This is a genomic window from Microbacterium sp. K27, assembly GCF_004794435.1.
Taxonomy (GTDB): Bacteria; Actinomycetota; Actinomycetes; order Actinomycetales; family Microbacteriaceae; genus Microbacterium; species Microbacterium maritypicum_A.
Genome location: NZ_SSDK01000040.1, coordinates 288,079 through 342,064 on the forward strand (window position 1 = coordinate 288,079; position 53,986 = coordinate 342,064).

The 53,986-nt window shown below is 69.1% G+C and carries 60 protein-coding genes (1 of these 60 cut by a window edge); 19 read left to right on the plus strand and 41 right to left on the minus strand.

Translation table 11 applies throughout. The features are described from left to right. From DW307_RS11040 to DW307_RS11055, 4 genes are all read right to left on the minus strand, one after another. On the minus strand, positions 1-51 hold the 5' end (the start) of the coding sequence (locus DW307_RS11040; RefSeq protein ID WP_136024741.1) for an ABC transporter substrate-binding protein. 801 nt of this gene lie to the left of the window's left edge; only the first 51 of its 852 coding nucleotides appear in the window; its start codon is at positions 49-51; its stop codon lies off the left edge, out of view. A gap of 77 nt (positions 52-128) precedes the next feature. Continuing rightward, a complete protein-coding gene (locus DW307_RS11045) occupies positions 129-557 on the minus strand; it encodes a cupin domain-containing protein (RefSeq protein WP_136024742.1) in 429 nt (142 codons plus the stop codon). A 37-nt stretch (positions 558-594) separates the two neighbouring features. Next, positions 595-1,890 carry an amidohydrolase family protein gene (locus DW307_RS11050; protein WP_136024743.1) on the minus strand — a complete coding sequence of 432 codons (1,296 nt, stop codon included), beginning with the start codon at positions 1,888-1,890 and terminating at the stop codon, positions 595-597. Beyond that, positions 1,887-3,329: an adenosylhomocysteinase gene (locus tag DW307_RS11055; RefSeq protein ID WP_205810461.1), complete on the minus strand. Its 1,443-nt coding sequence runs from the start codon at positions 3,327-3,329 to the stop codon at positions 1,887-1,889. Before DW307_RS11055 ends, DW307_RS11050 begins: the two co-directional genes overlap by 4 nt. Before the next feature lie 121 nt (positions 3,330-3,450). Between DW307_RS11055 and DW307_RS11060 the strand changes: the two genes are divergently transcribed. Further along, positions 3,451-4,833: an LLM class flavin-dependent oxidoreductase gene (locus DW307_RS11060; RefSeq protein ID WP_136024745.1), complete on the plus strand. Its 1,383-nt coding sequence runs from the start codon at positions 3,451-3,453 to the stop codon at positions 4,831-4,833. 73 nt (positions 4,834-4,906) lie between these two features. Here DW307_RS11060 and DW307_RS18120 read toward each other — a convergent pair whose 3' ends face one another. Continuing rightward, the gene (locus DW307_RS18120; RefSeq protein ID WP_021199471.1) at positions 4,907-5,083 is read right to left on the minus strand and encodes a hypothetical protein; all 177 of its coding nucleotides are present in this window, start codon (positions 5,081-5,083) and stop codon (positions 4,907-4,909) included. A 17-nt stretch (positions 5,084-5,100) separates the two neighbouring features. Next, positions 5,101-5,469, minus strand: coding sequence for a DUF4406 domain-containing protein (locus tag DW307_RS11065; protein ID WP_136024746.1), 369 nt, complete (start codon positions 5,467-5,469; stop codon positions 5,101-5,103). 54 nt (positions 5,470-5,523) lie between these two features. On the opposite strand from DW307_RS11065, the gene DW307_RS11070 reads away from it, so the two are divergent. Next, positions 5,524-6,273, plus strand: coding sequence for a DeoR/GlpR family DNA-binding transcription regulator (locus tag DW307_RS11070; protein WP_029260715.1), 750 nt, complete (start codon positions 5,524-5,526; stop codon positions 6,271-6,273). On the opposite strand, the gene DW307_RS11075 is transcribed toward DW307_RS11070, so the two are convergent. Continuing rightward, the gene (locus DW307_RS11075; RefSeq protein ID WP_136024747.1) at positions 6,257-7,003 is read right to left on the minus strand and encodes a MerR family transcriptional regulator; all 747 of its coding nucleotides are present in this window, start codon (positions 7,001-7,003) and stop codon (positions 6,257-6,259) included. The genes DW307_RS11070 and DW307_RS11075 overlap by 17 nt on opposite strands. A 61-nt stretch (positions 7,004-7,064) precedes the next feature. Here DW307_RS11075 and DW307_RS11080 point away from each other — a divergent pair, with 61 nt between their 5' ends. From DW307_RS11080 to DW307_RS11105, 6 genes are all read left to right on the plus strand, one after another. Then, positions 7,065-7,505 (plus strand): DUF6194 family protein, encoded by a 441-nt coding sequence (locus tag DW307_RS11080; RefSeq protein WP_136024748.1) that lies wholly within the window; start codon positions 7,065-7,067, stop codon positions 7,503-7,505. A 2-nt stretch (positions 7,506-7,507) separates the two neighbouring features. After that, positions 7,508-8,041: a putative immunity protein gene (locus tag DW307_RS11085; RefSeq protein ID WP_136024749.1), complete on the plus strand. Its 534-nt coding sequence runs from the start codon at positions 7,508-7,510 to the stop codon at positions 8,039-8,041. A gap of 72 nt (positions 8,042-8,113) precedes the next feature. Next, positions 8,114-8,791 carry a response regulator transcription factor gene (locus tag DW307_RS11090; RefSeq protein ID WP_029267978.1) on the plus strand — a complete coding sequence of 226 codons (678 nt, stop codon included), beginning with the start codon at positions 8,114-8,116 and terminating at the stop codon, positions 8,789-8,791. Further along, positions 8,784-10,100: a sensor histidine kinase gene (locus tag DW307_RS11095; protein ID WP_168441026.1), complete on the plus strand. Its 1,317-nt coding sequence runs from the start codon at positions 8,784-8,786 to the stop codon at positions 10,098-10,100. The genes DW307_RS11090 and DW307_RS11095 overlap by 8 nt, the downstream gene beginning before the upstream one ends. 79 nt (positions 10,101-10,179) lie before the next feature. Then, a complete protein-coding gene (locus tag DW307_RS11100) occupies positions 10,180-11,016 on the plus strand; it encodes a hypothetical protein (RefSeq protein WP_136024750.1) in 837 nt (278 codons plus the stop codon). A 152-nt stretch (positions 11,017-11,168) separates the two neighbouring features. Beyond that, positions 11,169-11,396 carry an RNA-binding S4 domain-containing protein gene (locus tag DW307_RS11105; protein WP_021199452.1) on the plus strand — a complete coding sequence of 76 codons (228 nt, stop codon included), beginning with the start codon at positions 11,169-11,171 and terminating at the stop codon, positions 11,394-11,396. A 57-nt stretch (positions 11,397-11,453) separates the two neighbouring features. On the opposite strand, the gene DW307_RS11110 is transcribed toward DW307_RS11105, so the two are convergent. From DW307_RS11110 to DW307_RS11120, 3 genes are all read right to left on the minus strand, one after another. Beyond that, positions 11,454-12,047: a hypothetical protein gene (locus tag DW307_RS11110; protein WP_029260721.1), complete on the minus strand. Its 594-nt coding sequence runs from the start codon at positions 12,045-12,047 to the stop codon at positions 11,454-11,456. A 145-nt stretch (positions 12,048-12,192) separates the two neighbouring features. After that, positions 12,193-12,654 (minus strand): hypothetical protein, encoded by a 462-nt coding sequence (locus DW307_RS11115; RefSeq protein WP_136024751.1) that lies wholly within the window; start codon positions 12,652-12,654, stop codon positions 12,193-12,195. Between the two features lie 118 nt (positions 12,655-12,772). Then, complete coding sequence (locus DW307_RS11120) at positions 12,773-13,396, minus strand: LysE family translocator (protein ID WP_136024752.1); 624 nt, start codon at positions 13,394-13,396, stop codon at positions 12,773-12,775. 98 nt (positions 13,397-13,494) lie between these two features. Here DW307_RS11120 and DW307_RS11125 point away from each other — a divergent pair, with 98 nt between their 5' ends. Continuing rightward, a complete protein-coding gene (locus DW307_RS11125) occupies positions 13,495-13,950 on the plus strand; it encodes an Lrp/AsnC family transcriptional regulator (RefSeq protein WP_021199448.1) in 456 nt (151 codons plus the stop codon). Positions 13,951-13,961: 11 nt separating this feature from the next. Here the strand turns inward: DW307_RS11125 and DW307_RS11130 are convergent, their stop codons facing one another. From DW307_RS11130 to DW307_RS11170, 9 genes are read right to left on the minus strand one after another with little or no spacing between them, the layout of a single operon-like run. Further along, positions 13,962-14,456: a gluconokinase gene (locus DW307_RS11130; protein WP_240750616.1), complete on the minus strand. Its 495-nt coding sequence runs from the start codon at positions 14,454-14,456 to the stop codon at positions 13,962-13,964. Next, positions 14,453-15,691, minus strand: a complete 1,239-nt coding sequence (gene manD, locus DW307_RS11135) for a D-mannonate dehydratase ManD (RefSeq protein WP_029267990.1) — start codon at positions 15,689-15,691, stop codon at positions 14,453-14,455. Before manD ends, DW307_RS11130 begins: the two co-directional genes overlap by 4 nt. Further along, complete coding sequence (locus tag DW307_RS11140; protein ID WP_342588935.1) at positions 15,688-16,941, minus strand: mannitol dehydrogenase family protein; 1,254 nt, start codon at positions 16,939-16,941, stop codon at positions 15,688-15,690. Before DW307_RS11140 ends, manD begins: the two co-directional genes overlap by 4 nt. Beyond that, positions 16,911-17,771, minus strand: coding sequence for a sugar phosphate isomerase/epimerase family protein (locus DW307_RS11145; protein WP_029260726.1), 861 nt, complete (start codon positions 17,769-17,771; stop codon positions 16,911-16,913). Before DW307_RS11145 ends, DW307_RS11140 begins: the two co-directional genes overlap by 31 nt. Further along, positions 17,768-18,886, minus strand: a complete 1,119-nt coding sequence (locus tag DW307_RS11150; protein ID WP_136024754.1) for a Gfo/Idh/MocA family protein — start codon at positions 18,884-18,886, stop codon at positions 17,768-17,770. The genes DW307_RS11145 and DW307_RS11150 overlap by 4 nt, the downstream gene beginning before the upstream one ends. Then, the gene (locus DW307_RS11155) at positions 18,883-19,716 is read right to left on the minus strand and encodes a sugar phosphate isomerase/epimerase family protein (protein ID WP_021199442.1); all 834 of its coding nucleotides are present in this window, start codon (positions 19,714-19,716) and stop codon (positions 18,883-18,885) included. The genes DW307_RS11150 and DW307_RS11155 overlap by 4 nt, the downstream gene beginning before the upstream one ends. Continuing rightward, the gene (locus DW307_RS11160; RefSeq protein ID WP_029260728.1) at positions 19,713-20,624 is read right to left on the minus strand and encodes a carbohydrate ABC transporter permease; all 912 of its coding nucleotides are present in this window, start codon (positions 20,622-20,624) and stop codon (positions 19,713-19,715) included. The genes DW307_RS11155 and DW307_RS11160 overlap by 4 nt, the downstream gene beginning before the upstream one ends. Further along, a complete protein-coding gene (locus tag DW307_RS11165; protein ID WP_136024755.1) occupies positions 20,624-21,550 on the minus strand; it encodes a carbohydrate ABC transporter permease in 927 nt (308 codons plus the stop codon). The genes DW307_RS11160 and DW307_RS11165 overlap by 1 nt, the downstream gene beginning before the upstream one ends. Positions 21,551-21,568: 18 nt before the next feature. Then, positions 21,569-22,927, minus strand: a complete 1,359-nt coding sequence (locus DW307_RS11170) for an ABC transporter substrate-binding protein (protein WP_136024756.1) — start codon at positions 22,925-22,927, stop codon at positions 21,569-21,571. A gap of 116 nt (positions 22,928-23,043) precedes the next feature. Between DW307_RS11170 and DW307_RS11175 the strand changes: the two genes are divergently transcribed. After that, a complete protein-coding gene (locus DW307_RS11175) occupies positions 23,044-24,090 on the plus strand; it encodes a LacI family DNA-binding transcriptional regulator (RefSeq protein WP_136024757.1) in 1,047 nt (348 codons plus the stop codon). Further along, positions 24,087-25,505, plus strand: a complete 1,419-nt coding sequence (gene uxaC / locus DW307_RS11180; protein WP_136024758.1) for a glucuronate isomerase — start codon at positions 24,087-24,089, stop codon at positions 25,503-25,505. The genes DW307_RS11175 and uxaC overlap by 4 nt, the downstream gene beginning before the upstream one ends. Before the next feature lie 3 nt (positions 25,506-25,508). Here uxaC and DW307_RS11185 read toward each other — a convergent pair whose 3' ends face one another. Further along, positions 25,509-26,219, minus strand: coding sequence for a helix-turn-helix transcriptional regulator (locus DW307_RS11185; protein WP_205810463.1), 711 nt, complete (start codon positions 26,217-26,219; stop codon positions 25,509-25,511). 61 nt (positions 26,220-26,280) lie between these two features. Here DW307_RS11185 and DW307_RS11190 point away from each other — a divergent pair, with 61 nt between their 5' ends. Further along, positions 26,281-27,417 (plus strand): epoxide hydrolase family protein, encoded by a 1,137-nt coding sequence (locus tag DW307_RS11190; protein WP_136024759.1) that lies wholly within the window; start codon positions 26,281-26,283, stop codon positions 27,415-27,417. A gap of 27 nt (positions 27,418-27,444) precedes the next feature. Here DW307_RS11190 and DW307_RS11195 read toward each other — a convergent pair whose 3' ends face one another. Then, the gene (locus DW307_RS11195) at positions 27,445-28,059 is read right to left on the minus strand and encodes a class I SAM-dependent methyltransferase (protein ID WP_136024760.1); all 615 of its coding nucleotides are present in this window, start codon (positions 28,057-28,059) and stop codon (positions 27,445-27,447) included. A 105-nt stretch (positions 28,060-28,164) separates the two neighbouring features. On the opposite strand from DW307_RS11195, the gene DW307_RS11200 reads away from it, so the two are divergent. After that, positions 28,165-28,755, plus strand: coding sequence for a DUF2165 domain-containing protein (locus tag DW307_RS11200; RefSeq protein WP_136024761.1), 591 nt, complete (start codon positions 28,165-28,167; stop codon positions 28,753-28,755). Positions 28,756-28,776: 21 nt separating this feature from the next. Here the strand turns inward: DW307_RS11200 and DW307_RS11205 are convergent, their stop codons facing one another. Beyond that, positions 28,777-29,220: a VanZ family protein gene (locus DW307_RS11205; RefSeq protein ID WP_021199430.1), complete on the minus strand. Its 444-nt coding sequence runs from the start codon at positions 29,218-29,220 to the stop codon at positions 28,777-28,779. Between the two features lie 492 nt (positions 29,221-29,712). Beyond that, positions 29,713-31,086, minus strand: a complete 1,374-nt coding sequence (dnaB, locus tag DW307_RS11210; protein ID WP_017829839.1) for a replicative DNA helicase — start codon at positions 31,084-31,086, stop codon at positions 29,713-29,715. Positions 31,087-31,617: 531 nt separating this feature from the next. Here dnaB and DW307_RS11215 point away from each other — a divergent pair. Together DW307_RS11215 and DW307_RS11225 are read left to right on the plus strand one after the other, a co-directional pair. Next, positions 31,618-32,607: a hypothetical protein gene (locus tag DW307_RS11215; RefSeq protein WP_136024762.1), complete on the plus strand. Its 990-nt coding sequence runs from the start codon at positions 31,618-31,620 to the stop codon at positions 32,605-32,607. A gap of 101 nt (positions 32,608-32,708) precedes the next feature. Continuing rightward, positions 32,709-34,244 (plus strand): hypothetical protein, encoded by a 1,536-nt coding sequence (locus tag DW307_RS11225; RefSeq protein WP_168441027.1) that lies wholly within the window; start codon positions 32,709-32,711, stop codon positions 34,242-34,244. 199 nt (positions 34,245-34,443) lie between these two features. Here DW307_RS11225 and DW307_RS11230 read toward each other — a convergent pair whose 3' ends face one another. From DW307_RS11230 to DW307_RS11250, 5 genes are read right to left on the minus strand one after another with little or no spacing between them, the layout of a single operon-like run. Then, positions 34,444-34,791 (minus strand): hypothetical protein, encoded by a 348-nt coding sequence (locus DW307_RS11230; protein ID WP_021199426.1) that lies wholly within the window; start codon positions 34,789-34,791, stop codon positions 34,444-34,446. Continuing rightward, the gene (locus DW307_RS11235) at positions 34,788-35,630 is read right to left on the minus strand and encodes a DODA-type extradiol aromatic ring-opening family dioxygenase (protein WP_051671241.1); all 843 of its coding nucleotides are present in this window, start codon (positions 35,628-35,630) and stop codon (positions 34,788-34,790) included. Before DW307_RS11235 ends, DW307_RS11230 begins: the two co-directional genes overlap by 4 nt. A gap of 21 nt (positions 35,631-35,651) precedes the next feature. Further along, positions 35,652-36,515, minus strand: a complete 864-nt coding sequence (locus tag DW307_RS11240; RefSeq protein ID WP_029260743.1) for an amidohydrolase family protein — start codon at positions 36,513-36,515, stop codon at positions 35,652-35,654. Continuing rightward, positions 36,515-37,705: a CaiB/BaiF CoA transferase family protein gene (locus DW307_RS11245; RefSeq protein ID WP_136024764.1), complete on the minus strand. Its 1,191-nt coding sequence runs from the start codon at positions 37,703-37,705 to the stop codon at positions 36,515-36,517. Before DW307_RS11245 ends, DW307_RS11240 begins: the two co-directional genes overlap by 1 nt. A gap of 30 nt (positions 37,706-37,735) precedes the next feature. Continuing rightward, complete coding sequence (locus DW307_RS11250; RefSeq protein WP_168441028.1) at positions 37,736-38,740, minus strand: alcohol dehydrogenase catalytic domain-containing protein; 1,005 nt, start codon at positions 38,738-38,740, stop codon at positions 37,736-37,738. A 193-nt stretch (positions 38,741-38,933) separates the two neighbouring features. Between DW307_RS11250 and DW307_RS11255 the strand changes: the two genes are divergently transcribed. Beyond that, positions 38,934-40,010, plus strand: a complete 1,077-nt coding sequence (locus tag DW307_RS11255) for an ABC transporter substrate-binding protein (protein WP_136024766.1) — start codon at positions 38,934-38,936, stop codon at positions 40,008-40,010. A gap of 164 nt (positions 40,011-40,174) precedes the next feature. Here DW307_RS11255 and DW307_RS11260 read toward each other — a convergent pair whose 3' ends face one another. The 8 genes from DW307_RS11260 to DW307_RS11295 form a co-directional block, all read right to left on the minus strand. Continuing rightward, entirely contained in the window at positions 40,175-40,423 is a 249-nt protein-coding gene (locus DW307_RS11260) for a Txe/YoeB family addiction module toxin (RefSeq protein ID WP_021201489.1), read from the minus strand. Positions 40,424-40,431: 8 nt separating this feature from the next. After that, the gene (locus DW307_RS11265; protein ID WP_021201488.1) at positions 40,432-40,683 is read right to left on the minus strand and encodes a type II toxin-antitoxin system Phd/YefM family antitoxin; all 252 of its coding nucleotides are present in this window, start codon (positions 40,681-40,683) and stop codon (positions 40,432-40,434) included. A gap of 135 nt (positions 40,684-40,818) precedes the next feature. Continuing rightward, positions 40,819-41,652 (minus strand): ABC transporter permease, encoded by an 834-nt coding sequence (locus DW307_RS11270; protein ID WP_136024767.1) that lies wholly within the window; start codon positions 41,650-41,652, stop codon positions 40,819-40,821. After that, the gene (locus DW307_RS11275) at positions 41,649-42,482 is read right to left on the minus strand and encodes an ABC transporter permease (protein ID WP_136024768.1); all 834 of its coding nucleotides are present in this window, start codon (positions 42,480-42,482) and stop codon (positions 41,649-41,651) included. The genes DW307_RS11270 and DW307_RS11275 overlap by 4 nt, the downstream gene beginning before the upstream one ends. Continuing rightward, the gene (locus DW307_RS11280; RefSeq protein ID WP_021201485.1) at positions 42,479-43,306 is read right to left on the minus strand and encodes an ABC transporter ATP-binding protein; all 828 of its coding nucleotides are present in this window, start codon (positions 43,304-43,306) and stop codon (positions 42,479-42,481) included. Before DW307_RS11280 ends, DW307_RS11275 begins: the two co-directional genes overlap by 4 nt. Positions 43,307-43,346: 40 nt before the next feature. Then, positions 43,347-44,321, minus strand: coding sequence for an LLM class flavin-dependent oxidoreductase (locus tag DW307_RS11285; protein ID WP_136024769.1), 975 nt, complete (start codon positions 44,319-44,321; stop codon positions 43,347-43,349). Beyond that, positions 44,318-45,730, minus strand: a complete 1,413-nt coding sequence (locus DW307_RS11290; protein ID WP_029268024.1) for a dihydroorotase — start codon at positions 45,728-45,730, stop codon at positions 44,318-44,320. The genes DW307_RS11285 and DW307_RS11290 overlap by 4 nt, the downstream gene beginning before the upstream one ends. Then, positions 45,727-46,785, minus strand: a complete 1,059-nt coding sequence (locus tag DW307_RS11295; RefSeq protein WP_197703112.1) for an alpha/beta hydrolase — start codon at positions 46,783-46,785, stop codon at positions 45,727-45,729. The genes DW307_RS11290 and DW307_RS11295 overlap by 4 nt, the downstream gene beginning before the upstream one ends. 152 nt (positions 46,786-46,937) lie before the next feature. Here DW307_RS11295 and DW307_RS11300 point away from each other — a divergent pair, with 152 nt between their 5' ends. Genes DW307_RS11300 through DW307_RS11310 form a run of 3 tightly spaced genes read left to right on the plus strand, consistent with a single transcriptional unit; the run spans position 46,938 to position 49,806 of the window. Further along, positions 46,938-47,933 carry a putative F420-0 ABC transporter substrate-binding protein gene (locus DW307_RS11300; protein WP_136024770.1) on the plus strand — a complete coding sequence of 332 codons (996 nt, stop codon included), beginning with the start codon at positions 46,938-46,940 and terminating at the stop codon, positions 47,931-47,933. Beyond that, positions 47,930-49,000 (plus strand): putative F420-0 ABC transporter permease subunit, encoded by a 1,071-nt coding sequence (locus DW307_RS11305; protein ID WP_205810466.1) that lies wholly within the window; start codon positions 47,930-47,932, stop codon positions 48,998-49,000. The genes DW307_RS11300 and DW307_RS11305 overlap by 4 nt, the downstream gene beginning before the upstream one ends. Beyond that, complete coding sequence (locus tag DW307_RS11310; protein WP_136024771.1) at positions 48,997-49,806, plus strand: ABC transporter ATP-binding protein; 810 nt, start codon at positions 48,997-48,999, stop codon at positions 49,804-49,806. The genes DW307_RS11305 and DW307_RS11310 overlap by 4 nt, the downstream gene beginning before the upstream one ends. Positions 49,807-49,826: 20 nt before the next feature. Here the strand turns inward: DW307_RS11310 and DW307_RS11315 are convergent, their stop codons facing one another. The 5 genes from DW307_RS11315 to cofE form a co-directional block, all read right to left on the minus strand. Then, positions 49,827-50,240 (minus strand): hypothetical protein, encoded by a 414-nt coding sequence (locus DW307_RS11315; RefSeq protein WP_136024772.1) that lies wholly within the window; start codon positions 50,238-50,240, stop codon positions 49,827-49,829. A gap of 194 nt (positions 50,241-50,434) precedes the next feature. Continuing rightward, positions 50,435-51,463, minus strand: coding sequence for a 2-phospho-L-lactate transferase (gene cofD, locus DW307_RS11320; RefSeq protein ID WP_136024773.1), 1,029 nt, complete (start codon positions 51,461-51,463; stop codon positions 50,435-50,437). Beyond that, positions 51,460-52,131, minus strand: a complete 672-nt coding sequence (cofC, locus tag DW307_RS11325; protein ID WP_136024774.1) for a 2-phospho-L-lactate guanylyltransferase — start codon at positions 52,129-52,131, stop codon at positions 51,460-51,462. The genes cofD and cofC overlap by 4 nt, the downstream gene beginning before the upstream one ends. A 10-nt stretch (positions 52,132-52,141) precedes the next feature. After that, on the minus strand, positions 52,142-53,212 hold the full coding sequence (gene fgd / locus DW307_RS11330; protein ID WP_051671246.1) for a glucose-6-phosphate dehydrogenase (coenzyme-F420): 1,071 nt from the start codon (positions 53,210-53,212) through the stop codon (positions 52,142-52,144). Beyond that, positions 53,209-53,979, minus strand: a complete 771-nt coding sequence (cofE, locus tag DW307_RS11335; RefSeq protein WP_240750629.1) for a coenzyme F420-0:L-glutamate ligase — start codon at positions 53,977-53,979, stop codon at positions 53,209-53,211. Before cofE ends, fgd begins: the two co-directional genes overlap by 4 nt. Positions 53,980-53,986: the final 7 nt, after the last annotated feature.

A 53,986-nucleotide genomic window follows, 5' to 3' on the forward strand; every position in this document is an offset into this window, starting at 1 on the left:
GGCAGCAGCGGCGACGGCTGCAGCGCGGTGGAGGGCGGGAGCGAAGGGCACGATGACTCCAGGGCGAGGAAGGGTATGGAGAAGACGGCGAGGCAGGACGGGTCTGCTTCTGCAGACACGGTCTGCCTCTACAGAGTAGGCGATGCGGCGAGTCGCCAATCGGCGAAGTCGAAACCTGGGGACACGAAGCACGACACCAGCACCTCGTCGGCGTCGAGCGGCGTCGCGGTCTGCCAGACGCCGGCCGGCACACGCACCTGCGCCGCCTCTCCGGGGCCGAGCACGATCGCCGTCGCCTCGCCCGGTTCCGCACCGTCTCCGCCGAGGCGGAGTTCGAGTCGGCCGGGCCCGTGCCACAGCCACAACTCGTCGCTGGTCACGACGTGCCATTCGCTCTTCTCCGATGGCAGGAGGAGGTAGTGGATGCAGGTGGCCGCCGGCCGCTGACCGTTCGGCGTCTCGACGGGAAGCGGGCTCGTCCAGGTGCGGCGGAACCAGCCGCCTTCCGGATGCGGGGCGAGGTCGAGCCGCTCGGCGGTCGCGGGGCGCTGCGTCATGAGATGCCTCCAGTTCCAGGGGTGGCGATCGGAACGGTCACGGGGTGACCGCTGCACGGTCGAAGGAGTCGATCGCGTAGCGCACCTCGCCGGAGATGATCGTGGCAGCACTACGGCCGGCACCGTGCTCGACGAGTTCGACCACCGCATCGGGGCCCGCCGGGACGTCGAAGAAGGTGAGATCGGCGAGGGCCCCCACGGCGAGGTAGCCGGTGCGGTCCGGGCCCACGTCGATCCCCATGGCGTGCGCACCGCCGAGGGTCGCGGCACCGAGCAGGCGCGCGTGCAGGTCGCGGTCGGTGTACCCCTGCGCGCGGGCGATGCGCGCGAGCTCCGCCACGTCGGCCAGCACGTCGAGCGACGGGCTCGACGACAGCGAGTCGGTGCCGACGGCGATCGGGCTGCCCTCGCGCAGGTACGCGGCGATCGGCGGCTCCTCGAGTCCGATGACGGCGTTCGACCGCGGGCACAGGGCCACCGTCGTGCGGCGTTCCCGCAGGATCGCGCGGTCCCTGGCGCTCATGTAGACGCCGTGCGCGATGTGGCAGTCGGGCCCGAGCACGCCGAGCTGATCGACGAACTCGGTGGCGCTGGTGCCGAATCCGGCCTGGCGCAGTTCTTGGAAGCTGGCGAGCCCGGCCGTGTGCCACGCCTGCGGATGCTCGTGGGCGAACTCGCTCTCGAACGCGGCCTCGCCGAGGTGGATGTGGATGCGTCCGCCGCGCTCGCGCACGATGTCGGGGATCTCCAGCAGCGGCTCGATGTCGAGCGAGTAGGGGGCGTGGGGTGAAAGGCCCGTCCCCGGCGGGGTCGGCAGGGCGTCGAGCGCCTGCTCCACCTGCGCGCGCCCGGTACGGGCCCAGTCGGCGTTGGTCCAACTCATCACCTCCCAGTAGGTGATGCCGTGCAGCCGGGCATCGTGCAGCGCGGTCGCCGCCGCACGATCGGTCACGACATCGGCCACAGCCGTCGTGCCGGAACGCAGCGCCTGCATCGCACCGTCGGCCGCATCCGCCGCCCAGTCGCGACCGCCTTCGTACACCGGGTCGAAAGCGCGCACCCAGTCGTCGAAGCCGTCGTACTGCCCGCGCCCGACCGAGGCCATGCCGGTGTACTGCAAGTGCGTGTGCGCGTTCACGAGCCCGGGGGTCAGGACCCCGGGCCAGTGCACCTCGTCGGCGGCGATGCCCCGTTCGGACAGCGACCGCAGCACCCACTCGCGCTCTCCGACGTGCATGATGCGGCCGTCGCGCACCGCGACCGCGCCGTCGACGATCGGCGGCGCGGTGATCGGCACGACGAGTCCCGCGGAATAGACGGTCACGGCGGTCATGCGGATTCTCCTCGGAATCGCGGCGAGCGCCACTCGCGCTGCGCTTCGACCTGCGCCGGGCTGCGCTGGTCGATGTGCGCGCCGCGCAGGGCGAGAGCGGCCGCGCCGATGACGGTGTCGGTCTCGGGCGGCAGCGCATGCACGCCGGCGGGCAGACCGTGCGTGAGGAGGTGCTCGACGGCGAAGAGCTGCACCGAGAACGAGAGGTCCATGATCTCGATCGGGTTGCCTTCGCCGGCAGACAGGTTCACGCACCCGCCTCGGGCGATCACGAGCGCACCTTCGCCGGCGCGCTCGACGAACGGAGAGGATGCGCCGCTCTCGCCCGCGAACGGTCGCAGCTTCGCAGGGTCGAGGTCGACCTCGTGTGGAACCCCGCCCGCGACCGCGACGATCGCCGCCGCTCGCAGCACCACGGCGTCGACCGTGTGCGGCGCCCCGGTGGCCGAGACGACGAGCGCTCCCGGGGCGAGGTCGTGCAGTCGTCCGATCCGATAGCCGTCGTGCGCGGCTCGGAGAGCACGCACCGGATCGGTCTCGGCGACGCCGACCTGCACGCCGAGGGCCCGCAGGTGCGCGGCGACGCCCTCACCGACCGGGCCGTAGCCGACGACGACGGCAGGCTGGTCGCGGAGGTCGATGCCCACTTCGTCCAGCGCATCGGCGATCGCGAACACGCACGACTGGCCGGTGCCGTAGCGGTTGTCGAAGGAGGTCTTGGTCAGGGCGTCGTTCACCGCGATCACGGGGATCTCGAGCAGCCCCTCGTGCTCCATGAGCCGCAGCGGCGTGAGTCCGCTCGTCGTCTCCTCCGCTGCACCCCGCAGCTGCCGTGCGAGACCCTCTTCATGAGCGAGGCGGATCAGGTGCGAGCCGTCGTCGAGCAGCAGGTCGAAGCCGCGGCGCAGGAACGACACCGCGGCAGCGCGCTCCGCAGCACCGGAGAGCGAAGGATCACCGTCGACGGGGATGCCGCGGGAGCGCAGCACCTGGGCGACCTCGACGTCGATCTCATCGGGGTGGGCGTAGACGGCGACCGTGGCGCCGGCATCCCGCAGCAGCAGGGCGAGCTGGGCGGTCTTGGGCTCGAGCACCATCGCGATGCCGATCCGCAGACCGCGCACCGTTCCGGCCTCGCGCAGTCGCGTCGCGAGAGCGGTCGCGACGGGCATGTGCCGTCCTGCGGCGTCGACGCGATCCTCCGCCGTCTCGCGCATCGGGAGCGCGTGGCCGTCGAGCAGGATCTCGGGGGCCTCCCCCGGCGCGAACACGACACCCGCATCGCCGAGATGAGCCCCGAGCGCCGGCAGCAGCCGGCGCAGCTCGTCGGCCACGGCATCCGTCCCGACGACAGAGAAGTCCCGACCGGAGGCGAGCAGGTTGGTTTCGCGGGCGAAGCGGCGCACCAGACGCTGGGCTGTCGCGGTCTCGTCGGTCACCAGTCAAGGGTAGAGCCCGCCGGGTGTGCCGACTGCCAGAGCGGAGGCTGTCGCACCCGAATGTGTCGGCGCGTGTCGGCGACCCTGGATTCCCCGGCGCGGTTCGCCTTTCATGGAGCCCATGACCCGTCAGATCCGCTTCAACGCCTTCGACATGAACTGCGTCGCCCACCAGTCGTCCGGCCTGTGGCGGCACCCCGACGACCGGTCGCGGCAGTACAACACCATCTCGTACTGGACCGATCTGGCGAAGCTGCTGGAGAGCGCGACCTTCGACGGCATCTTCATCGCCGACGTGCTCGGCACCTACGACGTGTACGGCGGCACGAACGAGGCCGCGATCCGCAACGGCGCGCAGGTGCCGGTGAACGACCCGATCCTGCTGGTGAGCGCGATGGCGGCCGTCACCGAGAACCTGGGCTTCGGCATCACGGCCGGCACCGCGTTCGAGCACCCCTATCCGTTCGCGCGCCGGCTGAGCACGCTCGACCACCTCACGCAGGGCCGCGTCGGCTGGAACGTCGTGACCGGCTATCTGCCCAGCGCCGCGCGCAACATGGGTCAGGAGGACCAACTCGCCCACGACGACCGCTACGACCACGCGGACGAGTACGTCGAGGTGCTCTATAAGCTCTGGGAGGGCTCGTGGGAAGACGATGCCGTGGTCGAGGACCGCGAGCGCGGCATCTTCACCGACCCGGGCAAGGTGCACCCGATCGGGCATGAGGGCAAGCACTTCAGCGTTCCCGGCATCCACATCTCCGAGCCGTCGCCGCAGCGCACGCCGGTGATCTACCAGGCCGGCGCGAGCCCGCGGGGCGTGAAGTTCGCGGCCGAGAACGCCGAGGCCATCTTCGTCGCCGCGCCCTCGAAGGAGGTGCTCGCCGGCACCGTGAAGCGCATCCGCGATGCCCTCGAAGCGGCGGGCCGCGACCGGTACGACGCCCGCATCTACACGCTTCTCACCGTGATCACCGCCGCGACGAGCGAGGAGGCGACGGCGAAGCACGCCGAGTACCTCTCCTACGCGAGCCCCGAGGGCGCGCTCACATTCATGTCGGGATGGATGGGCGTCGACCTGTCGCAGTACGCCGAGGACGAGCCGGTCGGCAACGTCGAGTCCAACGCGATCCAGTCCGTGCTGCAGCACCTCAAGGAAGAGGCCGACCTCGGTCGCGAGTGGACGGTCGGCGACTTCGGACGCCACAACGCGATCGGCGGCCTCGGGCCCACGATCGTCGGATCCGGCACTGAGATCGCCGACGAGCTGCAGTCCTGGGTCGACGAGACCGACATCGACGGCTTCAATCTCGCCTACGCGGTCACCCCCGGCACCTGGCAGGACATCATCGAGCACGTGATCCCGGTGCTGCGCGAGCGCGGCGCCTACCCCGAGGAATACGCACCCGGGACGCTCCGCAACAAGCTCCACGGCCGTGGCGACCGCGTGCAGGACACGCACCGCGCCGCGAAATACCGGGTCGGCACGTTCGCCAAGGCGTAGCCGCTCTCGAATCGCGCACGTGGTCGCTTCCGCGGCGAATCGGCGACCAGGTGCGCGATTCGACGGCCGTGGGTCAGTCGTCGCTGCGGGCGAAGATCCCACGCAGGACGAGGAAGACCACCACGGCCACGACCGCGACGATCGCGAGCTTGAAGATGAACGCGAGGACCGAGAACAGGGCGCTCACGATCCACCACGCGATCACGACGGCGAGGATGACGCCGAGGATGGTCCAGAGGTTCTTGGTCATACCTCCAGCCTACGGAATCACCGCCGGGGGATCTCCTCGAGGGAGCGGTAGACCGGCAGCCCGCGCTGCTGCGCGATCTCGACGTCCTTGTCGGCACCGGACGACTCCCCCGGCAGGCGCAGCACGGCGTCGCAGTGCTGCAGCAGGCGGTGCGCGGTCTCGTACATGACGTCACCGGCATCGGCATCGGCATCGGAGTCGGCCGGCTCGAGCGTGTGCAGGATCGGCAGCGCGACCCACTCCCCGATCATCGGCACGTGGCCGAGGCGGAAGATCGGGCCCGAGACCTCCTCCAGGCGCGCGAGGTTCCGGGCGATGAGGTCGGGGTCGCCGTTCGTCCCGGAGCGATAGGGGCCGGCGATGAGGATCAGGAGTGGCTTCGTCATGGAGATGACTGTAGTCTGAATCATGCACAATCGTGCAACTTCGTGAGGAAACAAATGCTCGCTGCGCAACGCAAGGACCACCTGCTCGACCTTCTCGCCCGCGACGGACGCGTCGTCGCGAAAGCGGTGGCCGACGAGCTCGGAGTGTCGGAAGATGCCATCCGCCGAGATCTCCGCGAACTCGCCGAGGAGGGGAAGCTCCAGCGGGTGTACGGCGGCGCCCTGCCGATCCCCGAGCCCGAACGACCGGTGCGCGACCGGCACGGCCTCGCGACCGAGAGCAAGGAGCGGGTGGCACGTGCGGCCGTCGCGCGCATCCGTCCCGGAGCGACGATCGTGCTGGACGCCGGGACCACGACCCTCGCGATGGCTCGGCTGCTCCCCTCCGGCGCCGGCATCACGGTCATCACCCCGAGTCCCGTCGTCGCGCTCTCCGTGGCCGAACACTCCGACGCCCGTGTGGTCATGATCGGCGGGGAGCTCACCCGGCACTCCCTGGTCACCGGCGGAGGACTCGCGATGGAGGCCATCCAGCACCTCGCCGCCGATGTGTTCTTCCTCGGCGTGACCGGCGTCGATCCCGTGCACGGTCTCACGACGGGTGAGCTCGACGACGCGGTGACGAAGCGGGCACTCGCTTCGCGGTGCACGGAGACCGTGGTGCTGGCCAGCGAAGAGAAGGTCGGTGCCGCCGCTCGCTTTCCTGTCCTCCCGTTCGAGGCGATCACCGCGATCATCACCGATCCGCTCGACGCGAATCCGATCGTCGAGCGGCTCGCCGCACTGATCAGCGCTCGGGAGTGACCGACGATCCCGCCCCGGGGAGACGGCCGGCGAGCAGGTCGTGCAGGTGCCCCGCGGTACCGAGCAGGGCGACGCTACGGCGCGTGAGGTCGGCCAGCCTCTCCGTGAGGATCCGCTGAACTTCGGAGGTGCGACCGTGCGTGCGCACCTCGTCGAGGATGCGGGCGATCGCCGGAATGCCGTAGCCGCCGGAGCGGAGAGCCGCTGCCACCCGCGCCTCGGTGATCGCGGCGGAACCGTAGGAACGGGTCGACGCCGCACCCCGCAGCGGATGCACGAGCTCCTCGCGCTCCCAGTGACGCAAGGCCGACGGACGGATGCCCAGCGCCTGGGCGAGTTCGCCGATCGTCATCGCGTCCTCCTCGGCGAACACGTCGTCGGCCTCGGCCACGGCGACATCGAGTCCGCTCAGCGCCTCCCGCACCCGAGAACGCTCACGGGAGAGGTTCGCGTGCAGATCGTCGATCCGCTCGGCGGCTCGCTCGAGCGTCCCCTCGATCAGGTCCGGCATGAGCCGGCGGGCGGGCACCGGGCCGAGCGCGGCTGCCATCGCGCGGTACGCCTGCAGGGCCGTGACATGCGGCATCCGATACCGGCGATACCCGTTCGCACCGCGCTCTGCCGCGGGGATGACGCCGAGGCGCTCGAGATCGCGCACCTGCTGGGTCGAGTAGCCGACCAGCCGTCCGAGCTGCACCGTCGTGAATGTCGCCTCTTGAGGGTTCTGCACCTTCTCCCCCTTCGCTTACGGACAGAAGTCCACATAAGCACTTCCACCTCACCATTGAAGGATGGAAATGCAGAAGATCATCGAGACGGTCCGCGGGCTCGACGGTGTCCTCGTCGTCGCGCCCGGGCCCGGAAGCGACTTTCCGGAGCTGTCGTGGGGAGACGCGTACTTCTCCTACGCGCCCGACGGACGGATGCCGGAGCGCACTCAGCCGTACGGCACGATCATCACGAAGGACTATCCCGACGACACCTCGTCCGCCTTGGACGCTCCAGGACGCTTCCGGGTGAACATCCACGTCGGGCGCGCACAGACCGAGTCGATCGTGGATGCTGACGCTGATCCGACCGAGGCCGACGTGTTCCACCGGCATCCGCTCTACGGCATGTCCGGTTGGGTGTGCGTGATCAACCCTGCGGAACGGACGGCGGATGCGGTGCTCACCCTTCTTCGCGAGGCGCACGAGGCCGCACGATCACGCATCGAACGCCGAGCGAGGTGAGCATGACGACCCCACAGGGCATGACCGACGCGGACCGCCGCACCGTCGCGGTGTGGGCCGCTGACTGCGCAGAGCGGGTGCTGCCCTTGTTCGAGGCCGAGGCGCCCGACGACGCTCGGGCCCGGGACGCCATCGCCAGGGCACGGGAGTTCGCGCGGGGCGAGCTCACGGCTGCGGGCGAGATCCGTCGACGTTTCGTCGCCGGCCGGGCTGCCCACAGCGCCACATCGCCCGCCGGAGTCGCCGCGGCCCGCTCGGCAGCCCAGGCCGCAGGAGTCGCACACATGGGCGCGCACGCGCTCGGAGCAGCCGCCTACGCCGCGAAGGCCGTCGAGCTGGCCCACCCGAATGCTCCCGAAGCACGTGTCGAAGAGGTGCGATGGCAGCTCCGCATGCTCTCCGTCGAGGCCGCCTGCGCACTCCGACGCCTGCCGCCCCTCGGCACCGACTCCGCCGGCCCCCTCGGCCCCGGGCTGCTCGACTCCGGCACCCTCGGCGAAGTGATCCGTGAGATCCAGGCTGCCCTCGCCGACTGACTTCTTCGAATCGGAGTATGGCGAGGCGACCGCTTCAGCCCGGATTCAGCGTGGAGCCACCACACTGGAGGGATGCGGATCCTGGTGGTGGACGACGAGGTGCGTCTCGCCGAGGGCGTACGCCGCGGCCTCGAGGCCGAGGGCTTCGCCGTCGACGTGGCGCACAACGGCGTCGACGGACTCTGGCGCGCACGCGAGACGCGGTACGACGCGATCGTGCTCGACCTCATGATGCCCGGCATGAGCGGCTGGAAGGTGTGCGAGGCGCTTCGGGCCGAGGAGAACTGGACGCCCGTGCTGATGCTCACGGCGAAGGACGGCGAGTGGGATCAGGTGGAGGCGCTCGAGACCGGCGCCGACGACTACGTCACCAAGCCGTTCTCGTTCGCGATCCTCGTCGCACGCCTGCGGGCCCTCGTGCGCCGCGGTGCCGTCGCCCGTCCGGCCGTTCTGGAAGCCGGCGATCTCCGACTCGACCCCGCCGCGCACCGCGTCTGGCGCGGGGAGACGCCCGTGCCCCTGACCGCACGGGAGTTCTCGGTGCTCGAGTACCTCATGCGTCATCGCGGCCAGGTGCTGTCGAAGCGGGCTCTCATCGACGGCGTCTGGGACGACGACTTCGACGGCGACCCCAACATCGTCGAGGTCTACGTCGGACACCTGCGCCGCAAGCTCGACAAGCCCTTCGGACGCGAGGCCATCGAGACCATCCGCGGTGCGGGCTACCGGCTGGCGGCGAACGGTGGCTAGCCGCGGCTGGCGCTCGGTGCGCGGCAGGACCACGCTCGGAGCGACCGTCGTCGTGGCCGTCGCACTGCTCATCGGCGCCTTCTCGTTCTACGGCGTCCTCAGCGCCAGCATCCACGACAGCACCGAACGCGCCGCGGAGCAGCGGCTCAGCGAGCTCGCCGAACGTGCCGGTGGGCCGGGTGGCAAGGGCGTGGACGCGCTCGACGACGAGATCCTGCAGATCCTCGGTCCGGACGGGTCGGTACGCGCGGCGAGCGAGGAGGCTCGCGACAAGCTGGGTTCGACGCCGCTCCCCGCCGATGACGACCCGCAGACGACCACCGTCGACGGCGACACCGTCGTGGTGGTCTCGGAAGACATCGACGGCGATCAGACGCTCGTGCTCGCCGTCTCGATGGATGACGATTCCGAGACCCTGGCGACGGTCGCGACGCTGCTCGCCATCACGGTCCCCCTGCTGCTGCTGCTCGTGGCCGTGACCACCTGGCTCGTGGTCGGTCGCGCGCTCCGCCCTGTCGAGCGCATCCGCGAAGAGGTCGACGGCATCACCGCCGAGCGCCTGCACCAGCGGGTGCCGGTGCCGGAGACCGCGGATGAGATCGCCGCACTCGCGACCACCATGAACGGCATGCTCGACCGACTCGACGCCGCGGCCACCGCGCAACGGCGCTTCGTCTCGGATGCCTCGCACGAACTGCGATCCCCGCTCGCGACCATCCGTCAACACGCCGAGCTCGCCCAGGCCCACCCCGACGTGACGAGCATCGGCGAACTCGCCGAGGTCGTGTCGGAGGAAGGGCTCCGACTGCAGGGCATCGTCGAATCGCTGCTGCTGCTCGCCCGTCTCGACGAGGGTGCGAGCACGCTGGACGAAGCGGTCGACCTCGACGACATCGCGCTCAGCGAGGTGCGCCGGCTGCGTGCGGCCGGGCTCGACGTCGACGGTTCCGGCGTCCAAGCCGCAAGGGTGCACGCAGACCCGCGCCTGCTCGGCCAACTGGTGCGCAACCTTGCAGACAATGCCGTGCGCCACAGCCGAGGACGCATCGCGATCGGGGTGATCCCGTCCGACGGCCACGTGTTCGTCACGGTCGAGGACGACGGCACCGGGGTGCCGGCCGAGGAACGCGAGCGCATCTTCGAGCGCTTCGTGCGCCTCGACGAAGCCCGCAGCCGCGACGCCGGAGGCAGCGGACTGGGGCTCGCGATCGCCCGCGGCATCGCCACCCGCAGTCGGGGAACCCTCACGGTCGACGACTCCCGCTGGGGCGGCGCACGCTTCGTCCTCACCCTCCCCCTCAGCACCTGACCGGCCGGAAGTCCGGTTCCTGAAGAGGTCTTCAGGACGCTTCAGGATGGCTTCAGCGCCTGCGCGGCACCATCGAGACATGGACGACAAGACACCCACTCCCGACCAGACGCCAGCTTCCGACCAGACCGCACAGGGCACCCCGGATGCGCAGACCGTACCGGTGACCCCGACTCCGGATGCGGCAGCCCCGAACGCGGGTGCCGGTCACCACCCGACCTTCCCCGCGGCGGAGCCGGTCGCCGTCCCCACGACATCCGCACCGAAGCCCGGGCGCAAGCGCGCACTGCTCATCGGCGGGGGCATCGCGGCAGCCGTGGTCCTCGCAGGTGGCGGCATCGCCGTCGGTGCCGCGATCGGCGACGAGTTCGGCGACGACGACCGCTCCTCCATGTCCGACGGTCCCCGCCACGACGACGCGGATGACCACGCCCCGCGTGAGGGCAACCGCGGCGACGACCGCGGCGACGCCCCCTCGAACGGCCGCGGCCCGGTGACAGGCATCGGTACGGCATCCGCCGACGAACTCATCACGATCGCGGATGCGGCACGCGGAGCCGCCGACGGCGAGGTCACCTCGATCGATGCGAAGCGCGACGGTACGTGGGAGGTGCAGCTCACGACGACCGCGGGCGATGAGACCGAGGTCCGTGTCGACAAGGACCTCGCCGCATCCGTCATCTCGACCGATGTGGCCGACGGCGATGACACCGGCCCCGCGCTCACGCTCGACGACGAGACGATCCGCGCCCTCGTCTCGGCGGCACTCGCCGAGGCCGAAGGCATGATCACCGACCTCGATGTCGACGGCGACGACGTGAGCCCCTACGACGCCTCCGTCCTCACGTCGGACAACCGTTCGATCGACATCGACTTCGGCGTCGACTTCGCGGTCGTCGGAACCGACACCGACTGAGTCGCTCGAGGAGGGGACCGAGCCGTTCGAGGAGCAGCCCCCTGCGTCCTGTCGGGCGAACCCGATGCGCCCGACTCGAGACGATGCCGCCGCCCGCACGGGCGGCGGCATCGTCGCATCCGGACTCGGTCGAAGCCGATTAGCATTCAAGGATGACGAACTCCGCACCGATCGACGACATCTCCATCGGCGGTGAGGTGATCCGCCTCGGGCAGTTCCTCAAATTCGCCGGCCTCCTCGATTCCGGCGGCGACGCCAAAGAGGTGATCATCGACGGATACGTCACCGTGAACGGCGAGGTCGATCGCCGACGCGGGCGTCAGCTGCGCGACGGCGACCTGGTGACCTTCGAGGGACGCACGGTCCGCGTCCGCCCCTGACCGAACAGCGAAATGCGGTGGATTCCGAAGAACCCACCGCACGTGTCAGCGGCCGATTCAGCCGATGACGGTGTTCGTGTCGCTGATCTGCGACATCGGACCCGAGAGGTCCTGATAGACGTAGGCGCGGGTCTGCAGAGTGGTTCCGGGGGCGACGTCACCGACCTCGGCCGTGATGACCGCCGTGCCGGTCTCGCCCGGCTCCAGCTCGCCAAAGGAGGCGAAGACATGGCTGCTGCTGACGATTGGCTCGCCGAGGGACGATTCGGCACCGGTCACGGTCAGACCGTAGGCCGTCGGGATCGCCGTGGAGATCAGGCGAGTGAAGCTGGAGCGGTTGGTCGCGGTGACCGTGATGCGCACCTTCTCTCCGGCCTGGACCACATCGACGTTGTCGTCGAGAGTGACCTTCGCGGCCGATCCGAAGGTCTGCTCGGACTCCTGGCCCAGCGTGCCGTCGGCAAGTCGCACCCAGCCGATTCCCGCCTGGCCGACGCTCGTGTCATCGCTCGGCGCGAAGGGGTAGTTCACGGCTCCGTAGTTGTCGACCTGGGCTTCGGCAGCGTTGGCGGCCGGTGCGCCGATGAGCGCGACACCCGCGGCCAGGGCGATGGTGATGCCGGTAGCGGCGATTCGGTTCTTCAGTTTCATGGTGTTCCTCCGGTTGATGTCCGGCCAGGATCCGGCCGGCAACATTCAACATTTCACTGCTGTGATGGAGGTGGCCGCGTTCAGGGAATCTGTATGCCGATAGATCGGAATGCGTGGGCTTTCGGAAGAGGTGCGGAGCGGTCGACTATCGCGCTTCCGACGGCAGGACCCGCCGCACGGTGACGACGACCAATGCGATGAGGAGCCCGATGATCGCCACGTCGGCGGCGATGTACGCATAGTGCGCCCAATTCGTCCCCGGCGCCTCGGCCCCGGCGATCACCAGATCGCTGCGCCGGTTGAGCACCGGGCGGATGACGGCGATCTCGAGAAGGAACACCAGCCAGATCACACCGAGGATCACCAGGGTCGTGCGTCCGGCCTTCGCCCGGGCACTCACGGCTGTGAGCACGACCAGGACGACACCCGCGAGCACGTTCAGCGCGGTGAAGACGAGTCGACCGATGCCGAGACCGATCGGGATCGTGACGCCGGGCGCGAGGAACTTCAACGGGGCTTCGAGGAAGGAGATCGCGATGATCGCCCCGAGCAGGAACGCCGGCAGCAGCAATTGCAGAGCCGCGTTCGTCCGTCCACTGGAAGTCATGAAGCCCCTCTTCTCCCGCCGATCGCCGCCCTCCCTCCGACGCTACTGCGGCAGGTCGAGGTCGCAGACGGTATCGACCGGAGAAAAGACGGCATCGACGGGAGAGAGACGTAGGCGCTCACAGCCACTCGATCACCTGCTCCGCGAGGATGCCGACGCCGATGACGGTCATGGCGATGCCCGCGATCCGGGTGACCACAGAGCTCGCACGCGGCCGGGTGCGCAGGAGACGACGGGCGAGCAGCCCCACTGTCGTGTAGACGATCGCGATGTTGAGCAGGTGCAAGCCGCCGAGGGCGAGCATCTGCGTCGTCGACGGCCAGCCGTGCGGGCTCGTGAACTGCGGCAACAGGGCGAGCAGCAGCAGGAGCCCCTTCGGGTTGATCCCGCTCACACCGGATCCCCGCAGGAACTGCCCCCACCCCCCGGTGGCGACCGGTTCGCCGCTCTCCGCGATCGGCGCAGGGCGTGTGGCCAGCGTCGTCGCACCGAGGAAGATCAGATAGAGCGCGCCGATCACGGTCAGGGTCGTGAGGGTGACCGGATACGCGGTGACCAGCGCTCCGAGACCGAGCGCGACGGCGACGATCACGACGGTGTACCCGGCGATCATCCCGAGGATGGACGGCGCGATCGAGCGGGCGCGCAGGCCGGCGGAGATCGCATACGCCCAGTCCGCTCCGGGGGTCAGCGCCAGCATCACGGCAACCACCCAGAACTGCATGACCAGAGCGATATCCATCGGTCCTCCTCAATCCGAGGAAGAGACTACGAAGGATCACGCGAAAGGTGCTCCGATTCTTCGGGTGATCGCGCCCTTCACCTGCAAGAATTGTCACCATGGACGCACTTGACCGGGAGATCCTCTCCCTGCTGCAGGATGACGGACGGATGAGTGCGACGCACCTCGCCTCCCAGGTCGGGTTGAGCCTGTCCGCATGCCATCGCCGACTCAAGGAACTGGAGCAGTCCGGAGCGATCGAGCGATACCGCGCGGTCGTCGCGCCCGCAGCCGTCGGCCTCACGTTCGAGGCCATCGTGTTCGTGACGATCGGACGCACCGACAAGGACACGATCGTGGCGTTCGAGGAGGCGGTCGTGGCGATCCCCGCGGTGGTCGAGGCCCAGCGCCTGTTCGGCGACCCCGACTACATGCTGCGCATCCTCACCCGCGACATGAGTGCCTACCAGGAGCTCTACGACAACACCCTCGGGGCCCTGCCGGGCGTGCAGCGGCTCACTTCGACCATGGTCATGAAGCGCCTCGGAGCGGACCGGGCGGTGCCGATCCCCTGAGGCGGGTGCGGTCAGACGGGGGCCTGGCAGATGCGTTCCACGAGCTCTTCGGGCGCGGCATCCACGGTCACCGCGATCCCCTGCTCGTCCGGCCCGAGGGGCTCCAGCGCCTGCAGCTGCGACGCCAGCAGCGCAGGCGGCATGAAGTGGTCCCGGCGCGCGGTGGTCTGCGCGACCACCCGTTCTCGGGGCGCGTCGAGGTGCACGAAGAAGACGGTCGGGGCCGAGGCGCGCAGCCGGTCACGGTAGCTGCGCTTCAGGGCCGAGCAGGCGACGACGACCGCCGGATCTGCGGCGAGCGCCGCCCCCACCCGGTCGAGCCACGGCCATCGGTCGTCGTCGTCGAGCGGAGCACCGGCTGCCATCTTCGCGATGTTCTCCGGCCCGTGCAGATCATCCGCATCGATGAACGCGACACCCATCCGGCGCGCGAGTTCCCGCCCCACCGTGGTCTTGCCCACCCCGGACACCCCCATGACGACGATCGGCCGAGACTCGCTGGTCACCAGTCGTGCACCGTTCCATCCGCCAGACGGTTGTACGGCAGATAGGCCCGCTCATACGGGTACTTTCCCGCCTCGTCGACGTCGAGCTCGACGCCCAGGCCCGGCTTGTCGCCCGGGTGCAGCAGGCCTTCGCGCCAGGTGAAGGACTGCTGGAACACCCTGTCGGTGCGCGAGCCGTGCTGCATGTACTCCTGGATGCCGAAGTTGTGGATGGCGAGGCCGAGGTGCATCGCCGCCGCCATGCCGACCGGCGAGATGTCGGTGGGCCCGTGCATGCCGGACTTGATCTGATACATCGCCGCGTAGTCGAGCGTCTTCTTCAGCGGGCTGATGCCGCCCATGTGCGTCACGGCGCCGCGCACGTAGTCGATGAGCTGATCGCGGATGATGTCCTTGAAGTCCCAGACGGTGTTAAAGATCTCGCCGATCGCGAGGGGTGTCGTCGTGTGCTGACGCACGAGCCGCAGCGCCTCCTGGTTCTCGGCGGGGGTGCAGTCCTCGAGCCAGAAGAGGTCGTACGGTTCGAGTGCCTTGCCGAGCTTCGCCGCCTGGATGGGCGTCATCCGGTGGTGGCCGTCGTGTAGCAGGGGGATGTCGGGGCCGAACTCGTTGCGCACCGCCTCGAAGACGCCCGGCAGGTGGTTCAGATAGGCGCGGGTGTCCCAATCCTCCTCGACCGGCTTCGCACCCCGCCGGGCCGGCTCGTGGTCGTACCGGGCTTCGCCGCCCCCGGCGTCTGCGGCCTGCGAGGCGATGCCGTAGATGGCCTTGAGCCCGGGAACACCCGTCTGGATGCGGATCGCCCGATACCCCTGGTCGAGGTGCGCGCGCACGGAGTCGAAGAGTTCGGGCAGCTCTTTTCCCGAGGCATGACCGTAGGCGAGCAGGCCGGAACGCGATGCCCCGCCCAGCAACTGGTAGACCGGCATCCCCGCCTTCTTGCCCTTGATGTCCCAGAGTGCCATGTCGACCGCGGCGACGGCGGCCATCGTGACGGGGCCTCGCCGCCAGTACGCGCTCCGATAGAGGAACTGCCAGGTGTCCTCGATGCGGTCTTCGTCGGCGCCGATCAGCAGCGGGACGACGTGTTCAGTGAGGTACGCGACGACGGCGAGCTCACGCCCGTTGAGGGTCGCGTCGCCGAGGCCCGAGACGCCGTCGGCGGTCGTGAGCTTGAGGGTGACGAAGTTCCGGTCCGGGCTGGTGACGATGACCTCAGCCTTGTCGATGCTCATGCGAGGGTCCCTTCGGGAGTGAGGTGGTCGATGACGGTGCGCGTGCGATCGCTCTCGGGCACGGCGCCGATGGTGCGCGCGACGGCGGCCGTCGCGGTGTCGGTCGGGTCGAGTTCGAGGAGCGAGCGGATCCAGGTCTCCAGGGCGTGCACCTGTGCGTCGTCGACGGCGAGGCCGTCCTCACGCCGCCGGCGCACGGGAGCCACGAGTCGCAGCGCCACCTTGATCGGGCTGTCGCGGCGGATCTGGTCGAGTCGATGGGCGATGCGCGGGTTCGCGAAGCGGACGCGCAGGTCGCCGAGCCATCCGTCGAGCTCTGCGACAGGCAGATCGACCGCGGTCCGCTGGGCGGCCCAGAGCGCTTCGGTGTCGCCACGGAGGTCGCGGTCGTCGAACGCCTCGGCGATCGTCTCATATCCGCGCAGACGACCAGCGGCCGCGAGGAAGCTGTGGCCGGCGTTGAGCAGGTAGAGCTTGCGCTCTTCATACGGACCCACGTCGGCCACGAATCGTGCACCGCCCTGCGCCCAGTCCGGTGCGCCGCCGGGGAACTCTCCGGCGAGGATCCACTCCGTGAACGGCTCGGTCACGACGGTGGAGGGATCGTCGAGGCCGGTGAGCTTCCGCACGGCATCGATGTCGGCTGCCGTGACGGCCGGCGTGATCCGGTCGACCACGGTGTCGACGAACGACGCGGTGTCCGAGATGCGCGCAGCCTCGGTGCCGGCGGCCTTGAGCACCGCGTCACGCAGCACGCGGCCGTTCCCCGGCAGGTTGTCGCAGCTCACGACCGCGAGGGGTCCTGCGTCGGCGTCCGCCCGAGCGATGAGGCCGTCGGCGATGCGTCCGGGCACCGCGGAACCGGCGGAGTACCCGGCCTCGGTGACGGTGACGGTCAGCACGGCGACCTGCGGATCGGCGAGCACGGCGAGCCAGGACGCCTCATCCGCTCCGGGGACCGCGCGCACGATCGACTGCACGGTCGTCGCCCGATCCCCCTCGGCCGAACGCTCCAGCACCGTGTAGACGCCGTCGTTCCGTGACAGCAGTTCCGCAGCCTCGGGGGTGCGTCCGGTGAAAGCGGCGATGCCCCAGCCGTCGTCCGCGCCTGCGCGGTCGTTCACCTGCTGGGTGTACCAAGCCTGATGGGCGCGGTGAAAGGCGCCCATCCCCAGATGAGCGGCACGGACCGGGGGATGCTGCGTGCGCGCCGGCCCGGTCACGATCCGATGCCCGCGGCACCGGCGCACGCGCGGAGGAAGGCGAGGTCGTCGACCAGTCGCTCTTCCAGCGGAGCATCCGTCGAGAAGTCCTCCAGCGTCACCCAGCCGTCGTACCCGACCTCGGCGAGAGCACGGAAGTAGTCCGGCACACTGGCGATGCCCTCGCGCAGCGGCACCCACACCGACTCCCAGCGCACATCTCCATCGAGCCCGGTCTGCCCGGTGCGCTGCCAGACCGCGTTCTTCACGTGCACGTGAGCGAGGTACTCGCCCAGAAGCTGGAGCCCGGCCCGAGTGTCCTCCTGTCCTTCGATCACGAGATTGCCGAGGTCGTGGATCACGCCGATGGTGCGCGGATCGATGCCGTCGACCAGCCGGAGGGCGGCCGACGCCGACGACGAGATCGTCTGGTGGTGCAGCTCGACCAGCACCTTCACGCCGAGTGTCCCCGCCTGTTCCGCGGCCCACTCCAGGTCGTCCCTGGTCTGCGCGAACACCGAGCGATAGTCCTGGGCGTCGTTGAAGGGGATGCGCACGCGCACCTGACGCGCACCGAGGTCCGCCGTCGCCCAGAGCGTCCGCAGCACGTCGTCCCGGTCGGGCGCGAGCGCGTAGCCGCCGATGCCGCTGAACTCCAGCCCGGCCTCGCGGGTGATGCGGGCGATCTCGGCGACCGACCCCTCGAGCCCGGTGAGCGGCCAGGTCGCCCGGTTCCCGGCCCAGAACCCGGGCGGATCCGCCTCGTCCTGGTCGGTGATGCGCCACTCGATGCCGTCGTAGCCGATCGCGGCGATGCGGCGGGCCGCTTCCGCGGGCTCCCAGTCGGGGGTCGCCGCGGTGAACACGGAGAACTTCATGCGATGCCTCCTGTCCGCACGTTCGTGTCGTCGACGGTGCCGTCGATCAGGTCGGCGATGCGCACCGGCGAGCCGGTGGTCGCCGAGACGTAGATGCCGCGCACGACGGCGAGCGCCCGCAGCGCCTCGGGCACCCCGACGCGGGAAGCCCGCCCGTCGCGGATGCTCTCGACGATGTCGGCGTACTGACGGGCGTGGCCCTCGGCGAATGCCTGCGGGTTGCGGTCGTCGCCGAGTCGATGCCCCTCCGGCACCCAGTCGGCGCTGCGGTCGGTCGGCTCGCCGTCGATCCACAGCCGGGCGAGCTGGTCGTTCTCGATGATGCCGGTCCCCTGTGCACCGTGCACAGCCAGCCGCACCGGCTGCTCGGGGAAGGCCGCGGTCGTGGCGTGCAGCACGGCGAGCGCCCCCGATTCGAAGCGCACCGTGACCACGGCGACGTCTTCGACCTCGACCCGCTCGTGCGCGAGCAGCGCGGTGTGGGCGAACACCTCGACCGGCATGCCGAGGAACCACAGCAGCAGATCGACGGTGTGCACGCCCTGGTTCATGACGGCGCCTCCGCCGTCGAGCTCCCAGGTGCCTCGCCAGGCGCCCGAGTCGTAGTACTCCTGAGAGCGCCACCAGGGCACCGAGGCCACCGCGCTCGTGATCCGTCCCAGGCGTCCGGAGTGGGCGGCGTCGGCGACGGCCACGGCACCGGGGTCGAAGCGGTGCTGGCTGATCACCGAGATCCGGATGCCGCGCGTCTCCGCGTCCCTGGCGATCTCCGCTAATCGGCGGCCGCGCTCCATCGACACGTCGAGGGGTTTCTCCAGCACGACGTGCATCCCGCGGGCGACCGCCCGTTCGGCGAGCTCGAGATGGGAGCCGCTCGGGGTGCAGATCACGACCATGTCGACATCGGCGGGGATCGACTCGATCTCGGCGTGGGCCGACGGTCGCGCGCCGCCCAGCTCGTCGACGACGAGGTCGGCCAGCCGTGCGGTCGCCGCCGGCACCTCGTCGACGACGGCGACGATGCGCAGGCCGGGAGTGCTCGCGATCGCTCGGGCATGATTGACGCCGATGATGCCGCATCCCACGATCGCGACGTCGAGGATTGCGTCGGTCATGAGAGGGTCACTCCGATCTCGTCCGTGAGGGTGCGCAGGGCCCGACCGGCGCGGCCGAAGGCCTCGGGGCCGGAGAACCCGCCGAGGGCGTTCACGTCGGCGAGGTGCGGTTCGAGCGAGGCGAACCCCGCATAGCCGTCGTCGCGCAGGGCGGTGAGGGTCTCGCGCAGCTCGCCGTCGCCCTCGCCCACCGGGACCACCTCGCCGGTCGCTGCGAGCGCATCCTTCAGCTGCAGATACTCGAGGTGCGGTCGCAGCATCGCGTAGCCGTCGGTGAACGGACGGACGCCGACCTGCACGAAGTTGGCGTTGTCCCAGGCGATGCGCAGCCGGTCCGAACCGACCGACTCGATCACGTCGAGCACGCGTGCGGGGATGTCGCCGTAGATGTCCTTCTCGTTCTCGTGCACGAGGGTGACCCCGGCCGCCTCGGCGGTGCGCGCGAGCGCCGCCATGCGCACGAGCACGTCGTCGCGGATGTCTTCGGCCGAAAGGTTCTCGTCGCGGAAGAACGAGAAGATGCGGATATACGGGGTCTCCAGGACGTCGGCGGCACGGATCGCCCGCTGCAGTCGACCGACCTCGTGCTCCACCGGTAGGGACACGTCGACCTTGCCGATCGGCGAGGCGACCGCCGAGACCGACATGCCGCGTTCGCGCACGACGGCCGCGAGCTGCGTCAGCTGAGACTCATCGAGATCGACGATGTTCACCCCCCACGCGCTGCGCACCTCGATGTGCCGCGCGCCGAGCGCCTGGAGCACGGCGATCTGCACGGCCGGATCGGGATCGATCTCGTCACCGAATCCTGAGAGCTTCCACGGGGTCATTTCACTCCTCCTGCGGTGAGACCGCCTACGAGATAACGCTGGAACACGAGATACAACACGACGACGGGGATGGCGCAGATGAGCGAGGCCGCCATCATCTGTCCGTACAGCGGCACCGCACCCGTCTCCTGCGTCGCGCCGAAGATCTGCAGGGCCACCGCGGCGGTCCGGCTGTCGCGGTTGGTCATGACCGAGGCGAACAGCACGTCGTTCCACCCCTGCAGGAACGCGAAGATCGCGGAGACCACGATCCCGGGCCAGCTCAGCGGCAGCACGATGCGGGTGAGGACGCGGAAGTTGGAGGCGCCGTCGATGCGGGCGGCTTCTTCGAGCTCGCGCGGCAGCCCGCGGATGTACGTCACCATCACCCAGGTCGAGAACGGCAGCGCGAAGGTGAGGTAGGTGACGAACACCGACCAGTGCGTGCCGATGGTGGGGATGCGCAGCACCGACGACAGCGTCGAGAACATCACGAACACCGGCAGCAGCATGAGGGTTCCCGGAACCGACTGCAGGCCGAGCAGACCCCGAAGGATCGTGACGCGTCCGATGAAGGTGAATCGCACCAGCACCCAGGCCATCGACACGGCCACGGCCGCGCAGACGACCGCGACCGCCCCGCAGATCAGCAGGCTGTTGGCCAGACCTCCGGCGAGATCGACACTGCGCCAGACCTTGATGTAGTTGTCGAGACGCAGCTCGGTCGGCCAGTACGCGCCTCCGGCGACCGCGACATCGGCGTTGATCGAGGCGAACAGCATGTACGAGACGGGCCCGAAGACGACCAGGCACAGGAAGACGTTCGCGGCCACGAGAAGCGGACGCGGCAGCAGGCGGTCGACCTGGCTGTGACCGCCCGGGCGGCTCCGGCGCGGGTTGACCTGCGCGATCGTGGTGGTGACGCTCATCACTTCGCGTCCTCTCCGGTGTCGAGGCGCACAGCGCGCAGGTAGACGAACAGGGGGATCGCGACGATCGCGAGAGAGGCGACCGCCATCGCCGCGGAGAGCCCGAACCGGAAGCTCTGGAACGCCGTGACGTAGGTGAGGACCGGCAGGACCTCGACATCGACGGGGGCCGGGATCCCGAAGAGCACGAACGGCATCGTGAAGGCGTTGATGCTGTGCAGGAACGTGAGGATGAAGGCCAGCAGGATCGATCCGCGCAGGTACGGCAGGATCACCTTGCGCAGCTTGATCCCCCAGCCGGCGCCGTCGAGCGCCGCCGCCTCGTGCACCTCCGCATCCACCGCCTGGAGACCGGCGAGGGTCAGCAGATACACGAACGGCCAGCTCACCCAGAGCTGCGTGATCACCAGGGTCCAATAGCTCTGCGGTCCGTTCAACCACAGCCCCGGATCGACGCCGAAGACGCCGAAGGCCTCGTCCACGACGCCCTCGGGCTGGAACATCGCCCGGAAGACGGTCGCCACGACGAACGCGGGGAGGATGTACGGGATCAGGTACACCGAGCGCACCAGCCCACGGCCGCGGAAGGCGTTCTGCGTGGCCAGCGCCGCCGTGACGCCGAGGGGGATCGCCGCGACCGACACGATCAGTGCGTAGCTGACGCTCAGCCAGATCCCCCGCACCAGCGGAGAAGTGGAGAACGCCTCGACGAAGTTTCCCAGGCCGACGAACGGCGCCTGCAGCCACTGCCTGATCGTGTACTGGTCGAGATCGAGCATCGAGATCCAGAAGGCGAGCAGCAGCGGCACCAGGATCAGCAGCGTCATCAGCACCCCGCCGGGGAGCAGCATCCACAGCGGGCGGGGCCGCTCGCTCGGCGGGGTGTCGTCGGTGCGTTTCCGACGCGTATCGGTCGCGATCGCCATGTGCGGGTCCTCGCGTCGCTACTTGGACTTGTCCAGCGCGGACTGCGAACTCGCCTGGGCCTCGGCGATCGCCGCGGCGATGTCGCTCTGGCTGAGCGTTCCCCCCTGCAACGCGGGCAGCGACTGCACGACGACGTTGGTCAGCGCGAGCTGCGTGTCACCCCAGGCGCCCGTGAACGGAGTGGCGACCGACTGCGAGGCCGCCTGCACGTTGGCGCTCAGATCGGGGTTGTCCTTCTCGACCTGTGCGGCCGCCTCCACCCCCGTCGGCAGCTCGCCGAACGTGTCGAAGTAGTCGAGCTGCGACTCGGTGCTGGTGAGCATCTCGATGAACGCGAACGCGAGGTCCTGGTTCGGCGAGTACTGGGCGACCACGAGGTTGTCTCCCGAGAGGATGCTGGCCGCTTCCTCTCCGTCCTTGGGCAACTCGGTCTCCCCCGGCGGGATGGTCGGGAGGAGGGCGTAGGCGTAGGAGTCGGCGACGGGGGAACCCGCGAACGTGGGCTTCGAGTTCGCCGAGGTCATGGGAAGGAAGGCGGCCTTGCCCTCGGCGAAGGCGGCGACGGCCTGGGCGTTCTTCCACCCGATGGCTGCCGGGTCGACGAGTCCGTCCTGGTACCAGCCGAAGTAGGTGTCGTAGGCGGCGGCCACGGCGGGATCGTCGATCTCCGCCTTCTTGGCCTCGACATCGATCAGCGGATTGCCCGCCTGCACGCTCATGCCCCAGACGAACTTCCAGGGGTCGAAGCTGTCGGCGTATCCGATCGCGAGACCGTGCACGTCTCCGGATTCGATCTTCGCGGCAGCGGCGGTCAACTCGTCCCACGTCGTGGGCGGCTCGTCGATCCCGGCGGCGGCGAGCAGCTCGGTGTTGTAGGCCATCACGAACGGACGACTCACGAACGGGACGGCGATCTCGTCCTTCTCGCTCGGGCCGGAGATGCCCAGGGTCGACGGCACGAAGCGGTCGCGGCCTCCCACCTTGTCCCAGTCGGCCTCGGTGAGTTTCACGAAGGCGCCCGTCGCGTACGCGGTCGGGGTGAAAGTGGTGCCGAGTCCGTAGACGTCGGGACCCTGTCCGGAGAGCACAGAAGTCTGGATCTTCGTCAGCTCGTCGTTGGCGCTCGCGAAGGTCTCGAACTCGACCTTCGCTCCGGTCTTCTCCTCGAAGGCATCGGAGACCTTCCCGAACCACTCCTTCTGCTGCTCGGGGTATAGGCCGTTCGCGGCCATCATCACCGTGAGCGTCTGGCCGGTCCCGTCGACGGTGCCACCGGCGTCGCCGTCGTCCGTGCCGGCGGTGGATCCCGAGCATGCGGTCAACGCGATCGCTGCTGCGGCCATCGCCCCGAGGGCGATCAGGGGTCGAGACTTCATTGAACTCTCCTTCGAGACAGTGAGTGGACGTGACTGCGTCTTCGCCAAGGTAGGCAAGCGTGGCAATTGTTAGCAATTCATTGCCAGTAATTGCCATCTTGTGATTCTGTTGCCCCATGTCGTCCCCCACACCGCCTTCGCACCGGCCGACGCTCGCCGATGTGGCCGATGCCGCCGGCGTCGCGATCTCCACGGCGTCGCGCGCCCTCGCCGTCCCCGGCCGTGGCAACCCCGGCACCCGCGACCGCATCATCCGCGTCGCGAAGGACCTCGGCTACACGCCCACCGCCGCCTGCGGCACGGCATCGACGCCGTCGACCCGCATGGTCGCCGTGCTGGTCTCCGACGTCACGAACCCGTTCTACTTCGGGATCATCCGCGGTACCCAGCAGGCCCTGCGGGTGGCGGGCTACTCGCAGATCCTGGTGCACACCGAGGAGTCGCCCGAGATGGAGGAGAGCACCCTCGAAGAACTGCGCAGCTCCTACGACGGAGCGATCCTGACCGCGTCCCGCCTGTCCGACGAGCGGCTGGCCGAGCTCAGCACCGAGCTCCCCCTCGTGGCCCTGAACCGTGCCGTGCCCGGAGTGCCGTCGGTGTTCATCGACACGCCGCTCGGCTTCGACCAGGCCGTCGAGCACCTCGCCTCCCTGGGGCATCGACGCATCTGCTACGTGGCCGGTCCCCCGACCAGCTGGGCGAGCAATCTCCGCTGGCGGGCCGTGGCGGCCGCGTGCGAGCGCCTCGGGATCGAGCACACGAAGGTGGGGCCGTACCAGCCCCGCACGAAGGCGGGAGCGGCGGCGGCGGATGCCGCGCTGAACACCGGTGCGACCGCCTGCGTGGCTTTCAACGACCTCCTCGCGATCGGCATGCTGATCCGGCTCAAGGAACGCGGCGTGCGCGTTCCGGAGGACATGAGCATCGTCGGCTGCGACGACATCTTCGGCGCCGACTTCTGCAACCCGCCACTCACGACCCTCACCGCTCCGATCGAGCAGGCCGCACGCCTGTCCGTGTCGATGCTGCTCGACCGCCTGCAGAGCGAGCGCATCGGAGCGGGCGCGCTCAACCGACGGCACATCGCCGCACTGCCCACCCACCTGACCGTGCGGGAGTCGACCGGCTCCGCACCCCGCCGCACCCCTGGAGGAGACTCATGAACACTGCGCTCAGCCCGCACGCCGACCGACTCCTCCCCGCCGATCCCGGCGTGCGCGAGCTCGCCCGAAAGCTGTACGACACCGTCGCCGCGGCGCCGATCCTCTCCCCGCACGGGCACGTCGACGCTGCGTTGCTCGCCGACGACCAGCCCTTCCCCGATCCCGCGACGCTGCTGATCACGCCCGACCACTATGTGCTGCGTCTGCTCCACGCGGTCGGCGTGCCCCTCGGCGCGCTGGGTCGCGGAGCCGCACCCGCCGATCCGCAGGAGGTGTGGCGGGCGTTCTGCGCGAACTGGGACGTCTTCCTCGGAACGCCGGTGCGCTACTGGTTCGAGTCGTCGCTGTCCGAGGTGTTCGGGGTGACCGAGCAGCCGAGCGCGGGCAATGCCGATGAGCTGTACGCACACATCGACGCGCAACTGCGAATCCCCGCATTCCACCCACGGGCGCTGTTCGAGCGCTTCCGCATCGAGGTGCTCGCGACGACCGACGACCCCGCCGACGACCTCGCCGCGCATGCACGACTGCGCGACGATCCGTCCTTCCGCGGACACGTGCTTCCGACGTTTCGCGCCGACCGCTACATGGACCCGTCGGCTGAGGGATGGTCGGCTGCACTCTCGGAGCTGTCGGAAGCTGCCGGCACCGATGCCGGGAACTACGCCGGGCTGCTCGACGCCCTGCGCCGCCGACGGACCGCATTCCGGGCGGCGGGCGGCACGGCCACCGACACCGGTGTGCTCGACGCCGGCTCGCAGCCGCTGACGAGTGCCGACGCCGAGCGCATCCACGCCGCCGGGCTCCGGGGGGACGTCACCGCGGAAGCCGCGACGGCATACCGCCGCAACATGCTGTACCGACTCGCCGAGATGTCGTCTGAGGACGGACTGGTCATGCAGCTGCACCCCGGCGTGATCCGCAACCACCACCGCGACACGCTCGCGCAGTTCGGCCCGGACAGCGGACACGACCTGCCGGATGTCGCCTCATTCACGCGGCCGCTCACCCCGATCCTCAACGACTTCGGCACGAACGAGACGTTCCGGATGGTGCTGTTCACGGTCGACGAGACCGCGTTCAGTCGAGAGATCGGTCCACTCGCCGGCTTCTACCCTTCGGTCTACGCCGGTGCGCCGTGGTGGTTCCTCGACACCCCCGACGCCATCTTCCGCTACCGGAGGTCGGTGACGGACAGCGCCGGGTTCACCAAGACGAGCGGTTTCGTCGACGACACCCGGGCCTTCTGCTCGATCCCCGCTCGCCACGACATGTCCCGACGACTCGATGCGGGCTACCTGTCCACTCTCGTCGCAGAGCACCGCCTCACCGAGGAGCAGGCCTTCGCGCTGGCGCACCGCTTCGTCGACGACATCCCGCGGACGACCTTCCGACTGCCCAGTGCTCCCGCCTGAGCCTCACGAAGTGGAGGTCTCCGTGACACGACGCACGACGTACTCGACGACATCGCCCTCCGGGATCGCGCGGGGTCGGAAGCGCACCCCGGTCGGCACCCGCGGAATCATGCGATCGACGCGGAAGATGCGCCAGTCGTCTCGATCGAGGTCCCACGCGAGCAGGTACCAGACCGGCCCCCAGCTCACCAGCCGCTGCGGTTCGGCATGCCGCGGCTCTTCGCTGCCACCCGGCTTCGTGTAGCCGAAGCGGAGCCGTTCGTGACCGCGAATCGCCGCGGCGACCGTGCTGAGTGCTGCGAGATCGAGTGGGGGTTCGGCCCCGGGAACCACGCTGGTCGCCTTCCGGATCGCGTCGACACGGCGGCGGAGGCGGGCGGGCATCACCTGCTCCAGCTTGGCGAGGGCGGTGAGCGAGGTCTCTTCGACGCCGAGCCGCCAGGTCGCCGCCGCCCCCAGGCCGACCGCGACGGCGACGGCTTCGTCATCGTCGAGCAGCAGTGGAGGCATCGCCGCCCCCGCAGCCAGCCGGTACCCGCCGGCGACTCCGGGACGCGCGTCCACGGGATAGCCGAGCGAGCGGAGCTTGCCGATGTCGGCGCGCACGGTCCTCGTGCTCACACCCAGTCGATCGGCGAGTGCGGAACTCGTCCAGTCCCGTCTGAGCTGAAGCAACGACAGCAGTTCCAGCAGACGGGCCGAGGTCTCGAGCATGTCTGATCATCTCAGCAAATGCGGAACCTGCTCTTCCGCATTGCCTGCGAGCGTGAACAGCATGACCCAGAACACCTCCCTCACCCCTTTCCACATCGACATCCCGCACAGCGCCGTCGATGATCTTCACGATCGCCTGACCCGTACACGGTGGCCGCTTGCCGTGCCCGGTCGAGACGATCGCGCCGACTTCCGTCGGGGCACCCCGCTTCCGTATCTGAAGGAGCTCGCCGAGTACTGGCGCGACGGCTTCGACTGGCGGGCGCAAGAGGCGACCCTCAACATGCACGAGCAGTTCACCACGGTCATCGAGGGCCAGACGTTCCACGTGCTCCACGCGCGGTCGGCGAACCCGCAGGCCACGCCGCTGCTCCTCAGCGACAGTTGGCCGGCGTCGTTCGTCGAGTACCAGCGACTGATCCCGTTGCTGACCGACGAGTTCCACGTGGTCATCCCGTCGCTGCCCGGCCTGGGCTTCTCGAACCCGCTGTCCGGCACCGGGTGGGACCTCGCACGGACGGCGGAAGCCTACGCCGAGATCATGACACGCTTCGGCTACGACCGGTTCGCGACCCACGGCACCGACGTCGGCACGGGCATCACCGGACGACTTGCAGGGATCCACCCCGACCGCGTCATCGGCACCCACTTCGGCAGCGACCGCGTATGGCTCGGGCTGGTCGGCAACATGTTCCCCGCCCCCGATGACCTGTCAGAGGAAGAGCTCGCCCAGCTCGAGGCTGCACACGTCGCGAGTGCGGCTGAGCGCGGCTACATCGGCATGCACAACCATCGACCGGACACGATCGGACCGGCGCTCACGGACTCGCCCGTCGGTCAGCTCGCGTGGATCGTCGAGAAGTTCGCCCGCAGGATCGACAGCGGCCACCGAGCACCGGACGTGGATCGCGACCAGCTCCTGACGAATGTCAGCCTGTACTGGTTCACCCGCAGTGGCGCTTCAGTCGCGCAGTTCTTCTACGAGTCGGAGCACGCCGAGGTCGGCTTCGCCATGCCCGCAGGGGTACCGGCCGGCTGGGCTGTCTTCGACGCCCATCCGCTCATTCGGCGCACGATGGATCCGACCGGTGCGATCAGCCACTGGAGCGAGTTCACCGAGGGCGGGCACTTCCCGGCGATGGAGGAGCCGGAGCTTCTCGCCGAGGACATCCGGAAGTTCTTCCGCAGTCTCGCCTGATCGACACCGCACGTCCGCACGCTGCGATCAGATCGCGACGGCGCTGATCGACGCGTGCGGACGCCGTCCGTCCTGTACCCGCGCATCGCTGTCGAGCACGGAGAACCCCGCGCATTCGATCAGCGCCGACATCCCGTCCACCGACCAGTAGTGCGCCGTGGTGACCGCGTGCGGGAACGGTTCGCCGTCCTTCCCGTCGAAGAACCCGATCAGCAGGTGACCGCCCTCGCGGATCGCGCGCCGAGCGGCCGCGAGCAGAGACGGCAACTCATCCGGAGCCGCATGGATCAGCGAGTACCAGGCGAGCACGCCACCGAGTGAGCCCGCCGGGACGTCGGAGTCGGTCAGCGATGCCACCCGATACGGAACCTGGGGGAACCGTGCGGACGCATCGGCGATGAATTCCGGCACGAGGTCGATGCCCTCGGCGTGGACTCCTCGATCGACGAGGAAGGCGGTCCAGTGCCCGGGGCCGCACCCGGCATCGAGAACGCGGCCCTCGACGCCATCCGCCCAGCGTCCGATGCGCTCGCGGTCGACGTCGTCCATCTGCCCGATGTCGCCGAACAGCTCCGTGTACTCGCCGGCACGCGCGGCGTATCCGTCGCGGATGCGCACGTCGCTTCCGGAGTGGTTCATCATGGCGCTCTCCCTTCACCGTGCGCTCACGATCGCTCCTCTCCACGGTATCCGGAGGCTGCCTCGGCTCCCCTCGACGCGAGGACAGCCGACCGATACTGTCTGGTCATGACTACGACCGACGCACCGGTGCACTCACCTCGTTGGCACCTTCTCGGCTCGCTGCCCTTCGCCGCAGCCGCGCTCGTCCTCGTTAACGGGCTCTACATCTTCCTCGTCGCCCTCGGCAACATCACCGACTACGGCACGAACTTCGACTTCGTGCAGCACGTGCTCGCGATGGACACCACGAACTTCGGCCAGGAGGCCGGAAAAGGTCTCGACCCTGACGTGATGTGGCGGGCGATCGACAATCCCGTGCTGTGGAACATCGCGTACATCGGCGTGATCATCTGGGAGTCGCTGAGCGCGATCGTCCTGATCGTCGCGGTCGTGTTCTTCGTGCGCGGATTCCTCGGCCACGGCTTCCACGCCGCCCGCGTGTGGTCGTCGATCGGACTCGTGATGATCATCCTGCTCTTCGTGGGCGGATTCATCTCCATCGGCGGCGAGTGGTTCCAGATGTGGCGCTCCACGTCGTGGAACGGGCTCGACCCCGCCTTCCGCAACTCCGTGATCGCCGGCATCGGTCTGGTGCTGCTGCACCTCCCGTCACCCCGATGGGATGACGCTCCGCCTCGGCGCGACGCCGCCCGATAGGCGCGTGGGCCCACGGCGTCCTCACGAACGCCGTCGCCCCAGGGCCCAGAGCCCTCGCACGATTCCCACCGCGACGGCGCCGATGATCCCGCCGATCGTGTTCCACACGATGTCCTGCACGTCAGGGACACGCCCAGGGATCGCGGCCTGGACACTCTCGATCGCGAACGACGCACAGAAGACGAGCACGGGCGCGAGCATCCAGAGCCGCCGGCTGAGCGCAAGCGCCACCGCGGCTCCGAGAGGGACGAAGAGCAGTGCGTTGAGGGTGCTCTCCACCTCGATGAAGGTCATCGGCTCGACCAGAGGCGCCGCGAAGACATGGGCGAGGTCCATGAAGAGCGCACGAGCAGGGCTCGCGAACCGGCGCGGCGTCAGCGTGACGGCGACGACCGCCAGAGCCGCGAGGCCCGCGACGAGGAACCGCGGGCCGGACGACGGGCGAGAGTGAGCGGAGTGAGCCATACGCCCACCTCACCGCATCCGATGTTGCGTGAGCGTATGCGTTTCGGTCGGTAGCATTCGGGGGTGGAGAGCGAACCGCGATGGAATCTGACCGTCGGGCTCTGGCTCATCTACACGCCGGTCCCCTCCGGATTCGGCGACGGCGTGGTGGGTCGGGGCTGATACCTGACCGGGGCGCTGCACCGTGACTTCCGGGAAGGGCGGGCCGAAGGGTACGACTGGAAGATCGAACCCGACGGCTCCTGGAGCATCGCAGAGCGCCTCGTCGTCTTCGCGATGAGCGAGAACGGCGACTACCTCGCCTGGGACACCGGTGCCCGAGACGACGACGGCGAACTGCCGATCTTCCACACGTCTCGCTTCAACTCACTGACGCGCATCGGTGACGACCTCTATGAAGCGATCGAATGGCTTCGTCGAGGCGACCGCGAACCGGATCCCATCGACTTCACTCTCCTCGCTCCCACCCGCTGTGAGCGACGGAGCCGACGCTCAGTTGAAGTCGCCGCCGGGGGCCATGTCCATGAAGCGCGAGTAGTGCCCCTGGAACGCGACGGTGATCGTGGCGGTCGGACCGTTACGGTGCTTGGCCACGATCAGGTCGGCCTCGCCCGGACGCACGTCTTTGTCGTACACCGAGTCGCGGTGCAGCAGGATGACCATGTCGGCGTCCTGCTCGATCGAGCCCGACTCTCGCAGGTCGCTGATCGCGGGCTTCTTGTCGGTGCGCTGCTCGGGACCACGGTTCAGTTGCGAGAGGGCGATGACCGGAACCTGCAGCTCCTTGGCGATGAGCTTGAGGCTTCGGGAGAACTCCGAGACCTCCTGCTGACGCGACTCGACGCGCTTGCCCGACGTCATCAGCTGCAGATAGTCGATGATGACCATGCGCAGTCCTTCGCGCTGCTTGAGTCGACGGCACTTCGCGCGGATCTCGACGAGCGTCATGTTCGGGCTGTCGTCGATGTAGAGCGGGGCGTCGTTGATGCGCCCTCGGGTCGCGGCGACGGTGGTCCAGTCGCGCGGGTCGAGGTTTCCCTTTCGCATGTTCTGCAGCGGGATCGCACCCTCGGCGCTGAGCAGACGCATGGCGATCTCGCTCTTGCCCATCTCGAGGGAGAAGAAGACGGAGGGGAGGTTGTGGCCGATGGATGCGGCGCGCGCGAAGTCGAGCGCGAGCGTGGACTTACCCATGGCGGGTCGAGCAGCGACGACGATCATCTGCCCGCCGTGGAGGCCGTTCGTCAGTTCGTCGAGCTCTTTGAAGCCGGTCGGCACTCCGGTCATCGATCCGTCGCGGCCGCTGGCGGCCTCGATCTCCTCGAGCGCGGCGTCGACGGCGATCTGCAGCGGGACGTAGTCTTCGGCGGTCTCGGATCCGGTGATCGAGTAGATCTCGGCCTGCGCGTTGTTGACGATGTCGGTCGCATCGCCCTCACCGGCGTACCCGAGCTGCACGATGCGCGTGCCCGCATCGACGAGCCGGCGCAGGATCGCGCGCTCGGAGACGATGCCCGCGTAGTAGCCGGCGTTGGCCGCCGTGGGGACGATCGACGTCAGCGTGTGCAGGTAGTCGGCACCGCCGGCGCGGCCGAGCTCGCCTGTCTTGATGAGCTCGTCGGTGACGGCAACGACATCGGTGGGCTCGCCATGGGAGTACAACGAGAGGATGGCCTCGAAGATGAGCTCGTGCTTCGGGATGTAGAAGTCGGCACCCTTGAGCGTCTCGATCACATCGGCGACCGCATCCTTCGACAGGAGCATTCCGCCCAGCGCGCTCTGCTCGGCGAGAAGGTCGTGGGGAGGCGTGCGCTCCGGCGCGCGCTTCGCGCCCATGCGCTCCTCTGAGATGTCAGCGATCGACACAGTCTTCCCTTCGATGCGACGTTTCCGATGCGATGTTCTGATGAGACGCTTCGACGGCGGGGCCCGTGCGGCCTTCGGCCCTCACACCGCTCTGAACAGCAAAACAGCTGCCTCCGACATTCGGTCGCCCGCCCACGCTACGAGCGACTGTTTCCACATGCAAGACGGCCTGTGGATAACTCTGTGGAGAGCGTGCGAACAAACTCGGAGTGTCTGTGCACAACAGGTGTGGATAACCCCGTGGAGGACCGGGATACGAAACTTTTTTATTTCACTTGAACTGGCGTTTATCGTTTCCCCAGCCTGTGGATGGAAATCAGTTTAAATCGGGCATTGAAGGTTGCCCTCCGCGGGGATGGGATGTGTAGAACTTGGGGAAAGTCAAGCCGAGATTTCTCCGGGCGCGTCACACCCGGACATCCCCGGAAACGCGCGGAGAACCCTCTAGACACGACGTCCGTGCGCGAGTATCGTCAGCCCCAATCGACGCAACGGCGTCGACGTACGTTGCCTTCGGAGGGGGAGGTCGACGTGGACGTTCGGGCCACCCGACGCGGCATACCTGCCGCCGTCTTCTGGGGTGGCATCGGCGTGCTCGCCTGGGCGACGCTCACGGTTCTCCTCGCGGGCGGATCCGCGCACGCGGACGAACAGGACGGCCCGCTCGACGGACTCACCTCGCTCGTCAGCGACACGGTGTCGGCCGTCACGGCCCCCGTGACCCCGGTCGTCACGCAGGTGGTCGCCCCCGTGGTGACACAGGTGGTCGCGCCCGTGCAGCAGGCCGTCCCCGCCGTGGTCGCCACCGTGACCGAGCCGATCGTGAACGCACCCGTCGTCGGTCCGGCCGTCGCACCCGTTGTGAACACCGTGACCGAGACCGCGACCGCGGTCGTCACCCCTGTCACCGATGCCCTGACCGACGCACCGGTCTCTCAGATCACCGATCCGATTCTCGACGCGGTCTCCCGCGTCCCCGTGGTCGGCGGACTCGTCTCCGACCTCGGTCTGATCTCCGCGGTGGGTGACGTCGTCGGCGTCGTCGATGACACCACTGCTCTTCTCGGGAACGTCACGAACGAGACGGTTCCGCCCGTGCTCGAAGCGCTCAACCCGTCGACGACGACGCCTGGATCCGGCGAAGGTCCCGCGAACGTCGCCGAGGCCCCGGTCCCCCCGACGGCCGCCCCCGCGACGGAGAACTCCGCAGCGACGCCGGCGGTCTCGCCGACAGCTGTGCCGTCGACCGTGTCCCCGTCGTCTGGCGCGCTCACCACCGCGATCGGCGCCACCACCGACGACGCCACTTCTGTGCCCACTGCTCCCCCGTCGGGGAGCCCGCCAGGCACCACAGTCCCCGCGTCCTCCTCCGCCGGTTCCGGCGGCGGGAGCGGCGCATCCCCCGCGCGCCTCAGCGACGCGAACTCTTCTCCGCTCCGTGCTGGCGAGCGGACATCCGGCGCCTCCGACGACGAGCTTCCCTCGTCGACGGTCGCCGACACCGACGTCTCTCCTGACTGACGGATCGTCACGTCGTTCCCCCGGGAACGACAGATGCCGTGCTGCGCGCGCATGTGATCGCGCGCACCCATCAGACGATCCATCCAGTCAGGAGAACGATCATGCGTACTTTCATCAAGCGGGCCCTCTGGGGCACGCTCATCGCCGGGGGCATCACGCTCCTCGGCGCGACGGCCGCGAACGCGGCTGAGACGACCGGAGACGACGGACTGCTCTCCGGCACACAGGTGGAGACAGCGATCACCGCACCGATCTCGGTCGTGAACAACGCGATCTCGGTGCTGAGCGACGCCGTGTCCACCGCGCCTGCCCCGGCTCCGGCGCCCGGGCCTGCCCCGGCACCCGCACCCGCGCCCGCGCCTGCCCCGGCACCCGCACCCGCACCCGCACCCGCACCCGCACAGACGAGCGGTGACTCGGGCACGGCATCCGGCACTCAGGCCGCGGTGACCGTGAACCTTCCCGTCACCGTGTCGAACAACGCGGTGAGCGTGCTCGACACATCGACGACCAGCGCCCCGGCCGCCACTTCCCCGAGCCCGGCTCCCCAGGCCGAAGCGCCTCTCGTGACCACGAACGGTCTGGACGGTGTGCTCTCGGGCACGCAGGCGCTGCTCGCGGTCAACGCCCCGGTCACCGTCACGGGCAACGCCGTGTCGCTGGTCGGCGACACCGAGAGCACCACTCCGAACGGGCAGGGGGCCGCAGCACCGGCCTCCTCCGCTCCCGTGGGTGCGACCACATCCGGTGACGACGGCATCGGCAGCGGCACACAGGTCATCGCGCCCATCACGGCACCGGTGACGGTGTCGGGGAACGCGATCTCGTTGCTCGGTGACACGAGCTCCACGGGAACCGGCACCGCCGGCTCGACCGCTCCCCCCGCTCCCGCCACGTCGGCGGGAACGTCGGGCGAAGACGCGATCCTCGGCGGCACGCAGGCGACGGCGCCCGTCACGGCACCGGTCACGGTGTCGGGGAACGCGATCTCCGTCCTCGACGACGCCACCGTCACCCGCACCGGCACCGGCACCGGTGGAAACACCACCGCACCGGCAGCCCCCGCCACCGGAGGCAACACCACCACCGGAACCGACAGCGTCCTCGGCGGCACCCAGATCACGGCACCCATCACGGCCCCCATCAGCGTGACCGGCAACGCGATCTCGGTCCTCGACGACGCCACCGTCACCCGCACCGGCACCGGCAGCAGCGCCGGAGGAACCGCCCCCACCACCGGAGGCAACACCACCACCGGAACCGACGGCATCCTCGGCGGCACCCAACTGGCGCTGCCGATCAGCCTTCCCATCACGCTGGGCGGAAACGCCATCTCCGTGATCGGCGAGGCGACGGTGACCGACCCCGGCACGGGAACCGACCCCGGCACCGATCCCGGTACCGACCCCGGAACGGATCCCGGTACCGACCCCGGAACCAACCCGGGAACGACGCCCGGAACGACTCCGGTCTCGACGGCCGGAGCCGCCTTCGCCTCGGGCGCGGCGACGACCGGTCAGGCGTCAGGGCTCGCGATGACCGGCGCTCCGTCGCCGGTCGGACTGCTCGCACTCGCCGCCGTCCTGCTCCTCCTCGGAAGCGCCGGACTCCTGCGACGTCGTCTCGTGACGGCGTAGTGAGGACGCCGGTGGTGCGGCCGTCCTCGGGGGAGGAGACCCGCACCGCCGGTGCGCCGCTGCGTCCACCCCACACGTCGACGGATTCGTAGCCCCCAGCTCACACCGTCGTTCGACGCCGGCGCAGAATGGGCGGATGCCCCGTGGAAACCCCACCCACGGGGCATCCGTCGCGCCTGCGCACAGGCGTTCCAGGAGGTCAGGGGATGTCGTCGACCTCGCCGTACGGGATGATCGCGGCCCGGTATCGCTCGACGAGTTCGCGCCATCCGAAGCCCTCGGTGTACTCGTGCTCGTAGACGGCTTCGGTGAAGTGCCACAGCAGATACGGATGCGCGCCCAGACCGTAGAGCGCGCCGTAGTCGCGGTTGACGAAGGCGGTGCGCTCCTCGGGCGTCAGCACCCGGTCGTCGGCGACCGCGTCGGGCCCCGCTCCCCCGGCGAGCCACCCGTCGACGAACCCCTCGGTGTCGGCGACGTAGGCGTTCACGTTCGCGGTGCTCATCTCGACGGCGCGGATGAACTTGTTCATCATGTACCGGCTCACGATGCGGCCCTCCAGAGGAAGAACGGACTGGAGGCGAAGCGCGAGGTCGTGGCCTCCGCGAGTTCGGCCGGACGCCCCTGCATGGCGGCGAGCGCGGCGACGATGTTCACGTACTGATACGTGACGTTGCCGGCGGCCATGATGCGGTCGAACCGGCATCCGGCGATCGCCCCGTCGAGGTCGCCGTCACGCATCCACCCGACCGCCTCGGCGTCGAACTCCGGATCGGGCGAGCCGTTGAACGTGCGCGGGCCGCCTACGTCGGTTGCCATGTGCCCCGAGGTGAGCAGGCCCACTCTGGCGTCGCTGTCCCAGGACTCGACCGCGGTGCGCAGGTGGTGTCCGAGAGCGGCGAAGCGGGCGGCGGTCGGCAGCGGCGGGAGGATCGAGTTCGCGTGGATCGGCACGATCGGCAGGTCGAGCTCCGGACGCACGTACTGCAGCGGCAGCACGAAGCTGTGGTCGAGCCGCCACTCGTGCGATACCGAGAAGTCGATGGTCTCGGGCAGCACCTCGCGGCCGGTGATCTGCGTCGCCAGCTCCGGGTTGCCGGTCAGTTCGGCGTACTCCATGCCGAAGGTGCGCACCTCGTTCTCGTAGGTGCCGTGGTACGAGGCGGCTTTGCCGACGATGAAGGCAGGTGAGTTGTCGGAGAAGAACTGCCGCACGTGGTCGGTGCCGAGCACGATGAGAGTGTCGACCCCGGCATCCGAGATCGCCTCACGGATGCGACGGAAGTTCGCCTCGACCGTCACGAGATCGTCGGGCATCGGCTCGCGCATCGCCCGCCACAGCAGCGGGTTGTGCGGGGTCGCTGCGGCCATCACCAGTTCAGCCACGTTCGGCTCCTTCCTTCGCGCTCACAGTCGGAACAGCGTGCGTGCGTTGTCGAGCAGGATCTTCCGGCGCGACTCCTCCTTGAGCCCGAGCTCATCGAACTCGGCCATCCAGCGGTCGGCGGTCATCACGGGCCAGTCCGACCCGAAGAGCACCCGGTCGGAGATCAGCGAATCGGCGTAGCGGACCACCTCGGGCGGCAGGTACTTCGGCGCCCACCCCGACAGGTCGAGGTACACGTTCGACTTGTGCCACACCATCGCCAGGTTCTCGAGGTGCCACGGCCATGCCGGGTGCGCGCTGATGATGTTCAGCTCGGGGAACTCTGCGGCCACGTCGTCGATGTACGGCACGGGGCGTGCGTTCTCGAGCCGATACCCGCCGCCACCGGGAGTACCCGCACCGGCGCCGGGGAACCCGGAGTGGAACATCACCACGAGCCCGAGTTCGGCGCAGGTCTCCCAGATCGGGAAGAAGCGACGGTCGTTGGCGAGGAACTTCTGCCGCGACGGGTTGAGTTCGCCGACGCCCTTGATGCCGTACTCGGCGTGCATCCGACGGATCTCGGCGACCGCGGCCTCGCCCTTCCACGGGTCGATGCCGGCGAAGGCGAGGAACACATCGGGGTGGTCCTGCTGCGCCTTGCCGAGGAGGTCGTTCGGTGCACCCTTGATTCCGCTCGTGGTCTCCGAGTCGGAGTTCACGATCACGGCCATCATCTTGCGGTCGCGGTACTGATCGGCCTGCTCGGCGAACGACACCACCGGCCGCTCGCGCCCGAAGTGCGCCGACATCTGGGAGTGCCGCTGGCCCATCGCCGCGATGAACTCCTCGGTCTGCGGGTGGGTGTGCACGTCGATCGCGACGATGTCGTCGATACCGGACATCAGGCTGCCCCTTCCTTCGCTCGTGCGGGTTCGGATTCAGATTCGGTCCGCAGTCCCGTGATCTCCTCGGTGTCGGCGCCGAGCGCCGGCGCGTGTCGCAGCTCGGGTCGACCGGACCGCTGGAACCGGATGCTGGGCACCGGGACGCGCAGCACGCCATCAGGCCCCTCGATCTCCTCGACCAGGCCCATGCTCGCGATCTGCGGATCGTCGAACAGGTCGCCCATCGTGTTCAGCGGACCGTGCGGGATGTCGTGCGCGGCGAGCCGGTCGAGCCAGTACTGCCGGGGTCGCGTGGCGGCGATCTCCTTGAGCACCACGTCGAGCTCGTCATAGTTGCGCACGCGCGCTTCCCGGGTCGAGAAGCGCGGGTCGTCGGCGAGATCGGGCCGCTCGAGCACGTCGAGCAGTCCGGTCCAGAACTTCTCCGGCACCGACATATGGATCACGAAGGCCTTGTCGTCGGACCCCCGGCAGGCGTAGGCCTGCGCGCGGCGCGGACGCGAGTCGGGCGATGAGACCTGTCCGGTCTCGAGGAACGCCGAAGCGGACTCGGTGAGGAAGTCGAGCAGGGCACCCACCATCGTGACCTCGACATGCTCGCCCACCCCGCTGACGTCACGGGCATGCAGGGCGGCGAGCACGGCCTGTACGGCCGACATCCCCGACAGCAGATCGGAGAACGCAGGCCCCAGCGGACGGATAGTGGAGGCCGGGACCACCTGGCTGTACATTCCCCCGGTCGCCGAGATCACGGTGTCGTAGGCAGGGCGCTTCGCGGCCGGCCCGGTGGGGCCGAAACCGGTGATCGAGCACGTGATCACCCGCGGGTTGCGTTCGTGCAGCGCATCGGGGCCGAACCCGAGCCGCTCGGCGACACCGGGGCGGAAGTTGTCCAGCACGATGTCGGCATCGTCGACCAGGCCGAACAGCGCAGCGAGCCCCTCGGCGCTCTTGAGGTCGAGCACGACCCCGCGCTTGCCCCGGTTGTAGGCGGCGAACTGGGGACTCATGGTCGCCCGCCCCTCCCATCGACGCATCGGGTCCCCCTCGGGCGACTCGACCTTGACGACGTCGGCGCCGAGGTCGGCGAGCAGCTTGGCCGCGAACGGACCCGAGATGTACTGGCCCAGCTCGACCACGCGGATCCCGGCCAGCGCACCCGCGCCGGGTGATGCGGAATTCGTCACTTCTGGTCTCCTCTTCGATACCGAGGGCGGTCAGCGCACATCGACGACGACCTTCCCGTCGCCCTTGCGGGGGAAATCGCGATACGCCGTGGCGATGTCGTCCAGCGCGTAGCGGCAGCCGACGAGCGAGGGCAGGGCCCCGGCGGCGGCGAGCGCGAGAGCCTCGGCCACATCGTCGTAGCGTGCGCTGGCCACACCCGACAGCCGCTTGCGACGCAGGTAGAAGTCGCGGGCGTCGATGCGCAGGTCGCTGTCGACGGATGCCGCGCAGAACACGGCCCGACCTCCCCACCGCAACGCCGAGATCCCGGCGCTCAGGGTCGGAGCGTGGCCGGAGACATCGAGCACGACGTCGAACCCTTCTCCCCCGTCGAGGGCCGCCGCCAGCGCGGCAGCTCCCGAAGCCTGGATGAGCTGCTCGTCTCCGAGCGGTGCGAGAGTACGGCGCGACGCGGCGACGACCTGGGCCCCGCGAGCGAGTGCGATGGCCACCGCCGCACGGCCGAGGGTGCCGCCCGCGCCGGTGACGAGCACCCTGTCGCCCGCGGCGAGCGCGACCGTGCGCACGGCGTTGATCACGATGGAGGCACTGTGCACCACGGCGGTCGCCTGTGCCGCGTCGAGGCCGTGGCGGTCGATCGCGTTGCGGGAGGGGACGACGACGTACTCGGCCGCTCCCCCGTCGCGGTGCACGCCGACGACGGTCTGGTTCGGGCAATCGGCTTCGTCTCCGGCCTGGCAATGAGCGCACTGCCCGCAGGCGATGTTGGGTTTGACCACCACGGTCTGGCCGATCCGCTTCTGGTCGACACCCGCTCCGACGGCGATGATCTCGCCGGCCGGGTCGATCCCGAGGATGCGAGGCAGCTGCGCCCGTGCTCCTGGGCCGACACCGGCGATGACGTTGAGGTCGAGCTGATTCACCCCGACCGTCTCGACGCGCACGAGCACTTCGCCGTCGCCGGGTACCGGGACATCCGCGACCGCGACGGTCAGCCCGTCCAGGTCATGACGGCTCAGCACGGCGGCACGCATCTTCACCTCTTCATCGCGGGAATCTGTTTGGGATACTGTATCCAATTTTCAGCACGGTCGTCTAGACCCTGTTCGAGCACGATATCCCGCAAACCATGGACACCCGATTCCAAATTGGATACCGTATCCCAAAATCCGCGTGAGGCGCCCCACTCCACGGAGGAGTCGCACGCACTTGCCCGAATGGAGAGTCATGCGCACGACACGAAACAGACTCGGCATCGCCGTGGTCGGGGGCGCAGCAGCACTGACGCTGCTCGCCGCCTGCGCCTCGCCGACGCCGACACCGGAAGGGCCCGTCGACCTCGGCGACGGCGAACCCGGAGCCGCGGAGGACACCAGCATCACGGTGGCCATCCCCTTCCCCGACATCACGATGTACTCGATGTTCGTCCTGGCGTCCGACCTCGGCTACTACGAAGACGAGGGCCTCACCGTCGAGGTCATCACCGCCGACAACGTCACGGCCGCCGTCGCCAGCGGCAGTGCCGACATCGGCGTCGAGTCGACCGGCACCGTGATCGACGCCATCCGCGGCGGTGTCGAGATCGATCTGGTCTCCGGCCATTACTGCCGGCAGAACTTCGATTTCGCGGTGCAGTCCGATGTGAAGAGCGTCGACGACCTCGACGGCACGTCGATCGTGCTGGCCGGCACTCCCGGCGACCCCGCCGAGTTCCAGCGCGCCCAGGTGCTGAAAGAGGAGGGCTGGGACGTCGCATCCGTAAACACCGAGGTCGTCTACCCGGGCCCCGGATCGGAGTCGTGGACGGAGTTCTTCGTCAACGACAAGATCAGCCTGCAGCCGTTCTACGCCGACGACAGGGCAGCACTCGAAGCTCACGGCGCGAACATCGTGGTCGAGTCGCTGCGCAACTGGGCGAACGACGTGCAGATCGCCGGCACGAAGTGGGCGCAGGAGAATCCGAACACCCTCGTCCGGTTCCTGCGGGCCACGCTCAAGGGCACCGACTTCATGACGGCGCCCGCGCCCGGCGAGTTCCCCGAGAACGCGGAGGAGGCGCTGGACATCTACGAGGCCAACGACTTCGACGTCGCGGAACTGCGTGATTCGGACAGCGTCTGGATCCTCGACGGACACCTCGCCTGCCCGAACCTGTACTTCGACGGCGAGGCGTGGGACACCACCATCGAGACGCAGAAGCTCGAACCGCTGGAGTTCGATGACGAGCAGCTCGTCTACCTCCGCAAGGCGCAAGAGCTGCTGGGCCTCGACAACGAGGGACCGGCCACGCTGACCTACCCGTGAGTCGCCGACTCGCACGAGAGGCCCCACCGTTGCGCATGGCGGTGGGGCCTCTTCGTCTGTTCAGGCTGGCGTGTTCGCTTAGGCCCCGCAACTCCCGCGGGATACAGAGCGATGCCACTTCACACCCAGCCGGCAGTCGACTAGACGGCCCTTCGGCCCGCGTCCTAGTAGTGGTCGCGAGCCTGGAGAATGACGATCTGCTCGTCGCTCACGTAGTAGACGAGGCGATTGGCCTGGTCGATGCGGCGGGACCACGCCCCGGAGAGCACGTGCTTCAGCGGCTCCGGTTTCCCGATGCCCTCGAAGGGATCACGGAGAACGTCGGCGATGAGCTGGTTGATCCGCCTCAGCGTCTTGCGATCCTGGCCCTGCCAGTACGTGTAGTCCTCCCACCCATGGGGGTCGAAGGCCAATCTCCGAGTCACTCGTCGATCAGGTCGTGCTGCTCGGCCTCACCGCGGCGCGCACGCTCGATCGCCGAGAGAAGTCGCTCTGCACCCACAGGGTTTCGCAGCAGGTACGCCGTCTCCGTGAGGGCGTCGTAGTCGTCCTTCGACATGATGACGGCGTTCCCACGTCGGGAGACGACCTCGACGGGCGCATGGTCATCGTTCACCTGCTGGATAAGGCCGAACAGGCTCTTGCGGGCCTCGGTAGCCGAGATCGCGGACATCCTCCACCTCCCTAGTGGTACAACAAAGCGTACCACTCGATCGCGAGTGAATGCCCGCCGAACGGACCCGACCCCCGTCGCGCATGAGACGGGGGTCGGGAGTCGAGGGGCGTCGGGAGTCTGCGTCGGTGCCGGTCAGCCGACGATCTTGCGCTCGTCGTACCAGGGCGCGAGCCGGCGCCGGAGGATCGAGATGACCAGCAGCGTGAGGTTGGCGATGATGACCATCACCACGACCATCGCGATGGCCTCGTCCATCCGGAATTGGTATGCGGCGAACTCGAGCAGGTGACCGAGGCCGCCGGTGCCGCCGAGGAACTCGCCGAGCACCTCGCCCGTGAAGCCGAGGGCCGCACCGCGCTGGATGCCGGAGAGGCTGTAGGGCAGCGTGGCGGGGAAGATCACCTTCCAGCCGAGGCCGATCCCCTTCGCGCCGTACACCCTGGCCGCGTTGACGAGCGAAGGGTTCACGGTGACCGCGCCCTCCATCGTGTTCAGCAGAATCGGGAACACCGCCAGCAGGATCACGAGGGCGATCTTCGACTCGCTGCCGAGGCCCAGGCCGAGGATGAACAGCGGGGCGAGCGCGACCTTGGGCGTGGAGTACAGCACCCACAGGAACGGGGCGACCATGAAGCGCAGCACCGGCGACCAGCCGACCGCAAGCCCCACGACGACCCCGACGACGATCGCGATCGCGAGGCCGATCAGCAGGTTGGTGACACTGAACGCGAAAGCGCTCCAGAACTCGGGGTCGACCATGAGCTGGCCGAACGCCACGGCCACCGCGGTCGGTGCGGGCAGGAAGGCCGCCGGTATCCAGTGGAACCAGCTGACCGCCGCCTCCCACAGGAGCAGCACTGCGGCGATCACCCCGATCAGGAGCAGGGTCCACTTTCCCTCGCCGGAGCGCACCACACGCCGCGGCCGCACGATGCGGACGGTTCCGGTTGCCGAGACGACGCTCATCGCGTGCCCTTCCTCGTCCACGGCGCGACCCCGCGTTCGATGGCCGTGACCACCTGGGTCATGCCCACGCTCCACAGCACGACGACGGCGATCGCGGCGAACGCCTGGTCGGTCTGATACGTGTTCGAGGCGCGGATGATGAGCGCGCCCATGCCGCTCGACGAGCCCGCGAGCTCCGCCACGACCATGCCGATCGTGGCGAGGACGACCGCTTGCCGCAGCCCCGCGAACAGGAACGGGATCGTCGACGGCAGGTACACCGAGCGATACAGCCGCATCCGCCCTGCCCCGTACACGCGGGCGGCGCGGATGATCGACGGGTTCGTGGTGCGCATGCCCGCGGCGACGTTGAGCAGGATCGGGAAGATCGCGCTGATCGTCACGAGGAAGATCACCGGACCGATGCCGAATCCGAACCACGCCTTCGCCAGCGGTTGATAGGCGATCGACGGCGTGGCGTAGATCGTCCACGCGATCGGACCGATCACGCGGTCGACAGGAAGCGATGTTCCCATCAGGAGCCCGACCGGGATGCCGACGACCACCGCGAGCGCGAAACCGGTCAGCCACGCCTGCACCGAGATGCCGGCGTTGGCGGCGAGCGATCCGTTCGCCACGATCTCGCCGAACCCCTGCGCGATGGCCAGAGGCGGCGGCAGGAAGACCGGACTGATCCAGCCGAACGCCCCGACGACCAGCTGCCAGAGCACGAGGAGCACGACGACCTCGATCGCGATGACCGCCGCCTTGCCCCGGGCGCTCAGCCCCGCGAGCCAGGCGGCGAGGCCACCCCTGCCGAGGTTCGGCCCGGTGGCGAGCAGCGCGGTCATTTCGACACCGCCGCTGCCGTGGCCTCACCCTCCAGCGCCTCCCAGAGGTGGTCGCGGAGTTCGAGGAAGCGCGGATCGTGCTGCACCGACCGTTCCGAGCGCGGGCGCGGGATGCCGGTCGTGATGATCTCCTTGATCGCACCGGGGTGGCTCTTGAAGACGACGATGCGGTCACCGAGGAGGATGGCCTCCTCGATCGAGTGCGTGATGAAGAGGACGGTCTTGCCCGTCGCCTCGATGAGCTTCTCGATCTCGTCGCGCATCACCTCGCGGGTGAGGGCGTCGACGGCACCGAGCGGCTCGTCCATCAACAGGATGCGCGGTTCCGCGACGAACGCGCGGGCGAGCCCGACGCGCTGCTGCATGCCGCCGGAGAGCTCACGGGGGTACGACGACTCGAATCCCGCGAGCCCCACCATCTCGATGGCCTCCTGCACCTTCGCCCGCCAGTCGGCGGTGCGCAGGCCCTTCTGCATCTCGAGTCCGAACTTCACGTTGTCGAACACGGTGCGCCAGGGCAGCAGGGCGTAGTCCTGGAAGACAACAGCCCGGTCGGGACCAGGGCCGTCGACCTGCTTCCCATCGACGAGGACGGCCCCGGTGCTCGGCGCGACGAGGCCGGCGATGACGTTCATGAACGTCGTCTTTCCGCACCCCGACGGGCCGAGCACCGTGATGAACTCACCTTCGAACACGTCGAGGTCGACGTCTTCGATGGCTATCAGCTTCTTTCCCGTCCGCGCGACGTCATAGCTCACCGAGAGCCCGGTGACCGAGATCAGCGGATCCGCCGAGTCCCGTGCGGTGTCATTCACGTCAGTCATCGTCGACCTCTCGTCTCATCGCCGCGCGTCGGTGCGCGACTTATCGCAGCTTCGGAAGCACCTCGGTGCCGAGGAGTTCGATCTGCTCGAAGAACCGATCGAACTTGAAGCGGAAGTCGAACACCAGGTGCTCGGTGCCGACCTCCTCGAACCGCTTGATCTGCTCGACCGCCTCGTCGGGGCTGCCGACGATGAGCTGTCCTTCGAGGTCTTCGACGGTCTCGAAGCTGCCGGACGGCGGCTTCACCGCGAACTTGGCCTTGTTCGCCCAGGCGAGAAGGCCCGGGATGTTCACGTGCTTGAGCGCCTCTTCGCGGGTGTCCTCGATCGACGTGGGCGGGATGACGGCGATGGTCGGCATCGGGCGGCCGTTCTCGTCCGTCATCTCACGCATGGTCTTGATGCGCTTCTCCATGGTGAGCAGGCCCGTGCGTCCCGGCATCCACCCGTCGGCGAACTCCGCCGCGAGACGGGCCGAACGCGGGGTCGCGCCGCAGTACCAGAACGGGATGCGTCCTCCCACGGGCTTGGGCTCGATCGTGACGTTCTCGAATGTGAAGATGCCGTCGTCGTAGGTGACATCGTTCTCGGTGAAGACGCGGCGCAGGATCTCGGCGTTCGAGCGCACCATCTCGACGCGGTCGAGCTCGCCCCAGCCGATCGCGTCGAACTCGTGATCGAACGTTCCGGCGCCGAAGCCGAGGATCAGGCGCGGGCCGAGCAGCTGGGTCATCGTGCCTGCCATGAGAGCGGTGACGAGCGGGTGCCGGAACGGGATGAGCGATCCGGTGCCGAGCTCGATCTTGTCGGTGACGGCACCGATGGCAGTGAGAGTCGTCAGCGCGTCGTAGAACGTGCGGTTCGGCTTCTCCATCTCGCCGTGCGGCTCGAAGACCAGGTGATCGCGCACCCAGACGGAGTCGAATCCGAAGCTCTCCGCGAGCTTCGATCCCTCCAGGAGCTTCTCCTTGCTCGCCTCCTCGCCGAAGTGCGGCAGCAGCAGTCCGAATTTCATGTCAGTTCCTCTCCAGCGGCGAATGCCGCCCTGTCTTCCGCCGATGCGGCGAGCTTTCCGAAAGTGCGGTCGCCGACGACCTCGTCGCCGACATAGACGTCGACACCGCGCACGAGCGTGCGCTGGATGCGCGCGCTGATGGTGCGCCCGTCGTAGGGGGTCCAGCCGATCTTCGAGAGCACGCCGTCATTCGTGATCGTCCACTCGTCGGCGAGGTCGGCGATGACGATGTCGGCATCCGCCCCGATCGTGAGCGATCCCTTCACACCCTCCAGGCCGAACTTGGCGGCGGGGATGTGGGCGACCATGTCGATCGCGCGCTGCAGGTCGAGCTCGCCCTTGTTGACCGCGTCGAGCATGAGCTCGTAGTAGTACTGGATGCCGGGGGTGCCGGTGTGCGAACTCCACATCTGCGTCCACCCGACCTCCTTCTCCTCGCGCGTGTGCGGGGCGTGGTCGCTGGCGGCGATGTCGATCGTGCCGTCGCGCATGCCCTCCCAGACGGCCGCGCGGTTGTCGTCGGGCACCCAGTAGCTGAGCGCGTACGGGCCGAGGGTCTCGACGTCGTTCCAGGTCGACAGGAACGGCGCCCAGTGGTTGACCTCGCAGGTCACGTCGATGCCGTTCTGCTTGGCGCGCCGAACGGCCTCGATCGAGCGTCGGGTCTGGATGTGCGCGATGTGCACGGGACAGCCGGAGGCCTCGGCGAGACGCAGCACGACGTCGATGGCCGTGTCCCAGATCACACCCTCGCGCGCGGCGTAGGCGGAGGCGTAGCCCTCGGGGGTGTTCTCGCCGCGGGCGAGGTAGGCGCCCTCGATGTAATCCATGAGCGCCTGGTCGTGCGGGTGCACGATGAAGCGCTTGCCGGTCTGGGCGATGTGATCCATGATCTCGAGCAGGTGGCCGTGGTTGTGGATGCCGGTGCCGGAGGGGTGCGGGTAGTCGCGGCCCGTGTCGACGACCATGTAGATCTTGTACGCCCGGATGCCCATCTCGCTCATGCCGGCGATCTCATCGAACTTCGTCGGCGCGGGGTTGTGGTTCCAGTCGACGATCGACGACTCCTCATACCGGTGGAACACGTCGGTCAACGTGGCGACGTCGGTGGTCGGCGGCTTGAGGTTGGGCATCCCGAACATCGTGGTGACGCCACCGGCCGCGGCCTGCAGGCTCGTCGTGTAGATGTCGTCCTTGTGCTCGTAGCCGGGTTCGCGGGTGTGCACGTGCACGTCGACCATGCCAGGAAGCACGAGCTTGCCCGCGGCGTCGATCGTGCGCGCAGCCGCGACGTCGGTACCGGCCGCGACCATGCCCGCGACCTTGCCGTCGGCGACGAGCAGGTCGGCCAGGACCGGCCCTGCGGGGGTGACGACGGTGCCGCCGGTGATCTTCAGATCCACGCTCATCGCGCGACCTCCTCTTTGCTGTCGGACTGTGTCTGCACGGTTTCGGTGGTGATGGATTCGCCGATCGCGGGCGACGGCGAAGACCGGTGGATGAGGTGCGCCGGGCGCACGTACCGGTCGAACCAGCCCACGATCACCGGGGTGGTCTGCTCCCAGTACGCGTCGTAGGCGGCGTAGTGGGTGGTGTGCCGCTGCATGATGAGCTGCTTCGGTCCACGTGCCGCCTCGTAAAGCGCCTCGGCGTGGTCGGTCGGGGTGGTGGCGTCGCCTTCGACGCCGATCACGAGCAGCGGTGTGGTCAGGCGGCCTGCCGCGTCGATCGGCCGGTACGCGATGATGCCCTCGGCGCACGCGAGCGGCACGGCTGTCGGGATGCGGTCGTCGACGTCGGCCTTGATCTTCGTCGCCCGACGCTCGGCCGTGGGGATCATGATCTCCTCACGGGGGTGCACGATCCGCCCCTCCCCCGTGGCGACGCGCAGGCGGCGGTCCTCTTCGAGGGACTTCTGGAAGTCGAGCCACTCGTACTCGCTGCGCATGCGGTGCAGCCAGTCCTCGCCGTCGGCGACCGGCACCTGGCTGACCGCGGCCTTGATACGCGGGTCGGCGTCGGCGAGGAGCACGGCGTTGCCGCCTCCGGTGCCGCCGGTGCCGAAGACCCCGATCGCGTCGGCGATCACGTCGTCGCGCGTGGTCAGGTAGGTCACGGCGTTCACCAGATCCTGCAGCTGCCAGGCCGGAGAGAGATAGCCGCGGTCGCCTTCGGAGTCGCCGAAGCCGCGGTAGTCGATCACGAGCACGGCGAAGCCGGCCTCGACCAGGGCCTCGTGGTAGCGGACGTAGAGCTTGGCGTCCTTCAGCCCGAGCCAACCGGGGCCCTGAACGATCGCGCGATACGGCCCCGCGTGATCGGGGGTGCGCCACACGGCGGAGATGCGCTGACCCTCGCTGAAGTACGAGACGGGTGTGGTCTGCATGGGTTCCTCTCGGCTGAACGCGGCGTCGCGATCGGCGATCTGCGCCGCTGCGGTGGGGCGTTTCCCATCCTTATCCATTTTGGATCCAGAATCCAGTATTGATTTGGATCCAGTATCCGCGCTACCATGACCCCATCGCGTCGACCCGATTGGCCGACGCCGGTGGTCCCGACCTGGACTGCGAACGTGCTCTCTCTTGCGCCCTTCCCGTCCTCGTCTCCCGGAGAACCATGCCTGCCACCGCCCGCGCCCTCGGCGCCCTCCCCGCCCTCGCCCTGCTCGTCGCCGCCGGACTCAGCGGCTGCGCCGGCGCGCCGGCGTCATCGGCCGAAGCGCCCGACGCCGAAACCCCCAGCACCGAGCCGATCGTGCTCGACAACTGCGGCACCGAGGTCTCGCTCGGCGCCACGCCGCAGCGCATCCTCACCGTGAAGTCGTCGACTCTCGAACTCGCGCTGGCCCTCGGCGCCGGGGATCGGATCATCGGCTCCGCCTTCTCCGACGGCCCGCTGCCTGACGATCTCGCGGCGGATGCCGAGGACATCCCGGTCGTCTCCGACAAGGTGCCGTCGAAGGAGGCCGTGCTCGACCTCGAGCCCGACCTGGTGTTCGCCGGATGGGAGTCGAACTTCTCGGTCGACGGCGCCGGTGAGCGAGCCGACCTGCAGAATCTCGGCATCACCACCTACGTCACCCCCGCGGCCTGCAAGGCTCCGGGCTACATGCCCGACCCGCTCACGTTCGACACGGTCTTCGATGGCTTCGCGGAGGCCGGCCAACTGCTCGGCGAGACGGAGGCGGCGAGCGCGCTGATCGCCGAGCAGCGCGCAGAGCTCGACGCGATCACCCCCGACGACCGTGGCCTCACGGCGCTCTGGTACTCGTCCGGCACCGACCAGCCCTTCGTGGGCGCCGGCATCGGCGCGCCGGAGATGATCATGTCGGCCGCCGGGCTCGAGAACGTCTTCGCCGACGTGCACGACACCTGGACGTCGAGCTCGTGGGAGCTGATCGCCGAGGCCGACCCCGACGTGATCGTGCTGGTGGACGCCGCCTGGAACACCGCCGCGTCGAAGATCGCGCTGCTCACCTCGAACCCGGTCACCGCACAGCTCGACGCGGTGCGGAACGAGCGGTACGTGCTGGTCGACTTCCCGGCGACCGAGGCGGGCATCCGCAACGTGAAGGCCGTGGAATCGATCGTGACGCAGCTCGGAGAGCAGTGAGCGTCACGGTTCCGCTGCGCACGGCGCTCCCTGTCACGGCGGCATCCGCTCCCCACCCCCGGGGACGTACCGTCTCGGCGATCACGGTGCTGCTGCTCGCCCTGGCGGGATCGGTGGTCGCCGCGGTCGCGATCGGGCCGGCCGACATCGCCCCGGCCGAGCTCGCGGCGAGCGTGTGGTCGCACCTGACCGGCGCGGCCACAGGCCTCACCCCGCTCCGCGACGCGATCATCTGGGAGGGGCGAGTACCCCGCGTTCTCACGGCCGCGGCGGTCGGAGGCGGCCTGGCCCTGTGCGGTGCCGTGATGCAGGCCCTCACCCGCAACCCGCTCGCCGATCCCTACCTGCTCGGTCTGTCCTCCGGCGCCTCGACCGGCGCGGTGATCGTCATCGTGCTCGGTGCGGCGGTGGCACTGCCGTTCGCCGCGTTCGCGGGTGCGCTGCTCGCCCTGACACTCACGTTGGGCCTCGCGCGCGCGGCCGGTTCCGCAGGAGCCACCGCCGTGGTCCTCGCCGGTCTCGCCGTGTCGGCCGTGCTCGCGGCACTGACCAGCCTCGTGATCTTCTGGAGCGCGACGAACGACAGCTACCGTGAGATCCTCAGCTGGCTGCTCGGCTCCCTCGGAGGTGCCGACTGGGCGGACGCCGCCCTCGCCGGGGTCGCCGTGGTGGTCTGCGCCGCCCCCCTGCTGGCTGCAGCCCGGCCACTGGACACCCTCGTACTGGGTGACACCGCGGCCGAGGCACTCGGCATCCCGGTGACCCGGCTGCGCGTACTGCTCTTCGTGTGCACGGCGCTGCTGACCGGAGCGCTCGTGGCGGTGAGCGGGTCGATCGGCTTCGTCGGACTGATCCTGCCGCACGCGGTTCGGGCGGTCGTCGGCGCCCGGCATCGCGCGCTGCTGCCGGTCTCGTTCCTCGCGGGCGCCGTGTTCCTCATCTGGGCCGACACCATCGCCCGCACCGTGTTCGAGCCACGCGAGCTCCCGGTCGGGATCGTCACCGCTTTGATCGGCGGCCCCGTGTTCGCGCTGCTGATGCTGCGTATGAGGAAGAGCCGCGCATGACCGGAGTGCGTGAGGACGGCCTCGATGCCCGACGCATCCGATTCGCGCACGGGCGTCGGATCCTCTGCGACGACATGCACATCACCGCCCCCGGAGGTTCGGTGACCGCTCTCCTCGGCCCCAACGGCTCAGGCAAGAGCACGCTGCTGCGGCTGATCGCCGGAACCCTGCGGGGCGAGGTCGAGGCCCTCGCGCTCGACGGCGCATCGCTGCCCTCGATGCGGCGGCGGGAGCGCGCACAGCGCGTCGCCCTGGTCGAGCAGGAGTGGTCGACCGCCGAGGGGATGACCGGGCGCGACATCGTGGGGCTCGGGCTGCTTCCCCACCGCGGATGGCTGTCGTTCGAGGGGGCGCAGACGGATGCCGTCGCCACCGATGCGGCTCTCGGCCGCGCGGGGGCGCTCGAGTTCGCGGAGCGCGATGCCGCGACCCTGTCCGGCGGCGAACGCCAACGGGTGAACCTCGCGAGGGCCCTCGCTCAGCGACCGGCGCTGCTGCTGTGCGACGAGCCCACGAACCACCTCGACATCCGCGCGCAGCTGGGCGCACTCGCCCTCCTCGCGTCCCTCGCGCGCGACGGCATGACCGTGCTGGCTGCTCTGCACGATCTCAATCACGCGGCGGCATTCGCCGATCGAGTCGTCGTGATCGCCGACGGTCACGTGCAGGCGGCGGGTTCCCCACAGGAGGTGCTGACGCGGGAGCTCATCGCGCGCGTCTGGCAGGTCGACGCCGAGGTGATCCTCCGGCCGGGCAGCGATCGTCCGCTGATCGTGTTCGATGCGGCTCCCGCCCTCACGCGCTGACCGGCTCGGACGATCGGGATTCAGACGAGCTCGGCGGATGCGAACTGCGGAGCGAGGACGAACGAGCCCAAGCGGTGCGCGAGCGCTTCCGCCTCGGCCTCCAGCGCCACCTGCTCCTGGCAGTCGTCGAGTGCCACGGAGCCGGCACCCCCTCCCACCCCGGCGAGCGCGCATACCTGCGCGGGCTTCCGCAGCTGGTCGAAGGTCATGGGCAGACTCTCGCATCGCGTGTGCCCGCACAGCAGGTGCGAGAGCTCGTGGATCACCACGTGCAGTCGGTACCACTGCGGATCGGAGCGGCGGACCGGAATCCTCGCACGGTCACCGTCGACGAGCAGGAACCGCGGAACGGCCCGCCACTCCTCCTCGTTCAACACGTCGACCTCGATGTCCAGCCCCAGCAGGGCGGACGCCCGTTCCGTGATGCACTGCATACTCGCGCCGCACTCGACCTCCAACTCTTCGAAGAGCCGGTCCACTCGACTTCGACCACTCACGATTCCCTCACCCCTCGCACAGCCCGACCCCCTTTCGGCCGGACAACCCTCACAGTGGAGAGACGGCGGTGGGGGCCCGGTCATTACGCCGAAAGACTGGGAACTTTCGGCCAGTCTTTCGAGACCTGTGACTATGACGTTTGGTGCGCGTCGAGCTCAGCCGATTGGAGAGCCTCGGCGGCGAGAGCCGTCGCAGTGTCGAGATCGCGCATCCACAGCGGATGCACCGGCGCGCGCAGTCCGGCCGCCTCGAGCCCGCCTGCGAGAGAAGCATCCTCCTCGGCGATGAGCCACGCATCCAACAGTCCGCCGGCTGCGCGTGCCCCGTAGTGGTGTCCGACCGCGTCGGCGGTGGCGGCGAGACCGATGGCGGCGAGACAGGCGTCGGCCATACCGCGCACGGGAGCACCGGCGATGATCGGCGACACCCCGACCACGGCTCCGGGGGCGGCACGTACGGCGTCGGCGATGCCGGGGACCGAGAGGATCGGCCCGAGCGAGACCACGGGATTCGACGGGGCGAACAGGATGACGTCCGCTGCAGACAGCGCGTCGACCACTCCGGGTGCGGGCACGGACTGCGCGATCCCCGGCGCATCGAACCGCTGCGCCGGGAGGGTCGCACGATGCCGGGTCCACCACTCCTGGAAGTGCATCCGACCCCGGGCGGTGAACACGTGGGTGTCGACTTCGGTATCGGTCATGGGCAGCAGTCGGATGCCGAGCGGCCATCGGGAGGCGAGGCGATCGACGACCTCGGTCACGGAGGCGCCGTCCCGGAGCCAGCCCGTGCGGGCGATGTGGGCACCGAGGTCGAGGTCACCCAACGTGAACCACGGCCAGCCGGCTCCCCATGCCTGCAACTCGGTGGCGACGCGCTCGCTCTCGCCCTCCCTCCCCCATCCGCGTGCGGTGTCGTTGACACCGGCGAGCGCGTAGATCATCGAGTCGACATCGGGCTGCAGCCGCAGGCCGCTGAGCCACAGGTCGTCGCCGGTGTTGACGATCCCCGTGATCTCGGCTCGGGTTCCTCCCGCGGCATCCGGCCACCGTCGCCGTGCGGCCTCCCGCACACCGACCACGAACTTCGATCCGCCGACGCCACCGGCGAGGACGACGATGCGCGGGCCATCGGAGGTGTCGGCGACGCCGCCGGTCATGAGGCGAGCACCAGCGGTCGGTCGACCAGCGCCGCAGTGCGCGGGCCCAGTCCGGCACGGCGGGCGGCCCGCAGGTGCTCGGCATGATCGAGGTCACGTCGCAGACCACTCAAGACGGGAAACCCGACCTCGACGAAGCCGGCCGCGCGATGTGCGGAGGCCGAGTCCACCCCGAAACACGGAGTGAGGTCGAAACCCGCCCGCGCCGTGGCGAGCACGGTGCCGGTGCCCTCGGCGTCCGGCACGAACGCCCGGGAGTGCGAAGAGGCGAACGCGAGCGCCCTGGCCAGCTCGTCGGGGCGCAGCGCCGGCAGGTCGCCGAGCATCACGGCACGAGGGCGCAGGTCGGGGGCCGCGCTCACGCCGAGCCCGATCGCCGCGGTCAGCCCTTCGCTGCGGTCGCGCACCAGTCGCACCCGCGGCAGCACACGCAGAGCGGTCGCCGTGACCTCGTCGCTCGTGACGACGATGACTTCGGCGACGCGCTCGCATGCGGTGGCCGCCTCGACCGTGTCGAGGGCGATCGCGCGGGCGAGGGGCTCGCGATCGACGCCGGGGATGCGCAACCGCGACTTGCCGATCTCGGCGCGCTTCACCGGGATCACCACGATCCACTCACGAGCGGGCACTCCCGGCAGCGGCACCCCGACTCCCGAACCGCGGATCATCTCCGTCGCCTCACCCGCGCAGTTCGGCAGCAGTCTCGCGCAGTACGGCGGTGTCGCGCAGTACGGCGGTGTCGCGCAGCCGGGGCGCGATGTCGCGCTCGAACAGTTGCAGGAACCGGCGCTGGTCGTGACCCGGCGCGTGGAAGACGAGGTGGTTGAAGCCCCAGTCGATGTACTGCTGGATCTCGGCGGCGACGGCATCCGGGTCGTTCCCGACGATCCAGCGCTTGGCGATGGTCTCGAGCGGCAGCGCATCGGCGGCCTTCTCCATCTCGACGGGGTCGGTGATGTCGTGCTTCTGCTCCTTCGAGAGCGACAGCGGCGACCAGAAGCGGGTGTTCTCCAACGCCGCCTCCCGGGTCTCCTCGTACGACAGCTTGATCTCGATCATCCGGTCGTAGTCGTCGAACGAGCGCTCGGACTGCTCGAGCCCCTCTTTCACGGCCGGGAGCAGCTGGTCGACGTAGAGCTCCTGGCCCTTGCCCGAGGTGCAGATGAAGCCGTCGCCCGCGCGCCCGGCGTAGCGCGCGACCATCGGTCCGCCCGCGGCGATGTAGATCGGGATGCCGCCCTCGGGACGGTCGTAGATCGAGGCGTCGTGCGTGGAGTAGTACTCGCCGTCGAAGTTCACCCGGTCGCCCGACCACAACGCCCGCATCAGACGCACGGATTCGCGCAGCCGCGCATAGCGCTCCTTGAACTCGGGCCACTCCTGCTCCCCGGCGCCGCGGAATCCGGTCGCGATCTCGTTCAGCGCCTCGCCCGAGCCGACGCCGAGGATGATGCGGTCCTGGTACAGGCAGCCCAGGCTCGCGAACGCCTGCGCGAGCACGGCAGGGTTGTAACGGAAGGTCGGGGTCAGCACCGAGGTGCCGATGCGGATGCTCGACGTGCGCTCGCCCACCGCCGCCATCCAGGTGAGCGAGAACGGAGCATGGCCGCCGGTGTGGCGCCAGGGCTGGAAGTGGTCGCTCGCGAACACGGACTGCATGCCGTGCGCCTCGGCCGCGACCGAGATCTCGACCAGCTCCCGCGGGTCGAACTGCTCTGCGCTGGCCTTGTATCCGAGGGTCAGTGTCATGTCGCATCCTTCGTGTCGGGTTCCTGCTGTGCGTGTAGGTGCTGTTCCTGGGTGCCGAGGTCCGCGAGCGCAGCGGCGTAACCGTCGCGGTATCCCTGGTCGAGTGCTTCGGCGGTGCCCAGCCAGAAGAGGTCGCGCTCCGCGCCGCGCACGATGCTGGCGGCCCCGGGCAGGGTGAGGGGTCCGACAAGGTCGCCCCGCCCGCGCACCACGGCGACCGGGTTGCCGCTCGCCTTGCCCTTGACCAGATCTGCGGCCGCGGCGAGCTCGTCCGCGACACACGGGGTCGTGACGTTCAGGACCTTTCCCGCCTGGTCGGTCGTGCCACGGAGGTCGGCGATCATGTGCACGCCCCCGCCGCCGATCGCGACGTCGGTCTGACCTTCTCGCCAGGGGCGACCGAGGGTGTCGCTGAGGATCACCCCGACCTCGGCGCCCGTGGCCGCCCGCAGTCCGGCGGCGAGCGCACGCGCCGACCGATCCGGATCTTCGGGAAGCAGCAGCACCCAGCCGTCCGGGGTGTTGCTGGCGTCGACGCCGGCGGCCGCGGCGACCATGCCCAAGCGGTTCTCGACGATGCGCATGGTGTGCCCGTCGAAGGTGCGCGAGGCCACGAGGCGCACGGTCTCGGCGGTGATCGCCTCTTCACGGTCGGCGGCCTGTACGTAGCGGCCTTCGGCCTTGGAGACGATCTTCGAGGTGACGACGAGGATGTCGTTGATGTTGCTCGTGAGGCCGAACTGGTCGCCGTAGATGTAGCCCCACATCAGCACC

What these genes read in the sequence shown, in the direction of transcription:
- DW307_RS11045 (WP_136024742.1), bottom strand. Translation starts at nt 557, where the DNA reads ATGACGCAGCGCCCCGCGACCGCCGAGCGGCTCGACCTCGCCCCGCAT.
- DW307_RS11050 (WP_136024743.1), bottom strand. Translation starts at nt 1,890, where the DNA reads ATGACCGCCGTGACCGTCTATTCCGCGGGACTCGTCGTGCCGATCACC.
- DW307_RS11060 (WP_136024745.1), top strand. Translation starts at nt 3,451, where the DNA reads ATGACCCGTCAGATCCGCTTCAACGCCTTCGACATGAACTGCGTCGCC.
- DW307_RS18120 (WP_021199471.1), bottom strand. Translation starts at nt 5,083, where the DNA reads ATGACCAAGAACCTCTGGACCATCCTCGGCGTCATCCTCGCCGTCGTG.
- DW307_RS11065 (WP_136024746.1), bottom strand. Translation starts at nt 5,469, where the DNA reads ATGACGAAGCCACTCCTGATCCTCATCGCCGGCCCCTATCGCTCCGGG.
- DW307_RS11070 (WP_029260715.1), top strand. Translation starts at nt 5,524, where the DNA reads ATGCTCGCTGCGCAACGCAAGGACCACCTGCTCGACCTTCTCGCCCGC.
- DW307_RS11080 (WP_136024748.1), top strand. Translation starts at nt 7,065, where the DNA reads ATGGAAATGCAGAAGATCATCGAGACGGTCCGCGGGCTCGACGGTGTC.
- DW307_RS11085 (WP_136024749.1), top strand. Translation starts at nt 7,508, where the DNA reads ATGACGACCCCACAGGGCATGACCGACGCGGACCGCCGCACCGTCGCG.
- DW307_RS11090 (WP_029267978.1), top strand. Translation starts at nt 8,114, where the DNA reads ATGCGGATCCTGGTGGTGGACGACGAGGTGCGTCTCGCCGAGGGCGTA.
- DW307_RS11100 (WP_136024750.1), top strand. Translation starts at nt 10,180, where the DNA reads ATGGACGACAAGACACCCACTCCCGACCAGACGCCAGCTTCCGACCAG.
- DW307_RS11105 (WP_021199452.1), top strand. Translation starts at nt 11,169, where the DNA reads ATGACGAACTCCGCACCGATCGACGACATCTCCATCGGCGGTGAGGTG.
- DW307_RS11110 (WP_029260721.1), bottom strand. Translation starts at nt 12,047, where the DNA reads ATGAAACTGAAGAACCGAATCGCCGCTACCGGCATCACCATCGCCCTG.
- DW307_RS11115 (WP_136024751.1), bottom strand. Translation starts at nt 12,654, where the DNA reads ATGACTTCCAGTGGACGGACGAACGCGGCTCTGCAATTGCTGCTGCCG.
- DW307_RS11120 (WP_136024752.1), bottom strand. Translation starts at nt 13,396, where the DNA reads ATGGATATCGCTCTGGTCATGCAGTTCTGGGTGGTTGCCGTGATGCTG.
- DW307_RS11125 (WP_021199448.1), top strand. Translation starts at nt 13,495, where the DNA reads ATGGACGCACTTGACCGGGAGATCCTCTCCCTGCTGCAGGATGACGGA.
- manD (WP_029267990.1), bottom strand. Translation starts at nt 15,691, where the DNA reads ATGAGCATCGACAAGGCTGAGGTCATCGTCACCAGCCCGGACCGGAAC.
- DW307_RS11145 (WP_029260726.1), bottom strand. Translation starts at nt 17,771, where the DNA reads ATGAAGTTCTCCGTGTTCACCGCGGCGACCCCCGACTGGGAGCCCGCG.
- DW307_RS11150 (WP_136024754.1), bottom strand. Translation starts at nt 18,886, where the DNA reads ATGACCGACGCAATCCTCGACGTCGCGATCGTGGGATGCGGCATCATC.
- DW307_RS11155 (WP_021199442.1), bottom strand. Translation starts at nt 19,716, where the DNA reads ATGACCCCGTGGAAGCTCTCAGGATTCGGTGACGAGATCGATCCCGAT.
- DW307_RS11160 (WP_029260728.1), bottom strand. Translation starts at nt 20,624, where the DNA reads ATGAGCGTCACCACCACGATCGCGCAGGTCAACCCGCGCCGGAGCCGC.
- DW307_RS11165 (WP_136024755.1), bottom strand. Translation starts at nt 21,550, where the DNA reads ATGGCGATCGCGACCGATACGCGTCGGAAACGCACCGACGACACCCCG.
- DW307_RS11170 (WP_136024756.1), bottom strand. Translation starts at nt 22,927, where the DNA reads ATGAAGTCTCGACCCCTGATCGCCCTCGGGGCGATGGCCGCAGCAGCG.
- DW307_RS11175 (WP_136024757.1), top strand. Translation starts at nt 23,044, where the DNA reads ATGTCGTCCCCCACACCGCCTTCGCACCGGCCGACGCTCGCCGATGTG.
- uxaC (WP_136024758.1), top strand. Translation starts at nt 24,087, where the DNA reads ATGAACACTGCGCTCAGCCCGCACGCCGACCGACTCCTCCCCGCCGAT.
- DW307_RS11185 (WP_205810463.1), bottom strand. Translation starts at nt 26,219, where the DNA reads ATGCTCGAGACCTCGGCCCGTCTGCTGGAACTGCTGTCGTTGCTTCAG.
- DW307_RS11190 (WP_136024759.1), top strand. Translation starts at nt 26,281, where the DNA reads ATGACCCAGAACACCTCCCTCACCCCTTTCCACATCGACATCCCGCAC.
- DW307_RS11195 (WP_136024760.1), bottom strand. Translation starts at nt 28,059, where the DNA reads ATGATGAACCACTCCGGAAGCGACGTGCGCATCCGCGACGGATACGCC.
- DW307_RS11200 (WP_136024761.1), top strand. Translation starts at nt 28,165, where the DNA reads ATGACTACGACCGACGCACCGGTGCACTCACCTCGTTGGCACCTTCTC.
- DW307_RS11205 (WP_021199430.1), bottom strand. Translation starts at nt 29,220, where the DNA reads ATGGCTCACTCCGCTCACTCTCGCCCGTCGTCCGGCCCGCGGTTCCTC.
- DW307_RS11225 (WP_168441027.1), top strand. Translation starts at nt 32,709, where the DNA reads ATGCGTACTTTCATCAAGCGGGCCCTCTGGGGCACGCTCATCGCCGGG.
- DW307_RS11240 (WP_029260743.1), bottom strand. Translation starts at nt 36,515, where the DNA reads ATGTCCGGTATCGACGACATCGTCGCGATCGACGTGCACACCCACCCG.
- DW307_RS11250 (WP_168441028.1), bottom strand. Translation starts at nt 38,740, where the DNA reads ATGCGTGCCGCCGTGCTGAGCCGTCATGACCTGGACGGGCTGACCGTC.
- DW307_RS11255 (WP_136024766.1), top strand. Translation starts at nt 38,934, where the DNA reads ATGCGCACGACACGAAACAGACTCGGCATCGCCGTGGTCGGGGGCGCA.
- DW307_RS11265 (WP_021201488.1), bottom strand. Translation starts at nt 40,683, where the DNA reads ATGTCCGCGATCTCGGCTACCGAGGCCCGCAAGAGCCTGTTCGGCCTT.
- DW307_RS11270 (WP_136024767.1), bottom strand. Translation starts at nt 41,652, where the DNA reads ATGAGCGTCGTCTCGGCAACCGGAACCGTCCGCATCGTGCGGCCGCGG.
- DW307_RS11275 (WP_136024768.1), bottom strand. Translation starts at nt 42,482, where the DNA reads ATGACCGCGCTGCTCGCCACCGGGCCGAACCTCGGCAGGGGTGGCCTC.
- DW307_RS11280 (WP_021201485.1), bottom strand. Translation starts at nt 43,306, where the DNA reads ATGACTGACGTGAATGACACCGCACGGGACTCGGCGGATCCGCTGATC.
- DW307_RS11285 (WP_136024769.1), bottom strand. Translation starts at nt 44,321, where the DNA reads ATGAAATTCGGACTGCTGCTGCCGCACTTCGGCGAGGAGGCGAGCAAG.
- DW307_RS11290 (WP_029268024.1), bottom strand. Translation starts at nt 45,730, where the DNA reads ATGAGCGTGGATCTGAAGATCACCGGCGGCACCGTCGTCACCCCCGCA.
- DW307_RS11295 (WP_197703112.1), bottom strand. Translation starts at nt 46,785, where the DNA reads ATGGATAAGGATGGGAAACGCCCCACCGCAGCGGCGCAGATCGCCGAT.
- DW307_RS11300 (WP_136024770.1), top strand. Translation starts at nt 46,938, where the DNA reads ATGCCTGCCACCGCCCGCGCCCTCGGCGCCCTCCCCGCCCTCGCCCTG.
- DW307_RS11310 (WP_136024771.1), top strand. Translation starts at nt 48,997, where the DNA reads ATGACCGGAGTGCGTGAGGACGGCCTCGATGCCCGACGCATCCGATTC.
- DW307_RS11315 (WP_136024772.1), bottom strand. Translation starts at nt 50,240, where the DNA reads ATGCAGTGCATCACGGAACGGGCGTCCGCCCTGCTGGGGCTGGACATC.
- cofD (WP_136024773.1), bottom strand. Translation starts at nt 51,463, where the DNA reads ATGACCGGCGGCGTCGCCGACACCTCCGATGGCCCGCGCATCGTCGTC.
- cofC (WP_136024774.1), bottom strand. Translation starts at nt 52,131, where the DNA reads ATGATCCGCGGTTCGGGAGTCGGGGTGCCGCTGCCGGGAGTGCCCGCT.
- fgd (WP_051671246.1), bottom strand. Translation starts at nt 53,212, where the DNA reads ATGACACTGACCCTCGGATACAAGGCCAGCGCAGAGCAGTTCGACCCG.
- cofE (WP_240750629.1), bottom strand. Translation starts at nt 53,979, where the DNA reads ATGTGGGGCTACATCTACGGCGACCAGTTCGGCCTCACGAGCAACATC.